We start from the raw sequence: 57,671 nt of genomic DNA on the forward strand, positions 1-57,671 counted from the left end.
TTTTTAATGTTCGTTTGCCAGGTGGATGTGGATTGGAAGATCGCAAACAGGCCAATGCCTGTTTGAAAGGTTATTTGCGAAGCTGGCGAAGCCCCAAGGGCGGAGACTGATCCTGCCAACGTAACCACTTCTGCTATAAATGTCGGCGCCGTTTATCTTGATGGCACAATAGATTGGGCAGCTTCAACAACAAGCGGGGCAATTTCCGCTTCTGCGCGTTCGATGGTCCAGCGGATCGATGGCAGAGAACAATGGATGGCGCCAACCGGTATTCCGTCAATGCTGCAGATCGGGGCGGCAACGTTGACTTCATCGGGTAAAACCTGCCCCTGTGTGGTGCAATATCCCTTTTCGCGTGCCATCAGGATATTGTCGAGTATGGCACCACGATCCATCGTTGTTCGCTGGGTGTATTGCCGGGTTGGCCAATTGCTTACCGCGTCACGGATGGCCTGATCGGACTGGCGACTCAGGATGACGCGCCCGGAAGATGCGACAAGTGCAGGCACCCGTCTGCCAATCGCCGAAGCCCCGAAATTGGTGCGGTGGTTGGGCATGCGCACGACATAAATAATGTCGGTTCCGATTGGCTCGGCCATGTTGATGGTTTGGGATGTCTGGCGGCTCAGGTCGATCAGGCGTGGCATTGCCAGTTGTGCCAGATAATCGGCCCACAAATAACTGTATGCCATTTCCAGATATTTGACGGCTGGCCGAAACCGGCGGGTTTCAGGATTTTTTTCCAGATAGCCAAGCTCGTATAGTGTGTTGGCATATCGTTGTGCCGCACTCTTTTCAAGACCGGTAACCTTTACAAGGTCGGCCAGGCCAAGTTCGGTTTTATCTTCGGAAAAAGCTTCGAGTATCCGCATGCCCTTTTCAAGGGATGTGACAAAAAGGGTGTCCTGCTGCCGGGCTTTGGCATCCGTCATGGTCGCATTTCCTCGTTTTTTTTAATGGCAAACGTGCTGGTTGACATGCTGCTTCCAGTTGCCTTATCGTAGTTATATACAGTACGCTGTATTATAATATAATACAAGGTGTTTTAAATACATCTAATGTGTCTTGCCGCAAATATTGTGAAGCGGGACATTCATATCAGGAGGCTATAATGAAACAGATCCTTAAGGGGGCTGGAATCTTTGCCCTCGCCATGGCCGCTGCTGGAACAGCCGCTGCCAACAAAGCTGACGATACCCTCAATGTCGCGTTCTCCAAAGAACTTGAAAATGTCGACAGTTATTTCAACTCGGCGCGTGAAGGCGTCATCCTGCAACGTTCCATCTGGGACGGGCTGGTTTACCGCGATCCTTATACCGGCGAGTATCAGGGCAATCTGGCGACGGACTGGAAATGGGTTGATGACAAAACCCTTGAATTCAATCTTCGTCAGGGCGTTACCTTCCACAACGGCGAGCCTTTTGATGCTGACGATGTGGTCGCGACCGTGAACTGGGTTGCGGATGAAAAGAACGGGGTTAAAACCCAGCGCAACGTCAACTGGATGAAAAGTGCCGAGAAGATTGACCAGTTCAAGGTCCGCATTCATCTGAAAGCTCCATTCCCGGCGGCGATTGAATATCTTGCCGGGCCGGTGTCGATTTACCCCAACGAGTATTATGCCGAAGCCGGTCCGACCGGCATGGGACTTAATCCGGTAGGGACCGGTCCTTACAAAGTTGTTTCGGTCGAGCCGGGCAAGCATTTCGTGCTGGAGAAGTACGAAAATTATCACAAGGACAGCCCGAAGGGGCAGGCCAATATCGGTCGTCTCGATATCCGCACCATTCCCGATTTCAACACGCAGGCGGCCGAACTGTTCAGTGGCGGTCTGGACTGGATCTGGCAGGTGCCGCCAGATCAGGCCGAAAGCCTTGGCGCGATGGGTGAATTCACGGTTGCCAACGAAAGCACCATGCGTATTGGATATCTTGACTTTGATGCCGCCGGTCGCAGCGGTGAAAACAACCCGTTCACCAACAAACTTGTGCGTCAGGCAATTTCGCATGCGATTGACCGCGAAGCCATCGTTGCCTCGATGCTCAAGGGAAAATCGCGCGTCGTCAATTCGGCGTGCTTCCCGTCGCAGTTCGGTTGCGCACAGGACGTTACCCTCTATGACTATGACCCTGAAAAAGCCAAACAGCTTCTTGCCGAAGCCGGTTATCCGGACGGACTTGAAATTGACTTCTATGCCTATCGTGATCGTGAATATGCCGAAGCCATGCTGGGCTATCTCGAAGCGGTCGGCATCAAAAGCAATTTCAAGCTTCTGCAATACTCCGCCCTGCGTGAACTGAACATGAAGGGCGAAGTACCGATGTCGTTCCAGACATGGGGATCCTATTCGATCAATGATGCGTCGGCGATCGTCAGCCAGTATTTCAAGCTCGGCAGTCTCGACAGCGCACGTGACGAGCAGGTCAAGGAATGGCTGGATGTTGCCGACAGTTCCGTCGATCCCGACGAGCGCAAGGAATACTACGCCAAAGCCCTGAAGCGTATTGCCGAGGAAGCCTATTGGTTGCCGTTGTTCTCCTATAACTCGAACTACGTGTTCACCAAGGATCTGGAATATGCACCGACCACGGATGCTATTCCGCGCTTCTTCCAGATGAGCTGGAAATAATCCTCCGGATCAGGGGTTCAGAACGGTGTTGGTATATACGTTAAAAAGGCTTGGCCTGGCCTTGCTGGTGACGCTTGCCGTCTCCATGCTTAGCTTCGCGCTTCTCTATCTTTCGGGGGATCCCGCGGCGGCTATTGCGGGTGAAACGGCAAATGCCGAGGATATCGAAGCTGTAAGAATATATTACGGCTTTGATCGACCATGGGTCGTTCAGTATGGCGAATGGATGTTCAATGCGATCAGGGGAGATTTCGGCACAAGCTATTACTTCAAGCTGCCGGTATCACAATTGGTTGCCGAACGCCTGTCCGTCACGATGTTGCTTGGCGTCTGCGGAATCTCCTTTGCGCTTCTGACGGCTGTGCCTTTGGGTGTTGCCGCCGCCGTTCGCCCCAACAGCATTATTGACCGGATTGCCCTGTTCCTTTCGGTCATGGGGCAGGCCATGCCAAGCTTCTGGTTTGGCCTGGTCCTGATTGTCCTGTTCAGTATCAAGCTTCGCCTTCTGCCGCCTTCCGGTTCGGATAGCTGGCAGAACTTTGTGATGCCGACCATTGTTCTGGGCTATTACGCGATGCCCGCCATCATGCGCCTGACCCGGGCCGGGATGCTTGACGTGCTCGGTGCGGATTATGTCCGCACCGCACGCGCCAAGGGGGCGGGTGAATTCAGGGTGATGTTCAAGCATGCCCTTCGCAATGCCATCATTCCGGTTGTCAGTCTGGCCGCCGTGCAGATGGGCTTCATGCTGGGTGGATCGATTGTTGTTGAATCGATCTTTGCCCTGCATGGCGCGGGCTATCTGGCATGGGAATCCATTGGTCGTAACGATCTGCCAACCGTGCAGGCCCTGATTCTGGTGTTTTCGATGTTCTATATCGTCTTCACCTTCCTGTCGGATTTGTTGAATGCGTGGCTTGACCCGCGCATGAGGGTGGGCTGACATGACCAACACGACCGAAACCATCAACACAGTGGCGCCCAAGGTTGAAGCTGAAGTCCTGAGCGGGCCGACACCACGACAGATTTTGCTGACCAAAATCCTTGGTCACAAGGGGCTGATGTTTGGGGCCATCGTGCTTCTGACCATTTTCCTGATGGCGCTTTTTGCACCACTTCTGGCGCCTTATGATCCGTATCAGCAGGATTTGATGCATCGGATGATCCCGCCCGTCTGGGATGCAAAAGGCAGCTGGGAGAACATCCTTGGTACCGACCATCTGGGGCGGGATTATCTTTCACGGTTGCTTTATGGCGCGCGCATTTCATTGGCCATCGGGGCGATTGCGGCCCTGATTTCCGGCATTATCGGCACCAGCATGGGGGTTGCAGCCGGTTATTTCGGTGGCCGTGTCGATGCCTGTGTCACCTTTTTGATCAATGTGCGCCTTGCCATGCCTGTGGTTCTTGTGGCGCTGGCGGTGGTGGCGCTGTTTGGCGGATCACTTCAGGTGGTGATCACGGTTCTTGGCCTTTTGCTTTGGGATCGGTTCGCGGTTGTGATGCGATCTGCCACGCTGCAATTGCGATCGATGGAGTATGTCACGGCAGCCAAGGCCATCGGCTGTTCGACCAAGCGCATCTTGTTTAGCGAAATCATGCCGAACATCGCCAACAGCCTGATCGTGATCGTGACGCTTGAAATGGCGCATGCCATCCTGCTTGAAGCGGCCCTGTCGTTCCTGGGCCTCGGGGTGCAGCCGCCAACACCGTCCTGGGGGTTAATGGTGTCGGAAGGCAAGCAGATGCTTCTGTTCCAGCCATGGATGATTGCCATCCCGGGTGTCGCGCTTTTCATCCTTGTTCTGGCGATCAATCTGCTGGGCGATGGTCTTCGCGACGTTTCCGCACCTGAAAACCGCAACTAGGGGCATCAGCATGGAAAACATTCTTTCTGTTCGCGGCCTGACGGTCGATATCCCGCTGGCGGCCGGAACGCTGCATGCCGTGCGCGGCATTGATTTCGATGTGAAGCGCGGTGAAACCCTGTGTGTGGTGGGTGAATCAGGTAGTGGCAAATCCCTGACATCGCTTGCGATCATGGGGCTTCTGCCCAAGCAGGCGCAACGTTCGGCGCAGGTTCTGGATTTTGAAGGTGTCGATCTGCAAACCGCATCCAATCGGGATATGCGCAAACTGCGCGGCAACCGGATTTCGATGATCTTTCAGGAGCCGATGACCTCGCTTAATCCGGCATACACGATTGGTGATCAACTGACGGAAGCCCTTTTGCTTCACCGCAAGGTCCCCAAGTCGGTTGCGCGTGATCGCGCCATCGAACTTTTGGAAAAGGTCGGGATCACGGCGGCGGCCAACCGTATGAAACAATATCCCCACCAGCTTTCAGGCGGTCTGCGCCAACGCGTTATGATTGCCATGGCCCTGATGGGCGAACCTGATCTGATCATTGCGGATGAACCGACAACCGCGCTTGATGTCACCATTCAGGCCCAGATATTGCGCCTGCTTAAGGATCTTCAGCGTGAATTGAACATGGCGATGATCCTGATCACCCACGATCTGGGCGTGGTGGCCCGCGTCGCGGACAAGGTCGCCATCATGTATGCCGGTGAAATGGTCGAAGCCGGTAGTGCTGCCGAAGTCTTTACCGCGCCAAAGCACCCTTATACCCGCGGGTTGCTTAATTGCATTCCGGTGCCGGGCAAAACCGCGGTTGGCGAACATCTGGGCTCGATCCCCGGTATTGTGCCGTCTCTTATCGGTGATGTTGCTGGTTGTGCTTTCCGAAGCCGCTGTGACGAGGCAACCGCGCAATGTGCGTCCGATATACCGGCCCGGATTTCACCCGCCGGGCATCTTTATCGCTGTGTTCACGATTATGACATGAACCAGCCAAAATCGGGGGAAGCATAATGTCCGTTCCGGTTCTTGAACTTGAAAATGTTTTCAAGATTTTTTCGATCAAGCAGGGCATCTTTGGCAAACGCAAGGATCTTCGCGCGGTTGATGAATTGACGCTGAAACTGCAAAAGGGAGAGGTCCTTGGCCTTGTCGGGGAATCGGGCTGTGGCAAAAGTACCCTTGCGCGTATTTTGCTGGGACTGGAAACGCCAACACAGGGCCGGGTTCTGGTCGATGGCGAAGACATTACCAGCCATGACAGATCCTATCTGGCGCGGCGTATCCAGCCGATTTTCCAGGACCCTTATTCATCGCTGAACCCGCGCAAGACGATTGGCGATATCATTTCGTTGCCGCTACGGGTGCACAAGGTCGGCGATCCGCGTGACTGGGACAAACAGACCGCCGATATTCTTGATGTTGTCGGTTTGCCCAAACGGGTTTTGCGCAGTTATCCCAGCCAGCTTTCGGGCGGGCAACGTCAGCGTGTGGCGATTGCGCGCGCCCTGATCATGCGTCCTGAGATCGTGATCTGCGATGAACCGACATCGGCGCTTGATGTGTCGGTACAGTCGCAAATCCTTAATCTGCTGTCGGATCTGCGTAATGAATTCGGGCTGACCTATCTGTTCATCAGTCATAACCTTGCGGTGGTCGAACATCTCGCAACAAGGGTGGCGGTCATGTATCTGGGCCGCATTGTCGAGGAAGCGGAAGCATCTTCGCTGTTTGCCGGTCCGGATCATCCTTATACCAATGCGTTGCTGGAATCCGTTCTGACACCGGACCCGTCCCTTGGTGTTCCCGATACGCAATTGGGGGCCGTATTCCCCAATCCGATCAACCCGCCCAGCGGGTGTCATTTCCATCCGCGCTGCCCGCGCGCGATTGATATCTGTTCGACCAAGGCACCGGTGGCGACCCTGCATCAGGGCAAGCGGGTTGAATGCCATCTGGTCGAAGGGGCGGTTCAATGATCCGCGACAATTTTTCCAACATGCAGTCGGTCCGTAAAAACGTCGTCACTGTCGAAAATGGTGGGGTGGTCGCAGCCCAGCATAAGCTAGGCGCCCAGGTCGGGGCTGACATTCTTGCCGCCGGTGGCGATGCCATTGATGCCGCGATTGCCACATCCTTTGCCATGGGGGTTGTCGAACCCTGGATGAGTGGCCCGGCCGGTGGCGGTGCCATGATGATCTATCGCGCCGATGAAGACCGGACCTATTGCATTACCTTCGGGATGCGTTCACCCGCCGGGCTTGATGTTGCGGATTATCCGTTATCAGGCGAAGGCGTTGCAGGTGACCTGTTCCCATGGGCGCGTGTTGTCGGGGATCGTAACCAGATTGGCGCAACCGCGATTGCGGTACCCGGGACCGTTGCCGGTATGGGGCTTGCCTTTGACCGGTTTGGCACGATGCCGTGGGGTGATCTTGTATCGCCTGCGGCAAAGCTTGCGTCGGGCGGGTTATCCGTTGACTGGTATGCCGCCCTTATCATTGCGTCTAGTACCCGCGAACTTGCCAAAAACCCGACCGCGGCGGAGACCTTTCTGGAAGACGGGCAGTGGCCGACTATTGCCGGATGGACGGCCCTTTCGGACAAGCGGATCAATCTTGACCGGATGGCGGCCACGCTGCAACGCATCGCCGATAAAGGTGCGCGTGAATTTTACGAAGGTGATCTTGCGGCGGAAATCGTTGCCGATGTCAGGGACGCCGGGGGATGTTTGGCGCTTGATGACATGAAATCCTATCAGGCTATTCTGTCTGATCCGCTGGCGACATCCTATCGCGGGGGGATGGTCTTTACCCCGCCTGCGATGACGGCGGGTGAAAACCTTGCGGAATGTCTGGAAATCCTGTCGCATCAGGATTTTGAAGGGATGTCACCGGGGGCGGATGCTTATGGGGCGTATGTCGATGCGCTTAAGACGACCTATAAACGCCGGTTGCGCGATATGGGGGACGTTGATGACAGTCGCGCCCCCGCCTGCACCACGCATTTCAGCGTGACGGACCGACATGGCAACATGGTTGCCGTGACCCAGACATTGCTGTCCATTTTCGGATCCAAGGTCGTGCTGCCCGGAAGCGGGCTTTTGATGAATAACGGGATCCTGTGGTTCGACCCCGAACCGGGAAGGCCAAACTCGTTAGCACCCGACAAACGATGCCTGATGAATGTCTGCCCGGCAATCGGTCAGCACAAGGATAAGCGTTTTGCCATCGGGGCATCCGGCGGGCGCAAGATTTTGCCAGCCATTCTGCAACTGACATCCTGCCTGATGGATTTCGACATGACCCTCGAAGATGCCTTTCATCAGGCGCGGGTTGATTTTAGCGGCGGCGATACGGTGATCATCGATCAAAGCCTTTCGCCCGATATCGTTGCGGCCCTTGGGGAACGCCATCGTTGCGTGACCACGCGCAGGACCGCTTTCCCCTATGCCTTTGCCTGCCCGGCGGGGGTTCTTCGGCAGGAAAACATCAATCAGGGCATGACCGAAATCATGTCGCCCTGGGGCGATGCGGTGGCGGAACACCGGGATGGTTCGTGAAGTACAAAATGCTCCGTCGTTCCTTTGGGAATTTGATGGCTTATCGGAAATAACAAGGATCAATCAATGTCAACGCGTGCTGATGCTATCGAAAATGTAACCCGGTATTTTGAAGATGGGCAGTTTATCGACGAACTGCGTCGAATGGTCGAACAGAAAACCGAAAGCCAGAAGCCCGATAATCTCGAAGCGCTGTATGGCTATCTTACCGATGTGATTATTCCGATGGTGCGCGATATGGGGTTTGAAACCCGCATCATTGATAATCCCAAACCCGGTTTCGGACCGTTCCTGTTTGCCGAACGCCGCGAAGGCGACGATTTGCCGACCATCCTGACATATGGGCATGGCGATGTGATCCTCGCACAGGAAGGTGAATGGCGCGAGGGCCTTGAACCTTTCAAGCTGGTGATCGAAGGTGATCGGGTTTACGGGCGCGGTACGGCGGATAACAAAGTGCAGCATTGCATTAATCTGGCGGCCCTGCGGTCGGTCATTCAGACACGTGGCGCCTTGGGTTTTAACTGCAAGGTTATCATTGAGATGGGCGAAGAGGCGGGGTCGCCCGGCCTTGCCGAACTGTTTACCAATTATCGCGATCTTTTTGCCGCCGATGTCCTGATCGCCTCAGATGGCCCGCGCCTGAGTGCCGAACGCCCGACCATGTTCATGGGGTCACGCGGGGCGATCAATTTTGCGCTGTCGCTTAAATATCGCGAAGGCGGGCATCATTCGGGAAACTGGGGCGGTTTGCTGAAAGACCCGATGATTGTTCTTTCCCATGCGATTGCATCCATCGTTGATCGTCGCGGGCAAATACAGGTGCCGGAATGGCGGCCCGATAGCCTGAATGACGAAGTCCGCGAGGCCCTCAAGGATTGCGCAATTACCCAACCCGAAACCGGGCCTGCGATCAACCCTGACTGGGGCGAGGAAAGCCTGTCACTGGCGGAAAAGGTTTATGGCTGGAACAGCTTTGCCGTACTTGCGGCAAAGGCCGGCAACCCGGAAAAACCGGTAAATGCCATCGCGCCTGAAGCCATTGCGCATTGCCAGTTGCGTTATGTGGTCGGCACGGATGAGGATGACATTCTGCCGGCTTTGCGCCGACACCTTGATAAACATGGCTTTACGGATGTTGAAATCATTCCCTCGGCAAAGGGGTTCTTCCGGGCAACCCGGCTTGACCCATCCCATCCGTGGGTCACGCGTGTACGCGATTCAATCATCAAGACCACCGGAACCAAACCGGCAATCCTGCCCAATCTTGGCGGGTCGCTGCCCAATGATACATTTGCCTATATCCTTGATTTACCGACCGTCTGGGTGCCGCACTCCTATGCGTCATGCTCTCAGCATGCGCCCAACGAACATATCCTGCAAAGCCTCAGCCGACAGGCCCTGCAAATGATGGCCGGTGTGTTCTGGGACATCGGCGACATGGCTTGAGCGCGGCTGCAGGGAATTGCCTGTGGTTTAATGAGGGAGCAGAAACCTCCCGTCGGCTCCTGAATGATGAAAGCCGGAATAGCAGAAATGCTGTTCCGGCTTTCTTATGCCGGTGTGATTTTAAGGGGTAAAATTAAAAATGAGAAAGATTATCATTATGATTTGCAATGATCGGAGGGGTTGTGTACTTTTCGGCGGTTTCTAAATTTTATTGCAGAGGGGGCTCTTGTGATTAAACCCGGTTTAACTTCACTTTTTGCCATCAGTTGTTCTTTTTTGTTTGTGCAGCAGGCTTTTGCCCAGACACAAACCGAGCAACAAAAAGTCGAAAGTGAAGAGTCGATTGAAGAGCAACAATCGGCAGATGAAATAACGACCGCACCGCTTGTCATTTCTTCCAGTCGAACCAATTCCGATGTGAAATCATCACCACAGAAGATCACGGTCATCACCAAAGAGGAAATTGAACAGCAGCTTGCAATCACGACGGATTCTTCCAAAGCGCTTGCCAATTTGCTTCCTGCCTACACGCCTGCACGCGAGAAACTGACCGGAAGTGGTGAAACCTTTCGCGGTCGCACGCCACTTTTCATGATTGACGGTGTACCGCAATCCAACCCGCTTCGTCCGACAGGGCGGTCAGCACACACCATTGATCTGGCGATGGTCGAGCGAATTGAGGTCATTCATGGTGCCAATGCCATCCATGGTCTGGGAGCCACAGGTGGTATCATCAACTATGTGACCAAGCGTCCGGAAGCCGGTAGCTTCAATCAGCATATGAATGTTCAGACGACATTGCCGACGACTGGAATCAGTAACGAAACGGATAACTACAAGCTTGGTTATGGTTTCAATGGCGGCTTTGAAGATTTTGATTACCTTGTTTCCACCACTATTGAAGATCAGGGGCTGTATCTTGATGCGAATGGCGATCCGGTCGGGGTGGATAACACGCAGGGCGATCTTATGGATTCCCGCACCTACGATTTCCTGAGCAAAGGAACCTACTGGATCGATGATGACCAGTCGATTGGCGCGGAATTCAACTATTTCCGTTCAGAAGGCAAACAGAACTATGTCAGCGTGACGGGGGATCGCGACAACGGTATTCCAACGACTTCTGAAGAAGGTACGCCGGTTGGGAAGGCACCGAGAAACCAAGTCTATACGACTAGCCTGGATTACGAGAATAAGGACTTTCTGGATATGGATTTGAAAGTCCAGGCTTATTATCAGGATTTTGAAGGGCGGTTCGGCGCAACCACATCCACTAGTTTTGTAGACCCGACGCTTGCTCCTACCGGACTTGATCAGTCCCAGGCAGATTCGACCAAAGTGGGTAGCAAGGTAACTTTGGTTAAAGATGGCTTGCTTGATGATCGCCTGAAATTGACAACAGGCTTCGATGTTCTGAGCGATACCACCGACCAGAAACTGGTTCTGACGGATCGCAGCTGGGTTCCTGAAACAACCTATTTCAATTATGCGCCATTCCTGCAAGCTGAGTTCGAGGCTTTGGAGGGGCTCAAATTTCATACGGGCGTGCGTTATGAAGTTGCAGAACTGGATGTTCCTACCTTCCAGACGGTCGCAGCTGAAAATGGCGTGACCGTGGACGGCGGGACGCCTTCATTTGAGGAAACACTTGTCAACTTTGGGATCACATATAGCCCGGTGGAGACTGTTTCGTTGTTCGGGAACTATTCCGAAGGGTTTGGGATGCCCGATGTTGGCCGTGTTCTGCGTGGCATTGACGATCCGGGGCAGGATGTTGATTCATTCCTTAATCTGGAACCGATTGTAACCGACAACATCGAAGTTGGCGTTCGTTACGATGACACGGTCTGGGATGCAGAATTCAGTGTTTATGAGTCAAACGCCGATCTTGGATCACGACTTCAACAGGTGGGAGACGATTTCTTTGTCGAGCGGCAGAAAACCAGAATTCGGGGGCTGGAAGCTTCTGTTGGCTATTGGCTGAACAAGGAGAATAAAGTCGGTGTCGGTTATGCCTATAGCCAGGGTAAGTATGACAGTGATGAGAATGGAACGTTGGATGCCGAACTGGACGGTCTGAATGTGGCACCGAACCGCCTGATTGCAACATGGGGCAGCACGTGGAGTGATAATTTCTCGACGTTCCTGCAAGTGCAGCACAACTTTTCCAAAAACTTCGACGATCCGGAAAAAGATTTTTCCGGCTATACGATTACTGACCTTGCAGCCACCTACAAACTGCCCACGGGCAAGGTCAATATGGCTATAGAAAACCTCTTTAACGAAGACTACATCACCTATTATTCGCAGAGTGCACTGGTAAATGACGACCGTTATTTCAAAGGGCGCGGGCGCACTGTGACAGTCGGTTATTCTGTGGATTTCTAGGCTGTCTGGTCGAAATAAATGCATTTGAAAATTCCCCGTGATTATCTGGTCACGGGGAATTTTCATGGATACAGGTTTCTATCTGCGGCTTTCAGCCAGTTTTGCGAGAAGTTCCAGCCGTTTTCGTTCATCCTGTGCCTGCTTTTCCAGAACAGGGTCGATCAGCCTTGCGGATTGATCAGGGGAGAGGATGAAAAGGCCGTCTTCATCGCCGATCACCATGTCGCCCGGGTGAATTTCCTGACTGTCTATTACGGCAGGGGTGTTGATTTTTCCGCCCAAGTCACTTTTTTGCGTGGTAACAGAACTCATGCCCTTGGCAAAAACCGGGAAAGGCAGGTCTTGCAGAGCCCGGATATCCGTCACACAGGCATTCGTTACAATACCGACGACACCCTTGATCATGGCGGCAATGGTACGCAGTTCTCCCCAGCAGGCATATTCCGCGTGGTTTGGCATCGAGATGACAAGTACGTCGCCGGGCCGACTATTGATTAATGCATGATAGAGGGCACTGCCGTCCGTCCCGTGCAAGGTTACCGTCACCACATGTCCGAGTAGCCTGCTGCATTTAGTTTGGGCTTTGATATTTCGAATATATCCTTCTGTGGTCAGGTGACCGATGGAGGATGTGTCCACAGCACGATACCGTTCAACAAGATCTTGCGGGATGCTTCGGCTAGACGGATTTAGTTCGAGCATTTTCTTTTCTTTCCGGACGGCAAAAGAAGCGGACAGGTCGAGCAATATTCTTGTGGCGGGGTTAGGTAATAATAGCAGCAGGTTTTGCGATAACGGATTTCGCGTTCTCCGGCTGGTGTTTTGTCGAAATAGAACCGCTGGATGGGATTGTCTTTGCAGTCAAAGAGGTCGCCATCTGCCTCGGTCGTCAGATAGGCGAAGTCTTCCCGAATTTGCCGGGCGGTGTTTATGTTTCCGATTGTCATGAGGCGACGTTCATAAAGCGAATAAACCCTGACGGCGGTATTTTCCCATAAAATGGAAAGGGTAACGCCGGACGCCTCGTGCAGGGCCTGCCACAGACGGGCGAGATTGTCGGAAAAAAGTCTGCGGCATACATCTTCGCGCCAGGTTTCTCTCGCACCGGGGGCTGGCAGGATTGCTTCCAGATTGTAAAGATACATGGAAGATTGCCATCGCTTTGAATCGTGGCTGTAATCAATCACACAATTCTCAAGCGAAAGATCAAGCCCGTCATTGTAGGCGCTCATGGGATAAAGGGCGGCAGAAGTTGTGAGAAAGGCAATGCGCTTGCTTAAAAGTGAAGCCGTGATTTTGCGCGACCGGGAGCCCAGAAGACGCCCGACCTCGTTTAGTATGTCGCGGCAGATATCCTTGTCGAGGATCTCTGGCCCATGCACGGAAAGGCCGGGTAAACCCGCACTTGCCGATTTAAGGCCGCATAAGGAATGCAACTCGTCCATCCGCTGGTCATCAAGGGCATGCATGGAATTCCTCCGACCTTGACGTACTGTGTCCGTGGGGGATGCAGATCGGTGTACCATTCAGTGGGTCGGAAATGATCCGGCATTCCAGATTAAATACGGCACGGATCATGTCTTCTGTGACGATATCGCCCGGCTTGCCCTGACCATATATCTGGCCGTCTTTCAGAGTGACAAGATGGTCGGCATAGCGGCAAGCCAGATACAGGTCGTGCAGGACCATCACAATGGTTTTGTTCGCATTCTTGTTCTGTTCGTGCAGCAGTTCCAGAATATCGATCTGATGGGAAAGATCGAGATAGGTCGTGGGTTCATCCAACAGAATGATATCGGTATCTTGCGCCAGCGTTAGCGCGATCCATGCACGTTGCTTTTGCCCCCCGGACAGTTTTTGCAACGGCCTGTTGCGCAAGTCGGTCAGTTCGGTTGCTTCCAGGGCACGTTCCACCATTTTTTCATCGGTGGTAGACCAGCCTTGGAACCAGCTTTGATGTGGGTAACGTCCCTGTCGAACCAGTTGATAAACTGTCATTTCTTCGGGGGCATCGGGACCCTGCGGAAGAATGGAGAGACGTTTGGCGATGTCAGAACCGGAAATCTGCGAAATCGGTTCTCCCGCGAGGAATACCTGTCCGGCGATTGGTTTCAGAAGGCGGGCAAGGGCACGTAGCAGCGTTGATTTGCCGCAGCCGTTGCTGCCGATCAATACCGTGATTTTGCCCTTTGGAATGGCAAGGTCGAGTTCCTTGATGACAATGTTTTTGTCATAGCCAAGTGTAAGGGCGCGGCTTTCAAGCGATAACATAAGCGTCTCTCTATCTTTGGCGGTAGAGAAGGTAAATGAAAAATGGCGTGCCGATTGCGGAGACAAATATGCCTGCAGGCAAATCCAGCGAGCCGAACAGTGTGCGTCCTGCGGTATCTGCGATCAGGACCAGAAGGCCGCCGATGCAGGCCGTCGCGGGAATTTGCAAAGTGATGGTGTTCTTCACAAGACGGCGTGTGATATGCGGGGCCAGCAGGCCGACAAATCCGATGGCACCGGCATAGGCCACTGCAGAACTCGCCAGAATAACGCAGGCCCCGAGTGCGATCAGACGAACGACTTGTACCGGTATACCCAGGCTGGTGGCCACATCATGGCCCAAGAGCAGGGTATTCAGTGTTCGCCCCAAAAAGATCAGCGGAGGTAAAGGCAGTAATACCCATGGAAGGATGTGACGCACATCAGTCCAATCTGCACCATAGACGCTGCCGGTCAACCAGATATAGGCCGATAGGTTCGTCATTTCGGTGCTGAAAACCATCAGCAAAGTGGTCAGGGCACCGAAAGTGGCAGAAATGCCGATGCCGATCAGGATCAGCCTTGCCGGTTCTACGGTTCCGCTCCATGCCAGAAGGAAGATCGTAATGGCGGCAACGGCCGACCCGGCTGAGGCGATCAGCGGCATCCATGTCACGCTGACGATTGGCGCCAGCCAACCGAAATAGATGACGACGGCAACCGAAGCACCGCCGGTGATGCCGATGATTTCGGGAGAGGCAAGCGGGTTGCGTACCAGGGTTTGCAGGATAAGACCTGAAACTCCGAGACCTGCCCCGACCAGAAGTGCCATAGCTATCCTGGGCAAACGCAGGCTCTGGATGATAAAGCCATGCGGGCTTTCACTGGCTCCGAACAATTCGTGAATGACGGTCAAGATCGGAATATCTTCCGGGCCCGCTGCCGTGGCGACGATGGCGATCAGGGCTGTAAACAGCATGACCAGAATAAGGACCGGCAAGGCGGTACGGTCAGGGTTGTCGGTCCTGTGTCTGCCAAGCGATGTGAAAATATTATCCATAAGAGAAATTCCGCCGGGCAAGAATGACAAATAACGGAGCACCAATAATTGCGGTCATTGCACCGATCGGCAGTTCTTCAGGCATGATAATCTGACGTGCGATAACATCGGAAACCAGCAGCAGGACCGCACCGGCAAGACCGCTTAGCGGGATGAGCCAGCGATGATCACTGCCTGTCGAAAGCCGAACGATGTGTGGGACAATCAAACCCAGAAAGGCGATATTTCCGACAGCAGAAACCGCACTGCCGGCAAGCACGACGACCAGTACCGCAATCAGGGTTTTCAACAGAAATGTATTCTGTCCCAGACCTTTGGCGATATCTTCTCCTGACATGAGAATGTTGATGTGCCGTCCGATGAGACAACTGACCGCGACAGCAGCCGAGATATAGGGCAGAACGGGCAGGAAGGCATCAAGCGTGCGTCCGGCAAGGGAGCCCGCCAACCAGAACAGAATACGGTCAAGGCCGTCCTGATTGATGACCAGAATAGCCTGGGTGAAGGATATGAAAAGGGCTGTCAGGGCCGCACCGCCCAAAACCAGCCTTGTCGGGGTCAATCCGCCATGCCCAAGACTGCCCAGCATATAAACGATGCTTCCGGCCAGGGTTGCGCCGGCCATGCCTACCCATATCAGGCCATGTCCGGCGAAAGACGGAAACAGGGTGGAAACCAGAACAATCATAAAGATCGCACCGCTATTGATGCCCAGAATGCTTGGCGATGCCATGGGGTTTCTGGTTACTGCCTGCATCAGAACGCCAGAAATTCCAAGTGCGGCACCAACAAAACAGGCAATAACAGTGCGCGGCAGTCGACTGCTGATCACGATGACATGTTCGACGGAGTTTTCGTCAAACTGGACGAGCGCCAAAAAGGAATCCCCTAGCGATACCGGATATTGTCCCATGGTCAGACTTGCACTGAAAGACAGCACGAACAAAAGCGCCAGCAACAAAAGTGCTTTGAATTCCTTACTCATGTCGCGTTTGTTTTCTTGATTGTCATACTTGTCTTCACTCTGTCAGGGGCGGCACATCGTAAATTCTGAAAAGGTCATCAAGGATCATGTTTGCGCCGATGATCCCGCCAGAAAGGCTCCAGACGATTTCGTCAACCTTGTAAATCTGGCCTGAGCGGCTGGCTTTCAGTGTTTTCCACAAGGGATGATTGCGCCAGTTATCATAATTCTCGTCCACGGCGGGGTTTTCGGACCGCAGGAAAACGAAGAAGGTGTCGGCATTCACCGTTGGCAAAGCTTCCTTGCTGGTAAGTTTTTTGTAAATCCAGCCATTGGTATCGGCAAATGAGGAATGCTCAAATCCAAGTTCACTGAGGATCAAACCGGAAAAGCTGTTGCGAGACAAAAGGCGGAGATGATCCGCCCGGAAATTAAGCAAGGAGACTTCGATCGGCCAGTCCATGTTGTCCCGTGATGACAGGACCTGACGGAAATGTTCTGTCCTGCGGTTCCAGTCAGCAAGAAGATCGTCTGCCGTTTGTTCCTGATTTAAGGCCAGCCCCATCAATTCAAGTGTCTGTTTGAAATCAAAGATTTCTTCCAGAAAAATGACAGGTGCGATGGCCGACAATTGTTGATAGAGCGTTTCATGGCGGAATTTCGAAGCGATAATCAGATCGGGTTTGAGCGCGACAAGACGTTCCAGATTAGGTTGGGTTTCCAGCCCGACAATGTCGGCGTTCTTCAGCGCGTCCCGAAGATAGGGATAAACAGGTTTGTTGACCCATGACTCAACGACGCCGACCGGAATAACCCCGAGTGCGACGGCCGTATCGGTTGCGCCCTGAAAAAGGGTGACGATCCTTTGGGGGGTGCCGGTTATCTTTGTTTCCCCCATGGAATGGGGGATGACGCGCGTTGTTTCAATGCTTTCCTGCTGTGCCAGAGCGGGTTGAAAAACAAGACAGCAGAAAACCGTCAAACCCGTCGCGATAAAAAGCGACGGGTTGGAGAAATGCGTTTTTATCTTCCGGGGCTGCTTTGGCACTGCAAGACGGTAGATGGCGTTCCAGATGAAAGTAAATCCGGACAATTTGGTCATAACCTCGTCTCTCGTTCTTTCTTAAGGGTCAATATTCTGAAACGGGTTCTGCACCTTGCCTTTGCCCCAGGGCATGCTTCCCGGTCCGCCCGCGCGGGCAATGATTGGCCGAACAAGCTGCTTATAGGGCCAATATGGCGTATCGAACAGTTGTTCTGCAATCATTGTGCGATCTTCCTTGTTGAAACTCGCATTATCGAGCGCGTGGATAATCGCGCCTTTCATCTGTTTCCAGAATTCTGAAGCTTCGATGTCATAGATATTCGCAAGGGTTTCCGCGATGGCACGCAGATTAACCTGTATGCCAAGCGTTTGCAGATAGAACAGAAGATCTTCGGGGCGATCATGGTAAAGGGTGTTGGCATAGCCCTTTTTGATACGGTACTCGGGATCTGACAGGCCGTTGCGTTCCAGCCAGGGAACAAAAATGCGCAATGAGTCATGATCACGTAGCAACAATCCGTGCGCCCGACCATCCTTCCAGACCATCACTGCATTTTGCCCGTGAATTTCAGCCAGCATACCAATTTTGAACATACGGAAATTGATATCGAAGAAGGTCTCGCAGACTTCCCGGAAGAGAGTGAGGATGTTGTCTTCTGTCTGCTCCATATCGCGGTAATTCAGCCATTCGTCAAAGAAATGAACCCTGCTTCCGGGCAGCGGAGTTCCCAATGCCGCCATAGGGATCAGACGATACTGATCGTCTTCCAGGATTTCCGGATAGGTACGAACCATGGCAGACAAATGGCGAGGGCGTTCGTCAAACAGGCTTGTGTCTTCGGGGAAGTAAGCCCACCAACTGGTTTCGTCACAGACAAAAACGCGGCTTTCAAGGGCCGGATCAAGCTGCAAACCTTTACGTAGCAGGGCTTCACTGAGGTTGCCGTTGATCATTTTGACCGCAGGCAGGTATCTGGAAGCTGCCAAAGAGAATATATGCATGGGCAGTTTCAGATAGTTTCGGGTCGGGGAAAGTGGCGCCATGGATCGCAGGGACGATGTGGCCTTTACCCGGTAACCCTGAAAATCCAGGATGTGGCAGGTGCCGTCCTGAAGTTCCTGATCATAGTGCTGCCTGATATAGTGATCAAGCTGCCAGGGATGAACAGGCAGGGCTATGTGGGTTTGAGACAGTCCTTTTTTCTCCATCTCTCTCTGGAGCGCGATTTTGCAGTCAGGAGTTAGCAAGGCGTCAGCAATAGATTTGCTGCGGCTGTTTTCAACACCTTCGCCCAGCATCAGGCTATCTGCTTTTACTGCAATCCAAACAAGGGAGATGTCCTTGTCGAATTCGGCCATGAATTGGGCATATTCCTCGTTTGACAATCCCATTTTTGCCTTGGCAACAGGATGATAGGGGCGATCACGCAGGGATGCCCATTGCTCCATGATCTGGAAAAAATCTTGCGGGGTTTTTGAGAGAAGCCGGTTGGTATCGATCTGATACGATAATGACAGCGCCATCTGTTCTATGCTGGTTTTTACCATGTCCGTAAAAACGGCGATCCCTTCGCGGCTGTCGGGGCTTTCGTCGATCAGTTTGCGACATACCAGATCAAGGAATGACAGGCATTCCAGATGATAAAATCCGTCTGCCGACTTACCAACCAGACGGCTGTTGCGCATGAGCTGGAAGGGATAAAGGACAGCTTTTTCAACGGCTGCGTAAACAAACAGGTCGTCAGACGTTGTCCAGCGCCAGAGCATGCCGGAAGAGGGGGGCGTATCCAGACCAAGATATTGCAAAAGTTCGCTGGTTTCCTGTGTTCCGGGCAGATCGGAAAAGGCAATCAGATCGGATTTCTGGTCTTCAAAATATTCTTCTGCGTGGAGGCCTTCAAAAAGGTCCTGACAAATCAATCGATCTGCTTTGGCAAGCTTGTCATCTATCGCGTTCATGGTTTTTCTCTGCCCCTGCTTTTGTGGTCTGAAGCTTGTTTTGCAATGCTCGAAAGGCGATGCCTCGTTCTTCACCCAGAACGAATGTATGAACACCTTTACGGATCCATTTTTCGTGCTCGTCGGGTTCGCGCGGTATGGCGCAGTAAGGGATCGCAGCCCGGCTGCATTCACGTTGAAGATTATCCAGGCATTCCTGTATTTCCGGGTTTTTGATCTGCCAGGGCCTGCCCATGGACTGGCTAAGATCGGCTGCCCCTTCAAGGATCATGTCGAGCCCGTTGACAGCCAGAATGTCATGGATGTTATCTAGCCCGGCCCTGCTCTCGATCATGGCAACGACCATGACCTCCCGGTTAGCGAAGGTCATGTAATCAGCCAAGCTGTTTTTACCGAAAGCACCAGGGCGACCGCCATTCAGGCTCCGTCTGCCATTGGGGTGGTAGCGAGCAGCGCTAACAGCGTTTTGCACATCCTCTGCGCGTTCAACCATTGGAACCACTATGCCCTTGGCCCCGGCGTCAAGCACACGCAGGATCCCTTTCGGGTCTGTGTCGCCCACCCGTACCAAAACGGTGATCTGCAGGGCATCACCGGCACGGATCATGTTTTCAAGGGTTTCCGGATTGACCAATACGTGTTCGGTATCGATGATCACGAAATCGAAACCCGCCTCGGCGATCATTTCTATCGCAGTGGGCGAGGGGATTGAACAGAACAGACCATAGGCGGGCTGCCCGGCCTGGATTGCCTTTTTCAATTGGTTTTCGGTCAGCATGGCTATGGCCTGTATGCGTAAAGGGGATTGGCGACATCCATGAAGCGTGGTTCGCTATCCCCAAACAGGCGGCGTTTGGTCAATTCTTCGACCTGAATGGTCGGAGCAAAGACGTCAAAGCATTGATAGCGTTCTGCGTGTTGGGGATTTTGTTCCTGATATTCCCGGATAACGCCTGCGGTTGTCTTCCAGAACCATTGTTTCGCCAACCCATAATTGGCATTGAGGAAAATGCCGATCTCGGCAAGGCAGATGAAGAAAAATGCATCACAGGTGAAATCGCGAACGGCATTCAGGTCGTCAGTGATAATGAAGGAATTCCTGTTCAGTCGCAGATGGCTGGCTGGTGCTGCATGCAGTTTCGGGGCCTTGTCGGGATGGGCAAGTGCATCCGGGCAATAGCGCACGCCATCGTGAAAATCCTTCAGGGCGATACGCACCGGCCAGCCGTCCTTGTGGATCAGAACAATATTCTGTCCATGGGATTCAAGTCCGACACCCTCTGCCAGTAACAAATGTATTATGGGACGAACGGCAACCCGGATCAGTTGCGCGCTCCAATCCTCTCGACCGTGGGTTTGTATCCAGTCATCAATGATCGGTTTGCCATTGCGTTGTATATGTGTAAGCCCGTTAAACGGTATTGCAGCCTCACCAGGACGCAAATATTTCGCCATGCTTTCCCGCCAGACGCTGCCTAAACCGCCATAGGCGGTGGTGCGCCGGTGTTCTGGCAAGGTTTCGTAATCAAAGCTGACCCCAAGGAATTCGCGCAGAATGACAAAATCCATTTCCCCGGCGGTTTTGTCATTTTCGATCAGATGTTGCAGCCAGTCGGTAATGACGGGGCCGTTTCTGACCGTGTGATTGGCCAGAATTCGGGTGCTTGATGTATTGGTGAGGTGCATTGCCACCTTGAGATAGGGGCGATCGGGTGCATTGACATTGGCCAGTGTACGAATGGATTGCTGTGCGTGATAGGCATCACTGCCACGACCAAGATAAATCAGAATACCGTCGCGTATTTCCCGGTGGAAGGCGGTGACAAGCTTTTTGTCCCACTGCCACGGATGGACCGGTAAAAGCCGGACATCGTCGAAAGTCAGTTTGTTGTCGCGCAGAACAGTTTCGAAATGTTCAAAATCGGACGGGGCAAGCTGTTCCTGAATGACAGAGGCATATTCGTAACTGCGGGAAAGGCCGATATCGGCATGATCTTTACGTATCGCCAGCCAGACAAGGTGGATGTCCTGACGGAATTCCGGTCCGTAGAGAGCGTTGTCGGCAAGTGAAAAGCCGATCCGCGACTTGTAACATGCATGATAGGAATGGGCGTCCATGATAAGCCCTTCCAAGCTATTGTAGTCATGCCTGAATGCCGACAAATCAGCCGGAATGGGCTGGCTCAGGGACTGAACATCCTTGATAAGGGTTTGCTCCAGTTCCTCGATAAACTGCGTCAGATTGACGGTACCGGGAATATGGCAAAGAACCTCGTCAATAAAGCCCGTCAGGCTGGCATCGGTCGTCTGTTGCGCGTCGGCAGACTGACATCTGGCGATGCCGGACAGTTTGATTTGCCCGAAGCTTTCCTTGCACTGCCCCTCAAACAGGTAGCCGACAGTTGCACCGCTACGTGTCTGCCCTTCGATCAGAAACATGGTGCCGTTATCGGTTTCCTGCGTTTGGACAGGAACGATTTTCTCGAAAATCAGCGTTTGCACCAGTTGTTTGAGAACCCGCTGCTCGACACTGGCAAAGCAATCCCGGTTTTGTCTGCTGATCCAGGAATAGACGGCAGTGCCGGGGGTTTCTGTTTCTCGGGGAAAAGGGAGAGTGTTGACATTCATGAGCTCGTTTCCCGTTTGCAGTATTCATGTAAGGATGATCAGAGGTCAGGCTTGGGGGAGACTGGTGCCTGGACAAGCACCTTTGACGGCAGATGACATGCCAAAGGCAGAAGGCCCGCAATCAGTAGACCCGTTGCCAAAAAAACCTGACTGATGGCAGCCATTTCTTCCTGTGCCGCAGGGGCATGTGTCTGGCGGTGCCATTCAAGATAAGCGGATGCGATCACAATTCCGGCGGAAGACAGGATTCGTCTGGAAATGTTATTCATCGCAGCCCCTTGTGTAAGGCGGTTTTCCGGGATGGCATTCAGGCCTGCGGTCGTTACCGGCATGTAGGAAAGCCCAAGTCCGATGCCGCGCAGGATCATCAGGGCAAATATCCCCCACAAGGGAGTGTTTGCATCGCTTGCGGCTAGTAAAAATGCCGCAATGCCGGTGATGACAAGGCCGGTTGTGACGGTGAGCCTGGGGCCGTGCCAGTCGAGCCAGCGACCGCCAATATTGACAAAGATGCTGCCGGAAACGGCCGTGCACAAAAGTGCTGCGCCTGTCCATACGGGGCCATATCCCATCACGGTCTGAAGCTGCAACGGGATCAGGATGAGCGTTACGAACATGCCGACCGATTGTATGGTCGTGATCACAATGCTGATCCGATAGCAGGGATAGGTGAACAGGCCGAGATCAAGCAGGGGAGCCGGGCTTTTGCGTTCCGTTCTGATGAAGTAGGCAAATGCAAATACAGCAAGTATTGGCAGACCCCACATAGCCAAAACAGGAAGCATTTCTTCTGACAGAAGATTCAGCCACATCATTGTCACGGCAATCGCCAGCGTCGCAGACAGAAACCCCCTGGTGTCAAAAGGCTGCCTGTCATTTGCATCCTGCCGACCTGTCGGCAGGCCAACGAGAGCGACAACAAAGGCGCTTAATCCGAATGGGATGTTCATGATGAACAGGACCTGCCAGCTTGCCAGTTCCAGTGCTACCCCGCCGACAAAGGGCCCGACAGCCGGGGCTAGCATGACGGCAGTGCCCCAGATGCCGGTGATCCTGCCGCGTTTTTCTTTCTCATAGACGGAAAATATCAGGGGCAGCGACAGAGGGATCATCAATCCCCCTGCAATACCCTGAACTATTCGTGCCGCAATCACCCAGTTGATACCGGGGGCAAGCGCGCCAAGAGATGAGCCACAAACGAACAGGCCAAGCCCGATCAAATACAGGCGCCGTTTGCCGTACCGGTTACTCAGATAACCGGTAAGCGGCATCGTCAATCCCATCGCCATCATAAAGCCCGCAACGATCCAGCTTGCAAGCAGAGGGCCGGTGTCGAAAGTCTTCATGAATTCCGGCATGGCCGGGTTGAGCGCACTGTTGTTCAGGCTGACCGTCAGGGTTCCCAGCAGCACCGATACCATCACCACCCGGGGAGGCAGGTTTTCAATCTTATTCTGCAACGTTAAGTGTCCGTTGTGCGCAGTTTTCGGTGATTGCATCGCTGAAGATCTCGATGACTTTCAGCATTTCGGCATTGCTGATGATCAGAGGCGGCAGGAACCGCAGAACGGCGGAATGGCGTCCTCCGACCTCAAGGATAAGGCCTCGATCAAAGCAGGATTTTTGAACGGACCGGGCGAGAGCCGGATCTGCTTTCGGATAGCCCTGGATATCCGATGTGCGATCCTCGATCATCTCCACGCCCAGCATCAGGCCGCGCCCGCGAACATCGCCAATTTGCGGGAAGGCTGTCTGAAGGTTTCGAAGGGCGGATTCAAGTTGCTGGCCGATAGCCGCAGCGTGCCCGGCAAGATCGTTTTCGCGAATGTAGCGCAAGGTGTTTCTGCCTGCGGCCATGGCAAGCTGATTACCGCGGAAGGTTCCGATATGGGCGCCGGGTTGCCATTTATCGTATTTCCTGTGATAGGCTATAACAGATAATGGCAAACCGCCGCCGACAGCCTTGGACATCACAACGATATCGGGTGTGATGCCGGAATGCTCGAAGGCGAAAAGTTTTCCGGTGCGCCCGAAGCCGGTCTGCACCTCGTCAATGATCAGAAGTACGTCGTGTTCCAATGTTAACTGGCGCAATTCTTTTAGCCAGTCATCCGGGGCAGGGATGGCACCGCCTTCCCCCTGTACAGCTTCCAGAATGATGGCTGCCGGTTTGGTGACGCCGCTTTCCGGATCGCCAAGGACAGAACGGATGAAATTGAGACCGGCTTTTTCGCCGGCCCTGCCGCCGAGCCCGAAGGGGCAGCGATAATCATAGGGGTAAGGCATGAAATGGACATTGGGCACCAACCCTTCCAGTGCTCCCTTCTGGTGCAGGTTGCCGCTGAGGCTCATGGTTGCGTGGGTGCTGCCATGATATCCTCCCTGGAAAGACAGGATAGTACTGCGACCCGTAGCAATTTTTGCCAGCTTGATCGCGGCCTCGACACCATCTGCGCCGGTCGGCCCGCAGAAATGTACGCGCGCATCGCGTGAGAAGGTTGCGGGCAGGCAAACGAGCAGTTCGTCAATGAACGCTTCTTTCGTGGCAGTTGTGATATCCAGGGTATGCAGCGGCACGTTGGCATCGATCATTTCCCGGATGGCATCGGTGACAACATTATGATTGTGTCCGAGTGCCAGCGTTCCTGCGCCGGCAAGACAGTCGATATATTCCTTGCCATCCATATCCGTAACGGTCAGCCCCCTTGCATGCCGGATGGCAAGAGGGAACCTGCGGGGATAGGTGCGTGCACTGGATTCACGGATTGCCTGTTGCTGCAACAGATCGGTGTTGCTGACTTCTATTGCCGTGTAGTCCCTTGTTGTGTGAGCGGTTCCTGTCGTCTGTGACTTCGGCCCGGCCGGGATGAAGTCGATCAGGGGTTTGGGGTGACACAGAAAATCGACATGTGAGATGTTAAAGCCATAGGCACCGGCCATTGGCAGAACCAGCAGGCTGCCAACCTTTACGTTTTCCAGTTCCCGGTCTCGGCTTAGCACATCCTTGGGCGTGCATAATTGCCCGGCAATGTCGAATATGCCAGACTGAGCAGCCCCATTTCCCGTGCGCGACAAGGCATCGGGGAAGTGAAGAACAGGATGATTATGGTTCTGGGCAGCAGGCAGTCTGAATTGATGGGTTCCGCCGCGGCATACAAGGAAACGACGGGCGTGGCTTTCCTTGATATCGAGAACCTCAATTCCGTAATATCCGCAAAAAGCGGTGATGAACCGCCCCGGTTCCAGCCGGATTTGGGGCGGGTTTTCGGTTTTGCGCAAGCTGTCTTCAAGATGCCGGCAGAAGCCGGTCCAGTCGAATTGCCCGGCTTCGGTGTAATTGACGCCGATACCGCCACCGACATTGAGATGCGTCAGGGTGCCAGGATCGCGTGCCAGGGATTTCCATTCGGGCCATTTTCCCAGATAAAAATCGATCAGGGTCTGATGACGCCTGCTGTCTGTCTGATGAGACATTGCATGAATGTGGAACCCCTTCAGTTGAAGGTTCGGGCAGTTTTCCGCCAGTGCGATTACTTCGGGCAGTCTGGCTTCTTCGATGCCAAACGGCGTTGCGGTTCCGGCCATTGACAGCTTTGTCTGCATGTTTTCGGGCAAGGCCGGATTGATGCGGATCAGGATATTCTGGGTTTTGCCGAGTTTACGGGCGGCAGCATCCAGCAGGCCGAGCTCATGCATGCTTTCGACATGAATGAATTCCACGCCCTTTCTGATCGCGGATTCCATATCCGATGTCAGCTTGCCCGGTCCGGAGAAGACGAAAGGCTTTGTCAGGCTGCAATTCGCGATACGGGCAATTTCCCCGCCCGAGGAAATTTCAAACCCGTCGACCAGTGGCGCAATGGTTTCGAGAATTTCCGTTTCGCTGTTGGCTTTGATGGCATAGTAAAGTTCCACCCCTTTGGGCACCGCGGACATGACCTGATTTACGTGGTTTTTCAGTGCCTCCAGGTCATAGACAAAAGCGGCAAGAGGATCGGGTGTATCCTCGGCCAGCGCTTTGAAACGGCTCAGCACGGCTTCGCTGACGGTCCCGGACATGTCTGTGTTATTCATGATCGCATTCCTCGCTGTGCCACGGTGCTTTCAATGTGACGTAACCGGCATCTCGATCAGCCTGGGCGGCCAGTCGCACTTTGAAGTTGGTTTTGCAGGCCACTTCGCCGCTGGCGATCAACTGATCAATCTCAGGGGTCGGGCCGTGAAGGTCGCGGGAAATTTGGTGAAGTTCGCGACGGACCTGCTGCCACATGGTGTTTGCAAGTCCGGGACTGTTTTCGCTTAAGGCCAGAATGGCCTCGCTCAGATTATTGACAAAAAGGCAGTAGCTGATGCGTCGCCACCCGGCCTCTCGACTATATTCCATGGATTGGCGGACAGCCGGGTGAACGGTTGCGTCAATATGCGCGATCCCTTTGTCCGAGGTCAGCTTGACCCCCTCGTAATCGCGCAGAAGCAGTCTGGCAACATGGCCATTTTCATGGACGATGACCGTATTTTGCAGATGCGGCTCCATGACGATGCCGTGATTGTAAAACAGGAACAGAACCGGCTTCAGAAGTGCTTTCAGATAGCAGGTAAACCATTCGAGTTTGGCGCGGTCATCCTGGTCAAGCTTCCAGCGGGCAAAGTAACGGGCGCAATTGGATTGCAGGTCAAGATCGCGGGCAAACAGGGTGGCGGCGATCACGCATTGTTCGGCACCTTCGGTCTTGCAGAAGTTGCGGCGCAGGATTGCGCCGGTTTGTTCCCGGAACCAGATGCTGTCTTCGGGATCAGCACTTTCGGGGCTCCAGCTGATCGTGGCGGGTTCTTCAATCAGGTTCATGCCTCCTGTGGACGCGGCGGCGGTGCTGGTCAGTTCGCGAAGAAGGCGGTTGATCCTGATCGTGCTTTCGAGTTCGTACCACGCATTTTTGCGAACGCAGTTTGTAATGCGGATATTCAAGGAGCCCTTGATGAAATAGTCGTGCCCTTCGATATACATCGTCCGGATCGAGGCGGTGGGGCGGGCGTGAAAACCTGTTTCACCGAGATCGCGGATAATGCCTGCCCGTAGCAGTCGCTCCACGCGAGGATTTCCAAGAAAAAGCCTGGCCTGAACAGGGTGCAGTGAAATCCGTGCATATCCCGGCGGGCAGTTGCTTTGATCCGCGATGCCGTCCAGCACGTCTGAATGGCTGGTGTCATCGGTTCGGATATTCAGCCCGGATGACGGGACCTCAAGCACATGCATCCGCACCTGCGGGGAAAATTCCGGCGAGTAACGGGCAACGGGTGCGTTATTTGGCCAAAGCCGTGCTTTCGGGGCCGGATGGGACGGGTGACCGAACCATAAGTTCTGCTCGCTTGCGATATAGTCGCGGAAGGGATCGGGCTTTACGGTTTCGGCATGCAGGGCGATTTCTTCGCTCAGCGTGATGCTGGACTGAATTTGTTTTAGCAGCTCGCCATTGACCGGTGTCTCTGGCGCTGCACAGCTTGACAGAAGGCGGGCGGCAAGCAGTTCCGGGTCGAGCTGTTTCCATCGTCCGCCGGGCAGCTTGCCGTAGATATGCGACAGATAATACTGACTTCCCATGCCGGATTTCCGGTCAACGAGCACAAAGAACTCGGATTGGTCGGGCATGAAGACATGCATCGGAACAATGTGACCGGATGCATGTGTAATCTCGACCGGAAGACGATCACGATCCTTGGGCCATTGATAGCGGATCAGACCCTGGGGCAGGGCAAATTCCTTGACCAGACAATTGAAAAGCGCGTGCGCTGGTGGCGATTGTGCAAGCGTTGACGGTCTTGCACCAGATTTTGACAGGGGCGATTGCAGGGTTTGCTCTTCTTTTTGGATCGTGATTCCAGCCATGGTCTATGTCCTTGTTTCTATTGTTGAATAGAAATTCGTCACCTGTCTTTCCCGGCTAAGTGCATATCTCTGTTTGACATTCTTCTGTCAGTTAGAGATGTGGTTTATATTTAAGGTTGTTGTAATGTTTTATGGCTCATTTATTGCGGGCACGCTAATGATATTAATAATGATTGTCAATCGCGAAATGGGGGCGGGGGAAATTTTCACAAAACCGATATTTTCGCGGATCGAGAGATGGTGCTGAGAGCGCCAAGAAAAGGTGCCAGTGGCACGTTTTAAGCCGAAAGTCGGGCATGGGGGTGAGCCCGCGCGCAGATTGCGTGAAGCCCTATCCTGCATCCTGTCCGGTGCCTGCTGCCCGATGCATTTTGTGAAAAAGTTCTTGATTTGTTCTTTTATTTATGGCATAAGAGAAAAGTCAACGGGAGAAATGCACCCGGACCGAAACCCGCAAGGCCTTGTGCCTCGCGGGTTTTTGCGTTTGGGGCTGGATGAAAGAGGTGATCAGGATGCAGCGGCAAAGATGCGGGCATCGACACGGGCAGGGCGGCGGGGCGCTCCGCAGGATATGGATCGGCGGATGGCGGAGCCATTACGGCGGGATTCTGCCCAAGGACTAAGGGGACTAACCCGGTCATTTGTCATGACGGGAGAGGTGCGTCTTGTTGGGGAGGGATAAGTTAAATCTGCCGGGAACGGCAGCGATGGCAGCAGCGGGCAGCGTTGAGCTGTGGCCCGTCGATGGTGGACCGGTGGGGGCCCGTGCGCCCGAAGTTTGTCCGGGCTCCATCGGTTGCCGGAATTCTTGGCATTGCTGAAGTCACCGAAGCGGGTGATCGAGGTGGCCTGTTGGCAAGAATGGCGCAGGATTCTCGATCATTGATTATTTTTCTGGCCAATTTTCCGAAAGTTGAAGTGCGTCGCGAATTTTTCTGCCCCTTGCCCACGTAACGCGTTCGTTTTCGGCGAGGGCATGATCAAAGTCTCGAAGTTGTAGCGGCAAAGATTGTCTAGGTTCCGGATGATGATAAATTACTGCTCTTCGAGAAGTTAAGTTCCAAGGCAAAGCATTCTCAAATATCCATACGCCGCTGACACGTGTATTTTGAAGGCCTTGTGGGCCAACCCAAGCACCATTTGGCTCGCGGCTCATTCTTGGGTTCGCTTGAAGATTATCTGGATCTAAAAGACATACTTCCTCTCCAAACAGAGCCTGCACTTCATCTATGCGGTCAACGGACATTGTTTCGACATTTACAGCGATAAGAAGGGGGAGGTCTAAGTCTCCATACTTCCCACTTTTGTGGCGAACGGCATCGCGAATTGCCTTCCAAGTGCTAGCAAACTGGACTCCAGTGAAGATAGCACCAACCGATCTTGTATCTAGGCCACGCTTTTCTGCGCGCTTGGGAAAGGCATTTATTTCAATCCGCCATCCATCATCTTCCCAAACCATCGTGGGAAATGGCTGTTCGTTGTCAATTTCTTCAGAAACTGCGTCAGGGTCGAGGCGAGCCAACCAATCGCTGATCGCACGTTTCAGTTTTCTGCCGGAAGGTGGGCGATCAGGATGTCCGCGAGAGGTGAAACCAATGAAGAAATTCGGTGATTCTAAACTATCAAGTGCTTCAAGTAACACTGAGGTGCGTCTTCGCGCTGCGACTTCAATTTTGCTAAATTCAGAGGCAAGAACAGCTTCTACATATAGTCGTTGGCCGTCAGGATAGGTGACCAAAAAGTCAGGTCGCGAAGCTCTGTCGTTTGGGAGGCGTGGGTGGACTTCAATTCGGCATCCAAGGTTTGTAAAAATGGCGAACAACAACATCTCGAAAGTGGCGGAGTTGAAGTGTCTTTCGTCATTGCTACGAATCCTAGCAACCAACTCATCTCGTTCTTCTGGCGGGAATAATTCAATCCAACTATTAAGCAAATTGCGAACTTGTTGGAATTCTGCACGACCAGACCTATCCAAAAATTCGTAGCTTGTTTCCGTGTGGTGTCTGGCTTCTGTTGACTCTCGGACTTTGTCTTCGAAGATCATTTCAAGCTCGGTGCGAAATATAATACGAACATCCAATATCGCATACTAAGAGCACGAAGACATAAACTTAAGCGTGTAGAGGTAAAAACACCCCGCCCAAAAGTACATGCGAGTTCTCAGCTCAGGGCCCGAAAGCCAGAATCCAAACCACGCCAAAGCCCAACCACTTACACGAGATCAACCTGATCCGCATTGATCACCTTGCTCCACCCCTAACAAAAAACGACGGCTAACAGCGCGCCCTTGTCACGCCACCACATCCCCCCGTGCGCAATGGTACTCTCCATTCGTCGTATTCGTTCAGTCCATATCCTCCGGGTTTTGCTAGTCTCCGTGATTGCAATCATAGGATGGTTTTTGTCCTCCGTTTTCCGGGCAGGAGCCTGCTGATTGGAATGGAAGGTCGGGAAGTAATTCCGGCTTCATATAATCGGAGGAGGAAGCAGATGAGCAGCAACAGAGGTGTGGTGTATGTCGGGCCCGGCAAGGTCGAGGTTCGTGACATTGCCGATCCGGTGATGGCATCGCCCAATGGCCGGAAGCTTGACCATGCCGTCATTCTGAAAGTGATCAGTACCAACATTTGCGGATCGGACCAGCATATGGTGCGCGGCCGCACGACCGCGGAGCCGGGGCTGGTTCTGGGGCATGAAATCACCGGCGAGATCATCGAAAAGGGCAGCGACGTCGAGCAGCTTGAAATCGGGGATATCGTATCGGTCCCGTTCAACGTTGCCTGCGGGCGGTGCCGGTGCTGCAAGTCGCAGGATACCGGTGTGTGCCTGACGGTGAACCCGGCGCGTGCGGGGGGTGCTTATGGTTATGTCGATATGGGCGGCTGGATCGGCGGGCAGGCGCGTTATGTCATGGTGCCCTATGCCGATTTCAACCTTTTGAAATTCCCCGACCGTGAACAGGCGATGGATAAAATCCGCGACCTGACGATGCTGTCCGACATTCTGCCGACCGGTTTCCACGGTGCGGTGCAGGCCGGTGTTGGTGTCGGGTCCATCGTGTATGTTGCCGGTGCCGGACCGGTCGGCATGGCCGCCGCCGCATCGGCGCGTATCCTGGGTGCGGCCGTGGTGATGGTCGGTGATTTCAACAAGGAACGTCTGGCACATGCATCAAAGATGGGCTTTGAGGCGGTCGATCTGTCGCAAAGTGACCGTCTGGGCGAAATGATTGCCGAAATCACCGGAAGCCCGGAAGTGGACAGTGCCATTGATGCGGTCGGGTTTGAAGCCCGCGGGCATACGGGCGGCGAGCAGCCGGCGATTGTCCTTAACCAGATGATGGAAATCACGCGGGCTGCCGGTTCCATCGGCATTCCGGGGCTTTACGTTACCGAAGATCCCGGTGCGGTCGATGATGCGGCCAAGCAGGGCAGTCTGTCGCTTCGGTTCGGGCTTGGCTGGGCCAAGGCGCAGTCGTTCCATACCGGGCAGACGCCGGTGATCAAATATAACCGTCAACTGATGCAGGCGATTCTGCATGACCGCCTGAAGATTGCCGATATCGTCAATGCGCAGGTGATCTCGCTTGATGATGCGGCGAAGGGTTATGAGAGCTTTGATCAGGGGGCGGCCAAGAAATTCGTGCTTGATCCGCACGATGTTCTGGCGAAGGCCAGCTAGTCGCGAGGCTTGGACTAACCCGATTGAAACGAAAAACGGGAGCCAATGGCTCCCGTTTTTTTGATCTGTATCGACCGGTTTGGTCGTTAGCAGGCTTACCCTTCCAGATGATCAGATTTCCGGATACCACGCACCCAGAACACCGAATTCCTCAAGTTTGGCAACGATGATCTCGGCGGCCTGTTCGGCGGTTTGATCGGATGTGTTGACCGTGATCTCGGCGTTTTCCGGTGCTTCATAGGGGCTGTCGATCCCGGTGAAGTTGGCGATCTTGCCTTCGCGGGCCTTTTTATAAAGGCCTTTCACGTCGCGCTGTTCGCAGACTTCAATTGGGGTGTCGATAAAGACTTCGATGAACTCGCCATCTTCGACAAGGTTACGCGCAAACTGGCGTTCGCTTTTGAACGGCGAGATGAAGGATACCAGCGTGATGATCCCGGCATCGACAAACAGCTTGGCGGTTTCACCGACGCGGCGGATGTTTTCCACCCGGTCGGCATCGGTAAAGCCAAGGTCCTTGTTCAATCCGTGACGGACATTGTCGCCATCAAGTGTGTAGGTGTGCTTGCCCATGGCATGCAGTTTTTTCTCGACCAGGTTGGCGATGGTCGATTTACCGGCACCCGAAAGACCCGTGAACCACAGAACGGCCGATTGCTGACCTTTCTGATAGGCACGTGATTTTTTGTTGATGTCCATTTCCTGCCATTTGACGTTGGTCGCACGGCGAAGCGAATGGTTGACCATGCCTGCGCCAACGGTGGCGTTGGAATAACGGTCGATGATGATGAACCGGCCCGAATGGCGGTTGTCATCATAGGGATCAAAGGCCAGTGCCTTGTCGGTTGCGATATTGGCAATCCCGACTTCGTTCAGTTCCAGTGTCTTGCCCGCAATATGTTCCAGCGTGTTCACATTGACCTTGTATTTCAGGTCGCTGATCTGTGCGTTGGTGACCTGTGCGCCCATCTTGATGATATAGGGGCGACCGGGCAGAAGATGATCTTCGTGCATCCAGATGATACGGGCTTCGAACTGGTCGGCAAATTCCGGGCGTTCATCCGGACGCGCCAGAACATCGCCGCGCGAAATGTCGATTTCATCTTCGAGGGTCAGGGTGACGGCCTGACCGGCAAAGGCCTGATCAAGGTTGCCGTCAAAGGTGACGATTTCCTTGACCTTGCTGGTCTGACCCGATGCGGTGACGGCAATCGGATCGCCCGGCTTGATAATGCCCGACGCGATGGTGCCGGAAAAGCCGCGGAAGTCAAGGTTCGGGCGGTTGACCCACTGCACCGGAAGACGGAATGGCTTTTCAATCGCATCCTGTTCGACCTGAACGGTTTCAAGATGCGCGAGCAGCGTCGGGCCTTCGTACCATGGGGTGTTCGGGCTGGCTTCGATCATGTTATCGCCTCGAAGGGCCGATAACGGGATTGGCGTGATCGAGCTATAGCCAAGGTCTTTGGCGAATTCTTTATAGTCCGCAACAATGGTGTCGAATTTGGCCTGATCATAGTCGATCAGGTCCATCTTGTTCACTGCCAGCACCACATGCTTGATCCCCAGCAACGAGGTGATGAAGCTGTGGCGGCGTGTCTGTGTCAGGATGCCTTTGCGGGCATCAATCAGGATCACGGCGACATCGGCGGTTGAGGCACCGGTTGCCATGTTGCGGGTATATTGTTCGTGGCCAGGGGTATCGGCGACGATGAATTTACGTTTGTCGGTCGAAAAGAACCGATAGGCGACATCAATCGTGATGCCCTGTTCGCGTTCGGCCTGAAGCCCGTCAAGCAGCAGGGCGAAATCAATTTCGCCATTCTGGGTGCCGACCTTGCGGCTGTCAGATTCAAGGGCCGCAAGCTGATCTTCGAAAATCAGTTTGGAATCCCAAAGCAGACGGCCAATCAGGGTCGATTTGCCGTCATCGACACTGCCGCACGTGATGAAGCGCAGCAGGCTTTTTTCTTCCTGGGCTTTCAGGTAGCCGAGAATGTCATCGGCAATCAGATCGGATTTGTGTGCCATCAGAAGTAGCCTTCCTGCTTTTTCTTTTCCATTGAACCGGCCTGATCATGGTCGATCATGCGCCCCTGACGTTCGCTTGAGCGGGTCAGCAGCATTTCCTGGATAATGTCGGGCAGGGTGGCGGCTTCGGACTCAACCGCACCGGTCAGCGGATAGCAGCCAAGCGTTCTGAAACGCACCGATTTCATTTCCGGCTTTTCACCCGGATTAAGCGGCATGCGGTCGTCATCGACCATAATCAGCATGCCGTCACGTTCAACAACCGGGCGTTTGGCCGAATAGTACAACGGTACAATCGGGATCTGTTCGAGATAGATATATTGCCAGATATCAAGCTCGGTCCAGTTCGAGATCGGGAAGGCGCGAATGCTTTCGCCCTTGTTGATCCGTGCGTTGTAAATATCCCAAAGTTCCGGGCGCTGGTTTTTCGGATCCCAGCGATGGGTTTCGGTGCGGAACGAAAATACGCGTTCTTTCGCGCGTGCTTTTTCCTCATCCCGGCGCGCACCGCCAAAGGCTGCATCGAACTTGTATTTGTTCAGCGCCTGTTTCAGCGATTGGGTTTTCATGACGTCTGTATGCAGGCTTGATCCGTGGGTGAACGGGCCAATGCCCTGATCAACGCCTTCCTGATTGATATGAACAATCAGCTCAAAGCCATATTCCGCCGCCACCTTGTCGCGAAATTCGATCATTTCGCGGAATTTCCATGTGGTATCGACATGCATCAACGGGAAGGGCGGCGGGGCCGGGTAAAATGCCTTGCGCGCCAGATGCAGCAAAACCGACGAATCCTTGCCGATGGAATAAAGCATCACCGGCCGTTCGAACGACGCCGCAACTTCGCGGATAATGTGAATACTCTCGGCCTCAAGCTGGCGGAGATGGGTCAGATTAGGCTGCATTCTCGTTCCTGACGATCAATCAAAACGGTGGAAAATAACACAAAATTTGTGTTTATAAATGTATTTCACGTTGCTTTGATGGGTAATATGGAAACGGCTTTGATGCAAGCGCGATCTATCCAAATCACACAAAAAAGATAACCACATATTTTCTAGTACAAAGGAAATATGTTCTTTGGGTGTTTTCTTTGTGGTCTATGAAGCCTGGACGTCAAACCGGATAGCCTTTGAAGGCCTTGGTCTGGGCCAAAGCGACATGGCCGATGAATTTGGTAATGCCAAGATTGCCGTGGATCATGTCTTCGGACAGGGAATGATAATGCTGCACATCGCGACAAACGAGGCACAGCATATAGTCATACGGTCCTGAAATCCGGTAGGCGGCAACGACTTCGGGGATGGTTTTGGCCGCATCGGCAAAACGTTTGTAATCGGCGGCGGTCTTGCCGGTTAAGGTGACCTCGGCAAAGACCCGGACATGCGGGCAGATTTTTTCGATATCAAGCACCGCGCGATAGCGTTTGACCACCGCTTCCTTTTCAAGCTTTTTGACCCGGTCAAGGCAGGGGCTCGGGCTTAGTCCCACCAGCTTTGAAAGGGCAAGATTGGTCAGCTTTGCATTGGCCTGAAGGGCGCGCAGGATTTTAAGGTTGATCTCGTCGATCTTGATCATCGGGGTCGCCGTTATCTTGTTTGCGCCACCTTACACATAAAAAAACGGCCCGACCAGTATCCCGGTCGGGCAAGTGGGGTAGGATTTGGGGGGGCGAAAATCAGGCCGCAATGCCCTTGCGTTCCTCGGCACTCAGTTCACCCATCACCTGATCAACCCCCTTTTTGATGGCATCGACCATCTGGTCGGCTTCGCGCCGGTCAAGCGTCAGGGGCGGGGAAAATGCCAGGCTGTCGGCGGTTGGAAGCGGGCGGACAATCACGCCATGATCGCCAATTGCTGCCGCACAGCGCGCCGCGATCTTGTGTTTCAGATCGAACCCGGTTCTGGTGTCGCGGACCGCCATCAGTTGCAAGGCACCCAGCAGGCCGACACCGCGCACTTCGCCGATATGGGCATGATGACCAAAGGTGTCGTTAAGCCGCGCATGCAGATAGGCTCCGGTTTTCGCCGAATTCGCGACCAGATTTTCGCCTTCGATGATCGCAAGGTTCGCCAGTGCCACGGTCGCCCCGACTGGATGGCCGGAATAGGTGAAGCCATGGGCAAATGCGCCGAGTGTTGCCGACCCGTCACGCAGGACTTTCCAGATATCATCGCTGATAAAGGCTGCCGACATCGGGAAATAGCCGCTGGTCAGGCCCTTGGCGGTGGCGATCATATCGGGGCGAATGTCATAAAGCTGATGACCAAACCAGTGCCCGGTGCGGCCATAACCACAAACAACCTCGTCACAGATGAACAGGATATCGTGCTTTTTCAGAACCGCCTGAACGGCCTTGAAATAGCCCTTTGGCGGGGTGATGACACCACCAGCGCCCATGATCGGTTCGGCAATGAAGGCACCGACCGTTTCCGGGCCTTCGGCGATGATCAGGTCTTCAAGCTCGTTTGCCAGCCGGGCCGAAAACTGTTCTTCGCTCTCGCCCGGTTTGGCTTCGCGGTAATAATGCGGAAGCGACGTGTGTTTGACTTCAGGGATCGGCAGGCCGAAATTGCGATGAAAGGATGCAAGCCCGGTCAGGCTGGCGGTGGCAATGGTGGTGCCGTGATAGGCCTGTTTGCGGGCGATGATCTTGCGTTTTTCCGGTTTGCCGCGAAGCCCGTTATAATACCAGACGATCTTCATCAATGTGTCGTTGGCATCCGACCCGGAACTGCCAAAGAAGACCTTGGTGATGTGAGCGGGCATTTTCGCCACCAGCTTTTCCGCCAGCTCGATCTGGGCCGGGTTGGATGCCCCGGCAAAGGTATGGAAATAGCCCATCTGATCGGATGCGGCCTTCATCGCATCGCCGATCTCGGTCCGGCCATAGCCGATATTCATGCACCAAAGCCCGCCAACCCCGTCCAGCATCCTGTTGCCGTCGGTATCGGTAATGAACGCGCCCTTGCCCTCGACAAAAATGCGGGCCGGGCCGTTGTTTGACACATCGGCAACCACGGATGCCGGATGCAGGATATTGGCCGCATCCGATCTTTTAAGGAGTTCGGTATCATAGGGGGTCGACATGGCGGGTCTCCCGGACTTTGTGTGGGGCGTGAAGCTTGTTATTCCGGTTATTCTGCCACGGTTGGTCCGGTATTAAATTTTGAAGCTGGTAGACTTTACAGCAGTGGCTGCGGTTGAAACTCGTTGCCTTTGCAACCGAAGATAGTTTAATTTTCGAATCACTTTTTAATTTCTAAGTTTGGGGTAAAAATGTCTGAAATTGCCTGCCCACATTGCCATTATGTTTCTCAGAATGGAGTAAAGGTCTGTATCGGTTGCCAAGCAGAGGTGGTCTACGGAAGTACTTCAAGTGAAATAAAAACTGCCATGCTTTTCGGAGGTATTGGCGCATCGATATTGTCTAGTATTATTATGGCGAATTTCTTTGGGTATAGTTTTGCTGCAATGCTGGTTTTCGCAGCTATCGGAGCCGTGGTTGCGGTAGTTTTGACGGACAAAGCGCATCATGGAAACGTTAGATTCGTCCGACGTTACTTTAACCATTAGCACCGTAGATGCATGCTAATTAGGTGTGCTGGAAATCATAAATCGGGCCAAGGTCAAGAAGTTGCGTTAGCTCATCTAGTGCTGTGCGGACTTCGTTCAGAAGCGTTGGATCGCGGAAATCAGCAGCGCTTAGCCGGTCGCGATAATGTTTTTCGACCCAGCCGGTCAGTTCGCCAAAGCGTTGATCGTTGATCAGGCTTTGGGGATTGGTGGCAGCAAGTTCGGCATCGGTCAAGGCAACGCGGAGCCGCAAACAGGCAGGCCCGCCGCCATTGCGCATGCTTTGGCGCAGATCGAAAAACTTGATCTGTCTGATCGGTGTGGTGCCCTTGCCGATAAGGTCATAAAGGTAATCGCGGACGGATATGGTTTCTTCTGCCTCGGCCGGCAGGATCAGCATCATCTGGCCATTTTCCGGCAGGCGTAAAAGCTGTGAATTGAACAGGTAGCTTTTGATCACGTCGGAAAGCGGCACCGCACTTTTGGGCACCTCAATACTGGTGAAATCAGCAATGCCGTCCATCTTGCGCCGGATGTCGTCAATGACGGCGGGCGTGTCGACAAAGGCGTCCTCGTAATGGAACAGCACATTGGCATTGCCGACCGAAATCACGTCATTATGAAAGACCCCAGCGTCAATCAGGTCCGGGTTTTGCTGCGCATAGACGACACCGTTTTCCGATAGGCCATGATGGCGTGCTATCGCGCTGCTGGCTTCGAACGTCTGGCGCGCCGGATAACGGTTTGGCCGGGTTTTGCCAGGATCAAAAGCGTGGCGGCCATAGACAAAAAATTCGACCCCGCGCGAACCATAATCGCCGCAAAAACGGGTATGGTTGGCAGCCCCCTCGTCCCCCATATGGTCTGTGCCGGGCAGGGCGGGATGATGGGTAAAATGATCGGGATTGGCGAATGTCGCGGCAAGTGCACGACCTGTCACCGGATGTTCGATCGACCGGTGGAACATCGCGCACAGATTGGCCGGGGTGAAATGCACCTTGCCATCGCCTGTATCACCGCTGGGCGAAACGGTTGCGGCATTGGCTGTCCACATCGGGGATGCCGATGATACCGCCAGAACAAGGTTTGGATTGGTTTTCCAGGCCGAGGCCAGAACATCGCCATCCGATCCGCCAAAGCCGAAAACATCTCGCAGGGTCTTGACATGCGGGCGTTCATGAGGGGGCAGCACGCCCTGCACAAAGCCCATGTCATGCAGGGCCTTCATCTTGGTCAGGCCCTGAAGGGCTGCGGCTTTCGGGTTGGAAAGGGTGCTGGCGTTGCTGGTTGATGCGACATTGCCAAAGCTTAACCCGGCATAATTATGCGTCGGGCCGACCAGACCGTCAAAATTGGCTTCGATGGCGTATCGGGTCATGGGCGGACTCCTTTGGGGGCGGCATCGGGGGCGACCAGTTTGTCGGTCTGAAGGGTTGCGACCGGCCATGCGCAATAATCGGCGGCGTAGTAGGCCGACGGGCGGTGGTTGCCGCTTTCGCCGATACCGCCAAACGGGGCGGCACTTGATGCGCCGGTCAGTTGCTTGTTCCAGTTGACGATCCCGGCGCGGCTTTCGTGGATGAAGCGTTGCCAAAGTTTGGCATCATCGCACAGCAACCCGGCGGCAAGGCCAAAACGGGTATTGTTGGCCTCACGGATCGCGTCGTCAAAGTGATCGACCCGGATGATTTGCAGGAACGGGCCAAACAGTTCCTCGTCCGCGCGGTCCTTTACATCGGTCACGTCAATCAGACCCGGTGTCAGGAACGGGCGGGCAGGATCGGGACGCGTCATTTCGCGGATGATTTTGGCCCCATCGGCAACAAGTTTCGCCTGTGCCACCATAAGGTCATCGGCAGCCCGGTTGGAAATCACAGGCCCCATAAAGGGTTCGGGATCATCATCGGGCGCACCGACCATCAGCCTGTCGCAATAATCATTGATCGCGGCGATCATTGCATCGCCCCTTGCGCCGGATGGCACGATCAGGCGGCGCGCACAGGTGCAACGCTGCCCCGCCGTGATAAAGGCCGACATGACGGTATGATGGGCGACGGCATCGAGATCGGCGGCGTCCCATATCACAAGCGGATTATTCCCGCCAAGCTCCAGCGCCAGGATTTTGTCCATCTGCCCGGCAAAGGCATGATGCAAATGGCGTCCGGTCGGCACACTGCCGGTAAAGAACAACCCGTCGATACCGCGATGTTCGGCCAAGGCAATGCCGGTATCGCGTTCGCCCTGCACAAGGTTCAAAACCCCGTTTGGCAATCCGGCCTGTTGCCAGAGCTTTACGGTTTCCCCGGCGACAAGCGGGGTTAGCTCGGATGGCTTGAACACCACGCAATTGCCCGCCAGAAGGGCCGGGACGATATGGCCGTTCGGCAGGTGGCCGGGAAAGTTATAGGGACCAAAGACCGCAACCACCCCATGGGGTTTATGGCGCAAGATCGCCTGTCCGCCGCCCGGCGCATCGCCGTGGCGGGTGCCGGTGCGATCATGATAGGCCTTGATCGAAATCGCAATCTTGCCAGCCATTGCGCCGATTTCGGTCAGGGCTTCCCAATGCGGCTTTCCGGCATCAAGGCTGATGGTGCGTGCCAGTGCGTCCTTGTGATCATTGAGCAACCCGGCAAACCGTTCAAGGATTTCAATCCGTTCATTCAGGTCGCGTTTTGCCCATGCCGGAAAGGCGTTTCGTGCCCCCATGATCGCGGTGTTAACATCATCTGGGCTGGCGGAATTACCCTGCCAGATGATGTCACCATTGGCCGGGTTTTCTGCGTGCAACGCTTTGCCATTTCCGGTTAGCCATGTGCCATTGATGAACAGGGCGGGATTTGATTTCTGGGTCATCATGATGCCTGCTCCTGCGGATTAATCGGTGACAAAACGGATCTGATCGCCAGCACGCAGACCAAGGATTTCGGCCTGATCGCGATCCAGATCGACATGCGTGCCATTCACAACCGTCATATAAAGCCAGCTTGCCTGATAGCCGCGAAGTTCCAGCGTACAGGCAAGATGGCGTTCCATAGACGGGCTGCGATCAATAATTTTGCGGATGGTAGCGATTTTGGAATGACGGATGGTGCGGATGTCATCAAACCGGACATCAACGCAGGGTCCGCCGTCAAAAATATCGACCGCATTTGAAAACCGGAAACCTTCCTTTTTCAAAAGGTTCAGCGCCGGGCGCGTCTCATCATGGGTTTTGCCGATTACGTCCTGTGCGGCCTTGGGCAGCATTTCGATATAGATCGGATATTTCGGCATCAGGTCGGCAATGAACTGGTTATTGCCAATCCCCGAAATGTAATCGGCATCGGGGAACGGGATATTGAAGAAATGCGATCCCAAGGCTTCCCAAAGCGGTGATTTGCCGTTTTCATCCTGCCAGCCGCGCATTTCGGCCATGACCATTTCCGAAAACCGTTCCTTGAAGCACCCCATCAACAGGTATCGCGACCGCGCCAGAAGCTGCCCGTTGCCGTCCTTGCGATAATCGGGGTCAAGGTAAAGTGTGCCCACCTCGGTAGCACCCTGATAATCGTTCACAAGGGTCAGCAGGCGTGACGTCACCGTGACATTCAGTTCATGCGAATATTGCGTCAGTTTCAGGATTTTGTAGTTATAGAAGGCCTTTGATAACCCGACCCCGGCATAGATCGCGCAGGTGCCTGCGACTTTGCCATTGGCGGTATCTTCGAGAACCATGAAATAGCTTTCACCACCGGGGCCGTCGATATCGGCCCCAAAGGCCTCGATGCTTTCTGTGATGCGGGCTTCAAGCACGTCACGATTGGCCGGAAGGGTGGTTAAGCCCTTGCTGGCCGAGGATGCCAGATCAACCAGCCGGTCAAGGTCGCTCATACGGGCGGGGCGGACACGCATCATGATTTTATATCTCCGTCTTTTTCAATGCGTCGGGTAAATCGCCTGAACCGGCTTTCATCAGGATCAGGGCCGAAAGCTTTGCCCGTTCGATCAAACTGTCGAGCTTCACAAATTCCTGATCGGAATGGATCAGGCCACCGCGTACCCCAAGGGTATCGATATTGGGTAATCCGGCCTCGGCCAGATTGTTGCCATCGCAACAGCCCCCGGTTGCCTTCCATGAGATGTCCAGATCAAGGTCATGACCGAGCTCGCGCACCCATTCAAAAAGCGCCTTGGTCCTGCCAGCCATTGGTTTTGGCGCGCGGCCAAACTGGCCATGCAGTTCGGCCGTGATGCCGTCACGCTGATTGATCGCGGCAATGACGTCGGCAATTTCATCTTCGGCCTGATGGCGTTCGTCATGGTTTGAAACCCGGACGTTAAAGCGCACGACGGCATTGTCGGGCACCACATTGACCGGCCCGCCGCCATCGATCTTGCCGATATTGAATGTGGCCTCGCCAATCTTGCCGTTAAGCTGATCAAGGCGCATGACGCAGTCACTTGCCGCGACCATCGCACTGCGCCCGGCATGGAATTCGCGCCCCGCATGGGCAGCGCGGCCCTTGATCCGAACGGAAAAATTGCCTGATCCCTTGCGTGCCCCGGCAAGGGTGCCGTCTTCCAGTGCAGGTTCATAGAGCATGCCGAAATCGGCGGCGCGGGCGTATTCGGCCAGAAAAGGGGCCGATCCGATGGAGCCGGTTTCTTCATCCGGGTTCAGGATGACATCCCAGCCGATCCCACTGGCAAACGGGCTTCGTTCCAGTGCGCTTAGCGCATTGAGGATCGTCAGAATGCCGCCCTTGGCATCGGCAACACCCGGCCCGTTCAAGGTGTTTTCATCAATCAGGCGCGGGGTTTGAAACGCGCTATCGATGGCAAAGACCGTGTCATAATGAATGCAGAGCAGAACCCGAACCGGGGCCTGTGGCCGTTTGGAAAAATGCAAAAGCTTGCCATAGCGCACCGGTGCAATACTGCCGTCGGCGGCGACTGCTTCGCTATCGGGTAAATCTATGATCGCAGTTTGGGCATCAAGTTCGGCAAAGGCATCGAGAATGGCATCACGCATCCGGTCAAGGCCGTTGATATTGCCCGTACCGCTATTGATTGCCGACCACGATTTCAGGCGATCAAGCGTTTCATCGTAACGCTGATCAAGCCAGTCGAGCCAGGGTTGAAACTTTGCATATTCGGTCATGATAACCTTCGGGACGTTTTGGCATTGTTGATTGTTTATTGGATATAGGGTGCCAAAAACCGCCCGGCAGGTGGTGCGGGATAGGGGGATGGAAACGGAATTACATGCGGGCAAATGAAATGCTCAAAGGTAATTTCATTTCAAAATTAGCATCTGTAGAAAAATAAACTTGATTTAGGTCAGGCTTTCTTACCAAATAATGGCAGTAACACTGACCTAAAAAGAGAAGCCCCATGACTGTCCAATGGAATGACCTGATCGTTCGTGATGCCCGTGCGCTTACCGCCTCCGAAATCCGTGATCTGCTTAAAGTTGCCGACCGGCCGGAAATCATTTCCTTTGCCGGGGGCGTGCCTGATCCATCGCTTTTCCCGCTGGCCGATTTCAATGCCATCTATGGCGATCTGACGACCGACGAGGTTGCCGGTCGCAAAAGCCTGCAATATTCCATCAGCGAAGGCCTGCCGACCCTGCGTCAATGGATTGCCGATGATCTGGCAGCCAGCGGGGTGGTGATGCGCGGGATCGATAACATCCTGATTACCTGTGGCGCGCAGCAGGGGCTTGATATGCTTGCCCGTCTGCTGCTGGAACCGGGGCGCGAAATCGTTGTGGAGAAGCCAAGCTACCTTGGCGCGATGCAGGCCTTTTCCATGCGCCGTCCGACCTATGTCGGGGTGAATATGGATGATGATGGGCCGGTGATTGCCGAACTCGAAGCAGCCTTTGAGCGTGGCGCGCGCATTGCCTATCTGGCACCGGATTTCCAGAACCCGACCGGGCGGTCCTATACGCTTGAACGGCGTTTGGCTGTGCTCGAAATCGCGCGCAAATATGGTGCGGTCATCCTTGAAGACGCAGCCTATTCCAAGCTGTCATACGAGGGCGATGTTTTGCCATCGTTGCTGTCACTTGATGAAACCAACGGTGATCCGCAGGCCGGAACCGTCATTCAGCTTGGTACATTTTCCAAAACGCTGGTGCCCGCCCTTCGGATTGGTTGGGTCTGTGCGCCGCGTCCGGTGATCGAACGGCTTGTGCTGATGACGCAGGCGGGTGATCTGCATGTATCGACCATCAATCAGGAAATCGCCCTTCGTGCGGCGCGCAAACTGTTTCCGGGGCATCTGGATACCATCCGCGATGCCTATCGCGCCAAACGCGATACGATGCTGGCCGCCCTGGACGAATTCATGCCCGAAACCGTGTCCTACACCCGGCCCGAAGGCGGCATGTTCATCTGGCTGACCCTGCCGGAAAATATCGACAGCCGCCAGTTGCTTGAACAGGCCCTGCACGATGTCAGGGTCGCCTTTGTCCCCGGTCAGGCCTTTTTCTGTGATCACACGGGCCGTAATACCGCACGGCTCAGCTTTGCGACCGAAAAGGCCGATCGTATTCGCGACGGCATCGAACGCTTGGCATTGCTGATCCGGCGTGTGCACAATCAGTAAGAATTATTGCGAAACAAAGCCGAAGGATCATCATGAATATCCAACGCAACGCATCAAAACCATCGACCAAGGGATCGCCGGATTACTTCACTGGTACGGTCCGGATCGACAGCCCGTTTCAAACCACCGATCCGGCCCGTGTCGGCGGGGCCATTGTCACGTTTGAACCGGGTGCCCGCACCGCATGGCATACCCATCCGTTAGGCCAGACCGTGATCATCACAAGCGGCCTTGGCTGGGCGCAGCGTGAAGGCGGACCCCGCGAAGAAATCCGCCCCGGCGATATCGTCTGGTTCGAACCGGGTGAAAAGCACTGGCATGGGGCGACCGACAAAACCGCGATGACCCATATCGCGATTGCGGAATCGGTCAACGGATCGCCGGTCGATTGGCTGGAAAAGGTCGCGGATAGCGATTATCTGGCGAAATAGAACGACCCCGAATAAAAAAGCCCGGCAGGGGTGGGGACCGTGCTGCCGGGCCGGAGTTGCTGATAAGTGTCAGTAGATAGACGATTAAATCCGATATTTGTGACCGGATATTTTCATGAAATCCCGGTGATCAGGCTGCGCAGCAAAAGCGACACGGCCCCGATCACAAGGATGCCCCCGGCATAAAGCCCGATAAACCAAAGCAAACGCCGGGTTTTGTGGGATGGTGTGAAGGACATCAGTGATATCCTTCATCGCCGACCTTGCCGCGGAACACCCAATAGGCATAGGCGGTATAGGCCAGAATGATCGGGATCAGGATGGCAGCACCGACCAGCATGAAGGACAGGCTGTAATCGGGGGCTGCGGCGGTTCTGAAATCAATCATTGGCGGGACGATATTGGGATAAAGCGTGATGCCAAACCCGGCATAACACAGGAAGAAAATCCCAAGCGTAATGCCAAATACCGTCTTTTCCCGGTGTGCCACCGCATGCCAAAGCCAGAAAAGCAAACCGGCCGTGATAATCGGGATCGGGGCGAGGAAAAACAGGTTTGGCATATCAAACCAGCGCGCGGCATAAGCCGGGTGGATATAGCTTGTCATCAATGACACCACGCCAAGATTGGCCGCCATCCAGATGACGGCGGGTTTTGCCAGCGCCCGCAAACGTCCCTGAAAATTGCCTTCCATCTTCATGATCAGCCAGCCGGTGCCAAGCAGGGCATAACCCACCACGACGGCGGATGCGCAGAACACCGAAAACGGGCTGAGCCAATCAAACGGGCCGCCAACGAATTTGGCATTTTCAACCGCAATCCCTTCAATAAAGGCGCCCAGCATCGCACCCTGCATGGCGGCAGCAATGATCGATCCGGCGGAAAAGGCAAAGTCCCAGTGTTTTTGATGATCGCGGCTTTTGAACCGGAATTCGAACGCTACACCACGAAACACAAGGGCCAGAAGCATGGTGAAAACCGGGATGTAAAACGCGGTCATCAGCAATGAATAGGCCAGCGGGAAGGCGGCATAAAGCCCGCCACCGCCCAGCACCAGCCAGGTTTCATTGCCATCCCACACTGGGGCAACCGTATTCATCATCCTGCCGCGTTTGGCAGGATCCTTGATGAAGGGAAACAGAATGCCGATGCCAAGATCAAAGCCATCAAGCGTGACATAGGCAAAAACGGCAACCGCAATCAGCAGGGCCCAGATCAGTTGATAATCCATGATCATTCTCCTGCCTGTGGGATGGTGGGATCGGTAACCGGACGGCTTCCGGCGCGCAGCACTTCACCCTTGGGCGCATGGGCAAAGCGCGGGTCTCTGTTCATCGCGCGGATGATATAGGCGGTGCCAACTCCGAACACGATGGTATAGACAATGACGAATGCGGCAAGCGATCCGGCAATCGCGGCCGGGGCGACCGGTGATCCGGCTTCGGATGTGCGCATCAATCCGTAAACCACCCATGGCTGACGCCCGATTTCGGTGGTGAACCACCCGGCCAGAATGGCGATAAAGCCGCTTGGCCCCATGATCAGGGCAAAGCGATGCAGCCACGTACAGCTATAAATTGATTTGCGCCACCGGGCGAACAGGCTGGCAATGCCGAGTAACGCCATCAAAAGGCCCAGCCCGACCATGATGCGGAATGTCCAGAATACGATGGTCGCATTCGGGCGGTCTTCGGGGTCGAAATCCTTTAATCCGGTGATCCTGCCATCCCAGTCATGTGTCAGGATCATCGATCCCAGTTTCGGGATTTCGACGGCATATTTTGTTTCCTCTGCCGCCATGTCGGGCCAGCCAAACAGGATCAGCGGGGCACCATTCTGCGTCTCAAAATGGCCTTCCATCGCGGCGACCTTGGCCGGTTGATGTTCAAGGGTATTAAGCCCGTGCATGTCACCGGCGACGATCTGGATCGGGGCGACAATGGCCGCCATCCACATTGCCATGGAAAACATGATCCGTGCCGCGCGGTTTTCCCGATCACGCAGCAAATGCCACGCACCGACGGCACCGACAACAAGTGCGGTGGTCAGAAATGCCGCCAGAACCATATGGACAAGCCGGTACGGGAAACTTGGATTGAACACCACATCCCACCAGCTTTCGACAACCGCCCGGCCATTTTCGATGATATGGCCGGTGGGTGTTTGCATCCAGCTATTGGCCGACAAAATCCAGAAGGCCGAAAACAGGGTGCCGATCGCAACCATGGTGGTCGCGGTGAAATGCAATTTCGGTCCGACACGGTTAAGGCCAAACAGCATGATGCCAAGGAAACCGGCTTCGAGGAAAAAGGCGCTTAGCACTTCATAGGCCATAAGCGGCCCCAGAACCCCGCCGGTAAATTCCGAAAACGGCCCCCAGTTCGTTCCGAACTGATAGGACATCACAATGCCCGAAACCACGCCCATGCCAAAGGCCAGCGCAAAGATTTTCAGCCAGAATTTATATAGCGCCAGATAGGCATCATCGCGCGTGCGCAGCCAAAGCGCTTCGAGCACGAAAAGGAAACTGGCCAATCCAATGGTGAAGGATGGAAAAATGATGTGGAACGAGATGGTGAACGCGAATTGTATGCGGGCCAATATATCGGGATCAAACATTGGCGTTGGTCCTTTTGTCAGGCAAAGCCTTCCTGTCCGGCCGCGTTTTTCGCTGCAATGCGAAATCGCTCATTACATGGCCTGATCCCATGAAAACAAAGGATCAGGGGCCGTGTTCATAAGGACAATTAGATAAAGTTCCCGCATGCATTGTGCATTGCGTATTCGCAATTTTGATCTGGAAAAATTCGATTATGCGTTTGTTGAAAGGCAAAGCTTTTCCAGCGCCAGCGAACTTTGCGTCTGGCGGCGTTCCTTGTGGCGCAACATCATGAATTTCCGCGGGCGGATGTGAAATGCTGCCCGGAAAAGCCGCCCCTGCGCGATCAGGGAACTGACGGCAAAGCTTGAAACGGCGGTGGCGCTGATGCCGGTTTCAACCGCGGTAATCACCGCCTCGTTTGCCGGCAATGTCAGGGCAATTTTAAGTTTTTGCGGATCAACGCCCGACTGGCGCAGGGCATTTTCAAATTCAGACCTTGTGCCGGAACCGGCTTCGCGGAGCACCCAACTGCTTTGGGTTGTAAGGTCCTGCGCGCTTAGCGGCCTTCCATCGGCCCATGGATGCTTGGGCCCGACCACGATCACCAGGGCGTCTTCGGCGACTTCGCGCATGGCAAGGACGGGTTCATTTACGTCGCCTTCGATAAAGCCGATATCGGCGGCACCACCACGGACGGCATCGGCCACGGTCTTGGTATTGCCAATCGTAAGATTGATGGCAATACCGGGATACTGATCATGAAACTGCATCAAGAAGGGTGGCAGCCAATAACTGGCGATTGTCTGACTGGCATAGACGTTAAGTTCACCACGCAGCAATCCGCCAAGTTCGGCCAGTGTCAGTTCAGCGGCGCGTGCGCGTGCCAGGGTCGCCTTGGCCTCGTTTAAAAACAGCCGCCCGGTTTCGCTAAGCTCGATCCGTCGTCCGACCCGATGGAACAATGCAACGCCATAAAACCCTTCGAGGTTCTTGATCGCCGAACTGACCGCGGAGGGGGTCAGGCCGATTGCATCGGCGGCCTTTGTCAGATGTTCGCGTTCGGCCACGGCAACAAAGATGGCGAGTTGCTCAAGCGTCATCATGGCGTCTATCCATATTTCATTCGAAAATATCGAATGAAATATCCATTTTTATTCGATGGATGTAAATGATTGATCGTGTGATTTTCTGCCTGTCACATTTCACAGGCAAATCATGTTTTTTAAAGCGCACCTGAAATCTCTTTTGCCCGGTCTGTTCCTGACCACGGCGATTGCGTTGATCGCGAAGCTGGTCGAGCAGGCGGAGCGTAGCCTTCTAGGGCATGGCTGGATCGAAAGTCTGGTTTTTGCGATCCTTCTGGGGGTAGTGGTGCGATCCGTGTTCGGCCTTGCCAAGCCGTTTCATGACGGTGTGCGGTTTTGTGGCAAGACGGTGCTTGAAATTGCGATTGTTTTACTGGGTGCGTCAATCAGTGCGCAGGCCTTGGGGCAGGCGGGTTTTGGCCTGATTGCGGCCATCGTTCTGGTGGTTTGTGCCAGCCTGTTTTTAAGCTTCCATATCGGGCGGGCGCTTGGCCTTTCGAAGCATTTATCGATGCTGGTGGCGTGCGGCAATTCGATCTGCGGCAATTCGGCGATTGCCGCCACCGCCCCGGTGATTTCGGCAAAATCCGATGATGTTGCGGCATCCATCGCCTTTACCGCTGTTCTGGGGGTTCTGTTTGTTTTTGCCCTGCCGCTGGTGCATGTCGGGCTGGGCCTGAGTGCCGCGCAATATGGCATTTTTTCCGGGCTGACGGTTTATGCCGTCCCGCAGGTTCTGGCCGCGACCGCCCCGGCGGGTGTGTTGGCCGTGCAGGTCGGAACACTCGTCAAGCTGATCCGGGTTCTGATGCTTGGCCCGGTGATCTTTACGCTTGCCCTGATGGGCGGGCGCAAACGCGAGGTTCGCCTGCCTCTGACCCAGATGGTGCCGTGGTTCATTGTCGGGTTTGTGGCTATGATGGCGGCCCGTTCGTTTGGTCTGATCCCCGAAATCGTGCTGGAACCGATGCGCACGATATCATCCTTCCTGACCATCCTTGCCATGGCGGCATTGGGGTTAAGTGTCGATATCCGAAGCGTCATGCATGTCGGAGGGCGGGTGATTGCCGCGGCCCTTCTATCGCTTCTGGTGCTGTGCGCGCTGGGACTTCTGGTTCTGGTGATTTTGGCCTGATCCTGAACAGAAAAGCCGACGCCAGTTTACCCGGCGTCGGCTTTTTTTATATCTTCAGGTAACGGTTATCTTTAACGGGTTACTGCATGTAGGTGTCGCTGTCATTCATGACGACAATCGACGATGCAACAAGCTCCCGGTCGGTAAACAGGCCGGCTGCATCCATCTCCCCGGCGACCGAAACCCGATCCCCGGTTTTGATTTTCTGATAGGCCTGTCCATCGGCGCTGTTTTCCGGCACATCACTGGTATCGACAGTGATTGATGTGTTGCCGGTATTCAGGGCAATTTCATCTTCGCGGATTTCCGTGACCTCGCCGGTGAATGTCACCCATTCGTCGCCTGTTGCGAGGCCGCTATTGTTCACAAAGCCGGTGCGATCCTCGCCATTGGTGTAATAGGCGCCGCGTTCCGGGAGGAAGATCGACGTCGCGACAACCATCTTGTCGGTGAAGAACCCTTCGGAAACTTCACCATTAACGCGGACCTTGTCGCCAGCTTTGATGAAGCCTTGGTCGAACCAGGTGTAATCGGTCATATCGACGGCAATTTCGCCATTGCCGTAGTTCATTGTGAACTGGTTATCGGTAATTTCTTTTACCGTCCCCGAAAGATGCACCGATTCCGCTTCGTTAAGGCTCGCAGGATTTTTCTGCGTCGACTGCTGCGTCGTTTCGGGAAGTTGCGGATTTTCTTTCTGCTGCCCTGCTGCCATCGCGGGGGCTGTCCCCATGGCAATAGCGGAAAGGGCGGTCAGTGTAATCATTGAGCGTCGCATAATGTGATGCTCCTTTTGTGTTGGAATTCAGTTCCGGGCGCTTTGCGTCCCGGGGTCGCTTTCCAATTGCAGAACACATGCAGTAGGGACGTTGTTCCAGATTTTTTCGCAATAATTTTAATGGCTTCGATAGGGATAAAAAAAGCCCGTCGCCTGTTCGGGGGGATGGCGACGGGCAAGGGGAAGATGCGTCCGGCATCTTCAGACATTGCGGAGCAGACTCTTTGGGAGGCAGGGATCGCGCAATGTCACGGGTAGATCTGCGTTGGTAATCTTCTTTACGTTCTTGCTTCTGTTTTAGATTGCCCGTTTCCTTGTTTGGCGTGTTTCAGTGCATTCCATTCGTCATCGGTGAAGATGCGTGATCGGGTCAGAAAGCGTTTGCCTTCGGGTCCCTCAAGCGAAAACATCCCGCCGCGTCCATCCACGACGTCAATGATCAGCTGTGTGTGACGCCAATATTCGAATTGCGCGCGTCCGATGTAAAACGGGCTGCCCTCAATCTCGCCCAGCAACACGTCCTGATCGCCGGTTTTGAATTCCCCATTCGGAAAGCACATCGGTGCACTGCCGTCGCAGCATCCGCCCGACTGATGAAACATCAGCGGCCCGTGAATGTCCTTGAGCTTCCGGATCAGGGCTATGGCCGCATCGGTGGCTGTGACCCGTGCCGGAATTTGGTCTGTTGTCATGACAACCTCCTCTGTATCGGGAAGGGCCGGGGACGAACAGGACCCCGGCCAGAACATTCCGATCAGAAGAAGCCCATCGGTTTCGGATCATAGGAAACCAGCAGGTTCTTGGTCTGCTGATAATGGTTTAGCATCATCTTGTGGTTTTCACGTCCGATGCCCGATTGCTTGTAGCCGCCAAAGGCCGCATGTGCTGGATAGAGGTGATAGCAATTGGTCCAGACGCGACCGGCCTTGATATTGCGGCCAAACCGGTAGGCGCGTGTGCCATCACGGGTCCAGACCCCGGCACCAAGACCGTAAAGCGTGTCATTGGCGATTTTAAGCGCCTCGGCCTCGTCCTTGAAGGTCGTGGCGGAAACCACCGGGCCAAAGATTTCCTCCTGGAAAATCCGCATCCGGTTATGGCCCTTGAAGATGGTTGGCTGGATATAGAACCCGGTCGAAAGATCACCACCCAGTTCCGCCTTGCCACCGCCGCAAAGGACTTCGGCACCCTCCTGCTTGCCGATATCAAGATAGGACAGGATTTTTTCCATCTGTTCGGTCGATGCCTGCGCGCCGATCATGGTTTCACTATCCAGCGGGTTGCCCTGCTTGATGTGGGCCACGCGTGAAAGCACGCTATCCATGAACTTGTCATAGATATTTTCCTGAATAAGTGCGCGCGACGGGCAGGTGCAGACCTCGCCCTGGTTGAGCGCGAACATGGTCAGGCCTTCGGCGGCTTTCTGACGGAAATCGTCATCCTGTGCCATCACGTCATCAAAGAAGATGTTCGGCGATTTGCCACCCAGTTCCAGCGTGACCGGAATGATGTTTTCACTGGCATATTGCATGATCAGGCGGCCGGTGGTGGTTTCACCGGTAAAGGCGACCTTGGCGACCCGGTTGCTTTGCGCCAATGGTTTGCCTGCTTCGACCCCGAAGCCCTGCACAACGTTCAGCACGCCAGCCGGAAGAAGATTACCAACCAGTTCCAGCAGCACGCAAATTGATGCCGGGGTCTGTTCGGCCGGTTTCAGGACAACGCAGTTGCCAGCCGCCAGTGCCGGGGCGAGTTTCCAGACGGCCATCAGGATCGGGAAGTTCCATGGGATGATCTGCCCGACAACGCCAAGCGGTTCGTGGAAATGATAGGCGACCGTATTGTCGTCAATCTCGCCAAGGGATCCTTCCTGAGCGCGGATCGCACCGGCAAAATACCGGAAATGGTCAATCGCCAGCGGAATGTCGGCGGCCAGCGTTTCACGCACCGCCTTGCCGTTATCCCATGTCTCGGCAACCGCCAGCATTTCAAGGTTCTGTTCCATGCGGTCGGCGATTTTATTGAGGATATTGGCGCGTTCGGTGACCGATGTTTTGCCCCATGCTTCTGCTGCAGCGTGGGCGGCATCAAGTGCCTTTTCGATATCTTCCGAACTGGATCGTGCGATTTCGCAGAACGGCTTGCCATTCACCGGCGAGACATTTTCGAAATACTGGCCCTTGGCCGGGGCGGTCCATTCGCCACCGATATAGTTGTCGTAACGGGATTTGAATGCAACGACGCTACCCGCGTCGCCCGGATTCTTGTAAATCATCTTGGATCCTCCATGATCGGAAGGCGGCTTTGCCACCTGTTTTTGGTTTTGGCCCTGACATTTCCGCAAAGCCCGTGCCAGTTCGTAAAATCCCGTGCCAGATGATCGAATGATCCGTTTTTTCGTCTTTTAACAATCGGTTGGAGGAGGGCGGTGATCAGGAGCGATTGTGTCATTCCGTTCCCGATGGTGGCACAGGTGATACAAACTGTCCCATATTCGTGACACACCCGATTATGCCGCGGATTTGCAGTGAAACCTTTTGGCGTTTCGGGGCTTTGGTGTGTTACGATCCTGCCTGTGATCGGACGCGGACAAATCCGCAAGCCGGGCGATGCCAGAACGCATTCCCGATAAAACACCGGCACAAGGGAGATAACGTCTTATGTCTGGAAACCATCATGGTGGACGGATCGAAGCTGCGTTGCAGTTAAGTGGCGTCGCCCAAAATCGCGCCGTTCTTGAAAGCTGGCAACGTTGCGAACAGCGCTTTGGCCTTGCCCATGACACGCAGCGCCGCCCGGAAGTCATGCCCGAAAGCCAAACCCGCCAGCGTCGTGACCGCAGCGGGCGGCTTTATCATCATGCCCATGATCTGGTGCGCACCCTTTATCGCAAGATTGATGCATCGGGCTATGCGGTTTTCCTGACCGATAATGACGGTGTGATCCTTGACAGTGTAGCGGCCCACACGCTGCTGCCGTCGTTTCGCACCAACGGCCTTTTGCCCGGTGCCGTCTGGAGCGAGGAACGCGAGGGAACCAATGGTATTGGCACCTGTATCGTCGAAGGTCGTCCGATCACCATCCACAAGGACGAACATTTTCTGGCGCAACATGCGGTGCTGACCTGTACGGCGGCACCGGTGTTTGACCCTGAAGGGCAGGTTTGTTCGGTCCTTGATGTTTCTGCCGTGCGCGACGACATCAAACGTACGGATTGTTTGCGGGTCCGAAGCCTGATTGCCGATTATGCCGATGCGCTTGAACGTATCCTGTTCTTTGATGAATGTGCGTCTGATCTGATCCTGCATCTTCATCCCGATGCCCAGCATGTCGGATCGACCCGTGACGCCCTGATTTCGATTGGCCCGGATGGCAATATCCGCGGGGCGACCTCAACCGCGCGCCGTTTGCTGGCAGCGGCGGACAATGCGCGCGATGTGCAATCGATGTTCGGTTTTGATCTTGATGGTCTGATCACGACCCTTGGTGTGGGTGAGGATTCTTCGATCTCGGGATCGGCCAAGGCCCTGCCGGTTAATGGTGGGGGGCTTCTGTTCGGGCGGGTGACCTTGCCCGAAAAGCAGCGTCGCAAATTCATTTCGATGCGGCCCGCACCAGTATCGCGTTCGTCCGTACGTTTGGCGGCGAACGAAACCGGTGACATCCCTGATCAGGACCCGGCAATCCGTCGTCTTTACAAGGTCGGCAGCAAGCTTCTGACCAACCGCATCAATATTTTGATGTCGGGTGAAACCGGTAGCGGCAAGGAACATATGGCGCGTGCCATCCATGCGGCGTCTGTTGGTGCGCGCAAACCCTTTGTCGCGATCAATTGCGCGGCCCTTCCCGAAAGCCTGATCGAAAGCGAATTGTTTGGTCATGCCGGTGGTGCCTTTACCGGGGCGGCGCGTGATGGTTTTGGCGGGCGGATCAAACAGGCAGATGGCGGGACGCTGTTTCTGGATGAAATCGGCGATATGCCGTTATCGGCACAGGGACGGCTTTTGCGCGTGCTTGAGCAGCGCACGGTTGAGCCGCTTGGCAGTACCAAGTCCGTGCCGGTCAATTTCCGTCTGATTTGTGCCAGCAATGTCGATCTGACCCGTGCGGTGGCGGATGGCAAATTCCGCGAAGATCTGCTTTACCGGATCAAAGGGGCGCGGCTTTCCCTGCCAGCGCTTCGCGAACGGTCCGATCTGCCCGATCTCATCGCTCGGCTTCTTCGCGGTATTTCTGGCGATATGGCGGGGGATGTTCGTTGTTCGAACGATGTTCTTGAATTGCTGTCACGCCATGACTGGCCGGGCAATATCCGCGAACTGGTCAATGTCCTGCAATATGCCTGCGTCTTTGCCGAGGGTGGTTTGATCCTGAGGTCGCACCTGCCCGATGATTTCCACGAAACCGTCACGCGCGACCCGGCCCCTGCCGGATCGATCCTGAAGCGGGCTGAAGCCGATGCATTGCGTCAGGTGCTTGATGATCACCGCTGGCATATCAGCAAAACCGCCAAGGCGCTTGGCATCAGCCGCAATACGCTTTATCGCAAGATGGATCGGTTCGATATAAGGCGTGAAGCCTAGCCCTTAAGCACGCCGTCAAGCGGCGAGGGCGCGGTCAGGCTTTCGAGCGGATAGCCCGAAAATGTTTTGGTGCGTTCCATCACCACATGGCCACGGAAATGTTCGATCCCGATTTTGGCGGCCAGAAGTTTTTCTTTCAGCTGATTGAAATGCGCGATATCGCGGCAGATCATATCCATCGTGTAATCGAACGGACCGGCGATTTTGTAGCATGATATGACTTCGGGCACATCGGTGATCGCGGCTTCGAACCGTTTGAAATCATCGACTAGATGATTGCCCAACGTGATTTCTGCCATGATGTGCAGGTTGGCGCCGATTTTATCAAGGTCGATTTCCGCCAGATACTGCGTGATCAGCCCGGCTTCTTCAAGCTTGCGCACCCGCTCCAGACAGGGTGATGGTGACAGATTGACCTCTTCTGAAAGATCAAGGTTCGAAATCCGGCCATTGGTTTGCAAAACCTGCAGGATTTTGATGAACAGTCGATCCAGTTTCAGCATGGTCATTCCAGCTTGATGGGCAATGCTGCCTGTTTATCACCGCTTGCCATTGCATGCGACCAAAATCCCCGAAACAAACTGCAAATCCGTGTCGGCAAGCCCATGATTTTGATTGTCGAACGCGTGCGGATCGTTTTTAAGTAGGGGCAAATAATAAAGGGATATTTTCATGTGCGGCATCACCGGTCTGTGGCTCGGTCGCAATAGCGACGGCGATAAATTGCGCGACACCATTGCGCGCATGACCGATGCATTGCTTCATCGCGGGCCCGATGGCGGCGATGTCTGGTGCGATAGCGATGCCGGACTGGCACTGGGGCAGCGTCGCCTTGCCATCATTGATCTTTCCGATGCTGGAAAACAGCCAATGCATTCGGCCGATGGCCGTTATGTCATGGTCTATAATGGCGAGGTCTATAACGCCGAAGACCTGCGTGCCAAACTGGCCGGTGAAAATATCGCATGGCGTGGCCATTCCGACAGTGAAGTGATCCTTGAATGCATGGCGCGCTGGGGCGTGCGCGATACGGTCAAACGCCTGATTGGCATGTTCGCCATCGCCCTTTGGGATAAAAAGACCGGCAAGTTGACGCTGGTGCGTGACCGTTTGGGGATCAAGCCGCTTTACTGGTCGCGTTTTGACGGCAATATCGCTTTTGCGTCAGAGCTTAAGGGCCTGATTGGCGGAAATGTCATTTCGCGCGAAGTCAATCGGACGGCCCTTGATGCCTATTTGCGGTTTGGCTATGTGCCATCAGGGCATTCGATCTATGCCCATGCCAAAATGTTGCAGCCGGGACACATCCTTGAAATTGCGGATGAAGGACATGCGTCGGAATTTGCGTATTGGTCGGTCGAAGATGCGGTTCTAAGCGGTCAGAACCATCATTGGAGTGGTGATGATCAAAGTGCGATTGACGCGCTTGAAGATTTGCTGCGCGATGCCGTTGAACGGCGCATGATTGCCGATGTGCCCTTGGGGGCGTTTCTTTCGGGCGGTATCGATTCCTCGACAATCGTTGCCCTAATGCAGTCGATTTCAGACCGGCCGGTCAAAACATATTCCATCGGTTTCGATCATGATGCCTATAACGAGGCGGCTTTTGCCGGTGAAGTCGCCAAGCATCTTGGTACCGACCATACCGAACTTTACGTCACTGCGCAGGATGCGCTTGATCTGGTGCCGCGCCTTTCGGAAATCTATGACGAGCCTTTCTTTGACAGTTCATCCATCCCGACCAGCCTGATTTCGACCCTGACCCGCAAGGAAGTTACGGTTGCCCTTTCGGGGGATGGCGGGGATGAAACCTTTGGTGGTTATAATCGGTATCTGTGGGCGCGCCAGATCAGCAACGTCGCCAAAAATATTCCATTTGGGTCGTCGCAGGTGTCCAAGGGGCTTACGGCGCTGTCGCCCGGACAATGGGATGCCCTGATCGGTCTTTTGCCCGGCAAGCGCGGGACGGCGGCATTGGGTGACAAGATTCACAAAGTCGCACCACTTCTGTCGATCCGCGATGATCTGGATCGTTATCAGGCGTTGCTGTCGCTTTGGAACCCTGATGTCTTGATGGCGGATGGGCCGGGTAAAGCTCATAAGAAATTCCGCATTCCGGGCGAAAAGTTCTGCCGTAACCGCAATCTTGATTATGTGTCCTCGATGCAGGTCATGGATACGATGATGTATATGGTGGATGATGTTCTGACCAAGGTCGACCGGGCATCAATGGCAAGCTCGCTTGAAGTTCGTGTGCCGTTGATTGATCACCGTGTGATCGAATTTGGCTGGCGTATGCCGACCCACCTTAAGCTGGACGGGGCGGTCGGTAAGGTTGCCCTTCGCAAAATCCTTTACAAATATGTTCCGCGCGAACTGATCGACCGTCCCAAAACCGGTTTTCGCGTTCCACTGGCCGAATGGTTGCGCGGGCCGCTTAAGGAATGGGTGGGGGACCTTCTGGCACGCGATGCGCTATATTCTGATCTTGGCCTGAACCGTGCGGAAATCGACAAGCGCTTTGTCGAACATCTCTCTGGTCGTAAAAATTGGGGTGATCAGCTTTGGGCGATTGCCATGCTGTCTGACTGGCAGCGTCGCTGGCTTTCCTGATTCCGTCTTCATATTCCGGCTTTTGAAGCATCCCAACACCCCGTCCTCTGGCGGGGTGTTTTCGTATGTGCCGCAAATAAATCTGTTCATATTTTTCAAAATCGAAATTTTTGCGTAAATTCTCCCGATGTTTAAGAGGAGTAACTGTGATGTCAGGTATTACGTGACTACAAATTGTCACAATTCAGCGCTTGAAAATTTTCGAAAATGAAATATTTTATGGTCAATATCGAAACTAAAACGCGGAATTCATGCCATGCAGAACCATTCGGAATATGACCTGATCATCGTCGGAGGCGGAATCAACGGGGCGGGGATCGCCCGTGATGCGGCCGGTCGCGGGCTGAAGGTCCTGCTGTGCGAAATGAACGATTTGGCAAGTGCCACGTCTTCGGCCAGTACCAAGCTGATCCATGGCGGCCTGCGTTATCTTGAACATTATGAATTCCGTCTGGTTCGCGAGGCGCTGAGCGAACGCGAAGTCCTTTTGGGCAATGCGCCGCATATCATCTGGCCGCTGCGGTTTGTTCTGCCCCATGTTCCCGGCCTGCGCCCGGCATGGATGATCCGCCTTGGCCTGTTTTTGTATGATCATCTTGGTGGTCGTAAAAAACTGCCGGGAAGCGAAGGTATTTCACTGCGCAAGCATGTTGCGGGGCAGCCGCTCAAGGCCGGGATGGAAAAGGCATTTGTCTATTCCGATTGCTGGGTCGATGATGCGCGGCTTGTGGTCCTGAACGCCATGGATGCCCGCGAATGCGGTGCCGAAATCCTGACACGTACCCGATGTGTCGGTGCAACCCAGCAGGATGGCAAATGGCAGGTGATCCTGCATGATCGCGATAGCGGTGCCGAGCGCATTGTTGGTGGCAAGATGCTG

The 57,671-nt window shown here is 54.3% G+C and carries 46 protein-coding genes and 1 pseudogene (1 of these 47 running past the window's edge); 16 read left to right on the forward strand and 31 right to left on the reverse strand.

What is annotated here, in order from left to right; translation table 11 throughout:
* Window positions 1-152: 152 nt before the first annotated feature.
* Entirely contained in the window at window positions 153-932 is a 780-nt protein-coding gene (locus J7395_RS20285) for an IclR family transcriptional regulator (RefSeq protein ID WP_062953457.1), read from the reverse strand.
* A gap of 179 nt (window positions 933-1,111) precedes the next feature.
* On the opposite strand from J7395_RS20285, the gene J7395_RS20290 reads away from it, so the two are divergent.
* From J7395_RS20290 to J7395_RS20325, 8 genes are all read left to right on the forward strand, one after another.
* Complete coding sequence (locus J7395_RS20290; protein WP_209223487.1) at window positions 1,112-2,629, forward strand: ABC transporter substrate-binding protein; 1,518 nt, start codon at window positions 1,112-1,114, stop codon at window positions 2,627-2,629.
* Between the two features lie 25 nt (window positions 2,630-2,654).
* On the forward strand, window positions 2,655-3,572 hold the full coding sequence (locus J7395_RS20295) for an ABC transporter permease (RefSeq protein WP_062953459.1): 918 nt from the start codon (window positions 2,655-2,657) through the stop codon (window positions 3,570-3,572).
* Window position 3,573: 1 nt separating this feature from the next.
* Window positions 3,574-4,497, forward strand: coding sequence for an ABC transporter permease (locus J7395_RS20300; protein WP_062953460.1), 924 nt, complete (start codon window positions 3,574-3,576; stop codon window positions 4,495-4,497).
* 10 nt (window positions 4,498-4,507) lie between these two features.
* On the forward strand, window positions 4,508-5,503 hold the full coding sequence (locus J7395_RS20305) for an ABC transporter ATP-binding protein (protein WP_209223489.1): 996 nt from the start codon (window positions 4,508-4,510) through the stop codon (window positions 5,501-5,503).
* Entirely contained in the window at window positions 5,503-6,468 is a 966-nt protein-coding gene (locus tag J7395_RS20310; RefSeq protein WP_209223491.1) for an oligopeptide/dipeptide ABC transporter ATP-binding protein, read from the forward strand. Before J7395_RS20305 ends, J7395_RS20310 begins: the two co-directional genes overlap by 1 nt.
* The gene (locus J7395_RS20315) at window positions 6,465-8,051 is read left to right on the forward strand and encodes a gamma-glutamyltransferase (RefSeq protein ID WP_209223493.1); all 1,587 of its coding nucleotides are present in this window, start codon (window positions 6,465-6,467) and stop codon (window positions 8,049-8,051) included. Before J7395_RS20310 ends, J7395_RS20315 begins: the two co-directional genes overlap by 4 nt.
* Window positions 8,052-8,117: 66 nt before the next feature.
* The gene (locus J7395_RS20320; RefSeq protein ID WP_209223495.1) at window positions 8,118-9,500 is read left to right on the forward strand and encodes a M20 family metallopeptidase; all 1,383 of its coding nucleotides are present in this window, start codon (window positions 8,118-8,120) and stop codon (window positions 9,498-9,500) included.
* Window positions 9,501-9,728: 228 nt separating this feature from the next.
* A complete protein-coding gene (locus tag J7395_RS20325) occupies window positions 9,729-11,888 on the forward strand; it encodes a TonB-dependent receptor (RefSeq protein ID WP_209223498.1) in 2,160 nt (719 codons plus the stop codon).
* Window positions 11,889-11,966: 78 nt separating this feature from the next.
* On the opposite strand, the gene J7395_RS20330 is transcribed toward J7395_RS20325, so the two are convergent.
* The 14 genes and pseudogenes from J7395_RS20330 to J7395_RS20390 form a co-directional block, all read right to left on the reverse strand.
* Window positions 11,967-12,590: an RraA family protein gene (locus J7395_RS20330; protein WP_209223500.1), complete on the reverse strand. Its 624-nt coding sequence runs from the start codon at window positions 12,588-12,590 to the stop codon at window positions 11,967-11,969.
* Window positions 12,578-13,357: an IucA/IucC family C-terminal-domain containing protein gene (locus J7395_RS20335; protein WP_209223502.1), complete on the reverse strand. Its 780-nt coding sequence runs from the start codon at window positions 13,355-13,357 to the stop codon at window positions 12,578-12,580. The genes J7395_RS20330 and J7395_RS20335 overlap by 13 nt, the downstream gene beginning before the upstream one ends.
* A complete protein-coding gene (locus J7395_RS20340; protein ID WP_209223503.1) occupies window positions 13,344-14,159 on the reverse strand; it encodes an ABC transporter ATP-binding protein in 816 nt (271 codons plus the stop codon). The genes J7395_RS20335 and J7395_RS20340 overlap by 14 nt, the downstream gene beginning before the upstream one ends.
* A gap of 10 nt (window positions 14,160-14,169) precedes the next feature.
* Window positions 14,170-15,198, reverse strand: a complete 1,029-nt coding sequence (locus tag J7395_RS20345) for an iron ABC transporter permease (protein ID WP_209223505.1) — start codon at window positions 15,196-15,198, stop codon at window positions 14,170-14,172.
* Window positions 15,191-16,183 (reverse strand): iron ABC transporter permease, encoded by a 993-nt coding sequence (locus tag J7395_RS20350; RefSeq protein ID WP_209223507.1) that lies wholly within the window; start codon window positions 16,181-16,183, stop codon window positions 15,191-15,193. The genes J7395_RS20345 and J7395_RS20350 overlap by 8 nt, the downstream gene beginning before the upstream one ends.
* Window positions 16,184-16,217: 34 nt before the next feature.
* Entirely contained in the window at window positions 16,218-17,264 is a 1,047-nt protein-coding gene (locus J7395_RS20355; protein ID WP_209223509.1) for an iron-siderophore ABC transporter substrate-binding protein, read from the reverse strand.
* Between the two features lie 21 nt (window positions 17,265-17,285).
* Window positions 17,286-19,166, reverse strand: a complete 1,881-nt coding sequence (locus J7395_RS20360; RefSeq protein ID WP_209223511.1) for an IucA/IucC family protein — start codon at window positions 19,164-19,166, stop codon at window positions 17,286-17,288.
* Window positions 19,150-19,944 carry an aldolase/citrate lyase family protein gene (locus J7395_RS20365; protein WP_209223513.1) on the reverse strand — a complete coding sequence of 265 codons (795 nt, stop codon included), beginning with the start codon at window positions 19,942-19,944 and terminating at the stop codon, window positions 19,150-19,152. The genes J7395_RS20360 and J7395_RS20365 overlap by 17 nt, the downstream gene beginning before the upstream one ends.
* A 2-nt stretch (window positions 19,945-19,946) precedes the next feature.
* The gene (locus tag J7395_RS20370) at window positions 19,947-21,794 is read right to left on the reverse strand and encodes an IucA/IucC family protein (protein ID WP_209223515.1); all 1,848 of its coding nucleotides are present in this window, start codon (window positions 21,792-21,794) and stop codon (window positions 19,947-19,949) included.
* Between the two features lie 38 nt (window positions 21,795-21,832).
* Complete coding sequence (locus J7395_RS20375) at window positions 21,833-23,254, reverse strand: DHA2 family efflux MFS transporter permease subunit (protein ID WP_209223517.1); 1,422 nt, start codon at window positions 23,252-23,254, stop codon at window positions 21,833-21,835.
* Window positions 23,244-24,734, reverse strand: a complete 1,491-nt coding sequence (locus tag J7395_RS21115; protein WP_348541255.1) for a diaminobutyrate--2-oxoglutarate transaminase — start codon at window positions 24,732-24,734, stop codon at window positions 23,244-23,246. The genes J7395_RS20375 and J7395_RS21115 overlap by 11 nt, the downstream gene beginning before the upstream one ends.
* A gap of 3 nt (window positions 24,735-24,737) precedes the next feature.
* Window positions 24,738-25,868, reverse strand: a pseudogene (locus J7395_RS21120) (alanine racemase); the annotation flags it as partial.
* Window positions 25,861-27,678: an IucA/IucC family protein gene (locus J7395_RS20385; RefSeq protein WP_209223521.1), complete on the reverse strand. Its 1,818-nt coding sequence runs from the start codon at window positions 27,676-27,678 to the stop codon at window positions 25,861-25,863. The gene J7395_RS20385 and the pseudogene J7395_RS21120, both read right to left, overlap by 8 nt.
* Window positions 27,679-28,564: 886 nt before the next feature.
* Entirely contained in the window at window positions 28,565-29,722 is a 1,158-nt protein-coding gene (locus tag J7395_RS20390) for a hypothetical protein (protein ID WP_209223523.1), read from the reverse strand.
* A gap of 446 nt (window positions 29,723-30,168) precedes the next feature.
* Here J7395_RS20390 and fdhA point away from each other — a divergent pair, with 446 nt between their 5' ends.
* Entirely contained in the window at window positions 30,169-31,359 is a 1,191-nt protein-coding gene (gene fdhA / locus J7395_RS20395; RefSeq protein ID WP_062953491.1) for a formaldehyde dehydrogenase, glutathione-independent, read from the forward strand.
* Window positions 31,360-31,470: 111 nt separating this feature from the next.
* On the opposite strand, the gene cysN is transcribed toward fdhA, so the two are convergent.
* The 4 genes from cysN to J7395_RS20415 all read right to left on the reverse strand — a co-directional run bounded on the left by cysN (window position 31,471) and on the right by J7395_RS20415 (window position 36,481).
* Window positions 31,471-33,390, reverse strand: a complete 1,920-nt coding sequence (gene cysN / locus J7395_RS20400; RefSeq protein ID WP_209223525.1) for a sulfate adenylyltransferase subunit CysN — start codon at window positions 33,388-33,390, stop codon at window positions 31,471-31,473.
* Entirely contained in the window at window positions 33,390-34,295 is a 906-nt protein-coding gene (gene cysD / locus J7395_RS20405; RefSeq protein WP_062951982.1) for a sulfate adenylyltransferase subunit CysD, read from the reverse strand. The genes cysN and cysD overlap by 1 nt, the downstream gene beginning before the upstream one ends.
* 211 nt (window positions 34,296-34,506) lie before the next feature.
* The gene (locus J7395_RS20410; RefSeq protein ID WP_062951983.1) at window positions 34,507-34,968 is read right to left on the reverse strand and encodes an Lrp/AsnC family transcriptional regulator; all 462 of its coding nucleotides are present in this window, start codon (window positions 34,966-34,968) and stop codon (window positions 34,507-34,509) included.
* 100 nt (window positions 34,969-35,068) lie between these two features.
* Window positions 35,069-36,481 (reverse strand): aminotransferase, encoded by a 1,413-nt coding sequence (locus J7395_RS20415; RefSeq protein WP_209223527.1) that lies wholly within the window; start codon window positions 36,479-36,481, stop codon window positions 35,069-35,071.
* A 189-nt stretch (window positions 36,482-36,670) separates the two neighbouring features.
* Here J7395_RS20415 and J7395_RS20420 point away from each other — a divergent pair, with 189 nt between their 5' ends.
* Complete coding sequence (locus J7395_RS20420) at window positions 36,671-36,967, forward strand: hypothetical protein (protein ID WP_139190028.1); 297 nt, start codon at window positions 36,671-36,673, stop codon at window positions 36,965-36,967.
* Between the two features lie 19 nt (window positions 36,968-36,986).
* Here the strand turns inward: J7395_RS20420 and astB are convergent, their stop codons facing one another.
* Genes astB through J7395_RS20440 form a run of 4 tightly spaced genes read right to left on the reverse strand, consistent with a single transcriptional unit; the run spans window position 36,987 to window position 42,110 of the window.
* A complete protein-coding gene (gene astB, locus J7395_RS20425; protein ID WP_209223529.1) occupies window positions 36,987-38,345 on the reverse strand; it encodes an N-succinylarginine dihydrolase in 1,359 nt (452 codons plus the stop codon).
* Window positions 38,342-39,826 carry a succinylglutamate-semialdehyde dehydrogenase gene (gene astD / locus J7395_RS20430; RefSeq protein WP_247742330.1) on the reverse strand — a complete coding sequence of 495 codons (1,485 nt, stop codon included), beginning with the start codon at window positions 39,824-39,826 and terminating at the stop codon, window positions 38,342-38,344. Before astD ends, astB begins: the two co-directional genes overlap by 4 nt.
* A gap of 18 nt (window positions 39,827-39,844) precedes the next feature.
* Window positions 39,845-40,864, reverse strand: a complete 1,020-nt coding sequence (locus J7395_RS20435; RefSeq protein ID WP_209223531.1) for an arginine N-succinyltransferase — start codon at window positions 40,862-40,864, stop codon at window positions 39,845-39,847.
* Window positions 40,865-40,868: 4 nt separating this feature from the next.
* A complete protein-coding gene (locus J7395_RS20440) occupies window positions 40,869-42,110 on the reverse strand; it encodes a hydrolase (protein ID WP_209223533.1) in 1,242 nt (413 codons plus the stop codon).
* A 233-nt stretch (window positions 42,111-42,343) separates the two neighbouring features.
* Here J7395_RS20440 and J7395_RS20445 point away from each other — a divergent pair, with 233 nt between their 5' ends.
* Both J7395_RS20445 and J7395_RS20450 read left to right on the forward strand, forming a co-directional pair.
* Window positions 42,344-43,564, forward strand: coding sequence for a PLP-dependent aminotransferase family protein (locus J7395_RS20445; RefSeq protein ID WP_209223535.1), 1,221 nt, complete (start codon window positions 42,344-42,346; stop codon window positions 43,562-43,564).
* Window positions 43,565-43,596: 32 nt separating this feature from the next.
* Window positions 43,597-43,995 (forward strand): cupin domain-containing protein, encoded by a 399-nt coding sequence (locus tag J7395_RS20450; protein ID WP_209223538.1) that lies wholly within the window; start codon window positions 43,597-43,599, stop codon window positions 43,993-43,995.
* 113 nt (window positions 43,996-44,108) lie between these two features.
* Here J7395_RS20450 and J7395_RS20455 read toward each other — a convergent pair whose 3' ends face one another.
* The 4 genes from J7395_RS20455 to J7395_RS20470 all read right to left on the reverse strand — a co-directional run bounded on the left by J7395_RS20455 (window position 44,109) and on the right by J7395_RS20470 (window position 47,700).
* A complete protein-coding gene (locus J7395_RS20455; protein ID WP_209223540.1) occupies window positions 44,109-44,234 on the reverse strand; it encodes a DUF2474 family protein in 126 nt (41 codons plus the stop codon).
* Window positions 44,234-45,232 carry a cytochrome d ubiquinol oxidase subunit II gene (cydB, locus tag J7395_RS20460; protein ID WP_209223542.1) on the reverse strand — a complete coding sequence of 333 codons (999 nt, stop codon included), beginning with the start codon at window positions 45,230-45,232 and terminating at the stop codon, window positions 44,234-44,236. The genes J7395_RS20455 and cydB overlap by 1 nt, the downstream gene beginning before the upstream one ends.
* Complete coding sequence (locus J7395_RS20465) at window positions 45,229-46,614, reverse strand: cytochrome ubiquinol oxidase subunit I (RefSeq protein ID WP_209223544.1); 1,386 nt, start codon at window positions 46,612-46,614, stop codon at window positions 45,229-45,231. Before J7395_RS20465 ends, cydB begins: the two co-directional genes overlap by 4 nt.
* Window positions 46,615-46,806: 192 nt before the next feature.
* Window positions 46,807-47,700, reverse strand: a complete 894-nt coding sequence (locus tag J7395_RS20470; protein ID WP_348541253.1) for a LysR substrate-binding domain-containing protein — start codon at window positions 47,698-47,700, stop codon at window positions 46,807-46,809.
* Between the two features lie 112 nt (window positions 47,701-47,812).
* Here J7395_RS20470 and J7395_RS20475 point away from each other — a divergent pair, with 112 nt between their 5' ends.
* Entirely contained in the window at window positions 47,813-48,817 is a 1,005-nt protein-coding gene (locus J7395_RS20475) for a YeiH family protein (RefSeq protein ID WP_209223546.1), read from the forward strand.
* Window positions 48,818-48,896: 79 nt separating this feature from the next.
* Here the strand turns inward: J7395_RS20475 and J7395_RS20480 are convergent, their stop codons facing one another.
* The 3 genes from J7395_RS20480 to adh all read right to left on the reverse strand — a co-directional run bounded on the left by J7395_RS20480 (window position 48,897) and on the right by adh (window position 51,870).
* Entirely contained in the window at window positions 48,897-49,595 is a 699-nt protein-coding gene (locus tag J7395_RS20480) for a NirD/YgiW/YdeI family stress tolerance protein (protein WP_209223548.1), read from the reverse strand.
* Between the two features lie 278 nt (window positions 49,596-49,873).
* Window positions 49,874-50,287 (reverse strand): DUF779 domain-containing protein, encoded by a 414-nt coding sequence (locus tag J7395_RS20485; RefSeq protein ID WP_209223550.1) that lies wholly within the window; start codon window positions 50,285-50,287, stop codon window positions 49,874-49,876.
* A gap of 62 nt (window positions 50,288-50,349) precedes the next feature.
* On the reverse strand, window positions 50,350-51,870 hold the full coding sequence (gene adh, locus J7395_RS20490) for an aldehyde dehydrogenase (protein ID WP_209223551.1): 1,521 nt from the start codon (window positions 51,868-51,870) through the stop codon (window positions 50,350-50,352).
* A gap of 385 nt (window positions 51,871-52,255) precedes the next feature.
* Between adh and J7395_RS20495 the strand changes: the two genes are divergently transcribed.
* A complete protein-coding gene (locus tag J7395_RS20495) occupies window positions 52,256-54,178 on the forward strand; it encodes a sigma-54-dependent Fis family transcriptional regulator (RefSeq protein ID WP_209223553.1) in 1,923 nt (640 codons plus the stop codon).
* On the opposite strand, the gene J7395_RS20500 is transcribed toward J7395_RS20495, so the two are convergent.
* On the reverse strand, window positions 54,175-54,681 hold the full coding sequence (locus tag J7395_RS20500) for an Lrp/AsnC family transcriptional regulator (protein WP_082832740.1): 507 nt from the start codon (window positions 54,679-54,681) through the stop codon (window positions 54,175-54,177). The genes J7395_RS20495 and J7395_RS20500 overlap by 4 nt on opposite strands.
* Window positions 54,682-54,850: 169 nt before the next feature.
* Here J7395_RS20500 and asnB point away from each other — a divergent pair, with 169 nt between their 5' ends.
* Both asnB and glpD read left to right on the forward strand, forming a co-directional pair.
* Window positions 54,851-56,791, forward strand: a complete 1,941-nt coding sequence (gene asnB, locus J7395_RS20505) for an asparagine synthase (glutamine-hydrolyzing) (protein ID WP_209223555.1) — start codon at window positions 54,851-54,853, stop codon at window positions 56,789-56,791.
* 256 nt (window positions 56,792-57,047) lie between these two features.
* Window positions 57,048-57,671, forward strand: partial view of a glycerol-3-phosphate dehydrogenase gene (gene glpD / locus J7395_RS20510; RefSeq protein ID WP_209223556.1) — the beginning only. The gene runs 915 nt beyond the window's last position; the window shows 624 of its 1,539 coding nt (coding positions 1-624); its start codon is at window positions 57,048-57,050; its stop codon lies beyond the right edge, outside the window.

Origin of the sequence: Thalassospira sp. A3_1 (genome assembly GCF_017744215.1) — a bacterium.
In the GTDB taxonomy this organism is placed as follows: domain Bacteria; phylum Pseudomonadota; class Alphaproteobacteria; order Rhodospirillales; family Thalassospiraceae; genus Thalassospira; species Thalassospira lucentensis_A.

What these genes read in the sequence shown, in the direction of transcription:
- J7395_RS20285 (WP_062953457.1), bottom strand. Translation starts at nt 932, where the DNA reads ATGACGGATGCCAAAGCCCGGCAGCAGGACACCCTTTTTGTCACATCC.
- J7395_RS20290 (WP_209223487.1), top strand. Translation starts at nt 1,112, where the DNA reads ATGAAACAGATCCTTAAGGGGGCTGGAATCTTTGCCCTCGCCATGGCC.
- J7395_RS20300 (WP_062953460.1), top strand. Translation starts at nt 3,574, where the DNA reads ATGACCAACACGACCGAAACCATCAACACAGTGGCGCCCAAGGTTGAA.
- J7395_RS20305 (WP_209223489.1), top strand. Translation starts at nt 4,508, where the DNA reads ATGGAAAACATTCTTTCTGTTCGCGGCCTGACGGTCGATATCCCGCTG.
- J7395_RS20310 (WP_209223491.1), top strand. Translation starts at nt 5,503, where the DNA reads ATGTCCGTTCCGGTTCTTGAACTTGAAAATGTTTTCAAGATTTTTTCG.
- J7395_RS20315 (WP_209223493.1), top strand. Translation starts at nt 6,465, where the DNA reads ATGATCCGCGACAATTTTTCCAACATGCAGTCGGTCCGTAAAAACGTC.
- J7395_RS20320 (WP_209223495.1), top strand. Translation starts at nt 8,118, where the DNA reads ATGTCAACGCGTGCTGATGCTATCGAAAATGTAACCCGGTATTTTGAA.
- J7395_RS20330 (WP_209223500.1), bottom strand. Translation starts at nt 12,590, where the DNA reads ATGCTCGAACTAAATCCGTCTAGCCGAAGCATCCCGCAAGATCTTGTT.
- J7395_RS20335 (WP_209223502.1), bottom strand. Translation starts at nt 13,357, where the DNA reads ATGCATGCCCTTGATGACCAGCGGATGGACGAGTTGCATTCCTTATGC.
- J7395_RS20340 (WP_209223503.1), bottom strand. Translation starts at nt 14,159, where the DNA reads ATGTTATCGCTTGAAAGCCGCGCCCTTACACTTGGCTATGACAAAAAC.
- J7395_RS20345 (WP_209223505.1), bottom strand. Translation starts at nt 15,198, where the DNA reads ATGGATAATATTTTCACATCGCTTGGCAGACACAGGACCGACAACCCT.
- J7395_RS20350 (WP_209223507.1), bottom strand. Translation starts at nt 16,183, where the DNA reads ATGAGTAAGGAATTCAAAGCACTTTTGTTGCTGGCGCTTTTGTTCGTG.
- J7395_RS20355 (WP_209223509.1), bottom strand. Translation starts at nt 17,264, where the DNA reads ATGACCAAATTGTCCGGATTTACTTTCATCTGGAACGCCATCTACCGT.
- J7395_RS20360 (WP_209223511.1), bottom strand. Translation starts at nt 19,166, where the DNA reads ATGAACGCGATAGATGACAAGCTTGCCAAAGCAGATCGATTGATTTGT.
- J7395_RS20365 (WP_209223513.1), bottom strand. Translation starts at nt 19,944, where the DNA reads ATGCTGACCGAAAACCAATTGAAAAAGGCAATCCAGGCCGGGCAGCCC.
- J7395_RS20370 (WP_209223515.1), bottom strand. Translation starts at nt 21,794, where the DNA reads ATGAATGTCAACACTCTCCCTTTTCCCCGAGAAACAGAAACCCCCGGC.
- J7395_RS21115 (WP_348541255.1), bottom strand. Translation starts at nt 24,734, where the DNA reads ATGGCCGGTGCCTATGGCTTTAACATCTCACATGTCGATTTTCTGTGT.
- J7395_RS20385 (WP_209223521.1), bottom strand. Translation starts at nt 27,678, where the DNA reads ATGGCTGGAATCACGATCCAAAAAGAAGAGCAAACCCTGCAATCGCCC.
- J7395_RS20390 (WP_209223523.1), bottom strand. Translation starts at nt 29,722, where the DNA reads ATGATCTTCGAAGACAAAGTCCGAGAGTCAACAGAAGCCAGACACCAC.
- fdhA (WP_062953491.1), top strand. Translation starts at nt 30,169, where the DNA reads ATGAGCAGCAACAGAGGTGTGGTGTATGTCGGGCCCGGCAAGGTCGAG.
- cysN (WP_209223525.1), bottom strand. Translation starts at nt 33,390, where the DNA reads ATGGCACACAAATCCGATCTGATTGCCGATGACATTCTCGGCTACCTG.
- cysD (WP_062951982.1), bottom strand. Translation starts at nt 34,295, where the DNA reads ATGCAGCCTAATCTGACCCATCTCCGCCAGCTTGAGGCCGAGAGTATT.
- J7395_RS20410 (WP_062951983.1), bottom strand. Translation starts at nt 34,968, where the DNA reads ATGATCAAGATCGACGAGATCAACCTTAAAATCCTGCGCGCCCTTCAG.
- J7395_RS20415 (WP_209223527.1), bottom strand. Translation starts at nt 36,481, where the DNA reads ATGTCGACCCCCTATGATACCGAACTCCTTAAAAGATCGGATGCGGCC.
- J7395_RS20420 (WP_139190028.1), top strand. Translation starts at nt 36,671, where the DNA reads ATGTCTGAAATTGCCTGCCCACATTGCCATTATGTTTCTCAGAATGGA.
- astB (WP_209223529.1), bottom strand. Translation starts at nt 38,345, where the DNA reads ATGACCCGATACGCCATCGAAGCCAATTTTGACGGTCTGGTCGGCCCG.
- astD (WP_247742330.1), bottom strand. Translation starts at nt 39,826, where the DNA reads ATGATGACCCAGAAATCAAATCCCGCCCTGTTCATCAATGGCACATGG.
- J7395_RS20435 (WP_209223531.1), bottom strand. Translation starts at nt 40,864, where the DNA reads ATGATGCGTGTCCGCCCCGCCCGTATGAGCGACCTTGACCGGCTGGTT.
- J7395_RS20440 (WP_209223533.1), bottom strand. Translation starts at nt 42,110, where the DNA reads ATGACCGAATATGCAAAGTTTCAACCCTGGCTCGACTGGCTTGATCAG.
- J7395_RS20445 (WP_209223535.1), top strand. Translation starts at nt 42,344, where the DNA reads ATGACTGTCCAATGGAATGACCTGATCGTTCGTGATGCCCGTGCGCTT.
- J7395_RS20450 (WP_209223538.1), top strand. Translation starts at nt 43,597, where the DNA reads ATGAATATCCAACGCAACGCATCAAAACCATCGACCAAGGGATCGCCG.
- J7395_RS20455 (WP_209223540.1), bottom strand. Translation starts at nt 44,234, where the DNA reads ATGTCCTTCACACCATCCCACAAAACCCGGCGTTTGCTTTGGTTTATC.
- cydB (WP_209223542.1), bottom strand. Translation starts at nt 45,232, where the DNA reads ATGATCATGGATTATCAACTGATCTGGGCCCTGCTGATTGCGGTTGCC.
- J7395_RS20465 (WP_209223544.1), bottom strand. Translation starts at nt 46,614, where the DNA reads ATGTTTGATCCCGATATATTGGCCCGCATACAATTCGCGTTCACCATC.
- J7395_RS20470 (WP_348541253.1), bottom strand. Translation starts at nt 47,700, where the DNA reads ATGATGACGCTTGAGCAACTCGCCATCTTTGTTGCCGTGGCCGAACGC.
- J7395_RS20475 (WP_209223546.1), top strand. Translation starts at nt 47,813, where the DNA reads ATGTTTTTTAAAGCGCACCTGAAATCTCTTTTGCCCGGTCTGTTCCTG.
- J7395_RS20480 (WP_209223548.1), bottom strand. Translation starts at nt 49,595, where the DNA reads ATGCGACGCTCAATGATTACACTGACCGCCCTTTCCGCTATTGCCATG.
- J7395_RS20485 (WP_209223550.1), bottom strand. Translation starts at nt 50,287, where the DNA reads ATGACAACAGACCAAATTCCGGCACGGGTCACAGCCACCGATGCGGCC.
- adh (WP_209223551.1), bottom strand. Translation starts at nt 51,870, where the DNA reads ATGATTTACAAGAATCCGGGCGACGCGGGTAGCGTCGTTGCATTCAAA.
- J7395_RS20495 (WP_209223553.1), top strand. Translation starts at nt 52,256, where the DNA reads ATGTCTGGAAACCATCATGGTGGACGGATCGAAGCTGCGTTGCAGTTA.
- J7395_RS20500 (WP_082832740.1), bottom strand. Translation starts at nt 54,681, where the DNA reads ATGCTGAAACTGGATCGACTGTTCATCAAAATCCTGCAGGTTTTGCAA.
- asnB (WP_209223555.1), top strand. Translation starts at nt 54,851, where the DNA reads ATGTGCGGCATCACCGGTCTGTGGCTCGGTCGCAATAGCGACGGCGAT.